General features: G+C 45.8%; 47 protein-coding genes, 7 tRNA genes and 1 pseudogene (2 of these 55 cut by a window edge). 33 read left to right on the forward strand and 22 right to left on the reverse strand.

Annotation, left to right across the window (positions count from 1 at the left end; translation table 11 throughout):
* From L5M11_RS02620 to L5M11_RS02645, 6 genes and pseudogenes are all read right to left on the reverse strand, one after another.
* On the reverse strand, positions 1 to 107 hold the 5' end (the start) of the coding sequence (locus tag L5M11_RS02620; protein ID WP_263191264.1) for an FAD-dependent oxidoreductase. It extends 1174 nt beyond the left edge of the window; only the first 107 of its 1281 coding nucleotides appear in the window; it begins with the start codon at positions 105 to 107; its stop codon lies beyond the left edge, outside the window.
* Positions 17 to 538: an FAD-dependent oxidoreductase gene (locus L5M11_RS02625; RefSeq protein WP_263191265.1), complete on the reverse strand. Its 522-nt coding sequence runs from the start codon at positions 536 to 538 to the stop codon at positions 17 to 19. The genes L5M11_RS02620 and L5M11_RS02625 overlap by 91 nt, the downstream gene beginning before the upstream one ends.
* Positions 539 to 1414 carry a PRC-barrel domain-containing protein gene (locus L5M11_RS02630; RefSeq protein WP_263191266.1) on the reverse strand — a complete coding sequence of 292 codons (876 nt, stop codon included), beginning with the start codon at positions 1412 to 1414 and terminating at the stop codon, positions 539 to 541. It abuts the gene before it with no gap.
* 373 nt (positions 1415 to 1787) lie between these two features.
* Positions 1788 to 2222: an OsmC family peroxiredoxin gene (locus tag L5M11_RS02635; RefSeq protein ID WP_263173259.1), complete on the reverse strand. Its 435-nt coding sequence runs from the start codon at positions 2220 to 2222 to the stop codon at positions 1788 to 1790.
* Positions 2223 to 2603: 381 nt separating this feature from the next.
* Positions 2604 to 3128 (reverse strand): annotated as a pseudogene (locus tag L5M11_RS02640) (transposase); the annotation flags it as partial.
* Between the two features lie 594 nt (positions 3129 to 3722).
* Complete coding sequence (locus L5M11_RS02645) at positions 3723 to 4145, reverse strand: hypothetical protein (RefSeq protein ID WP_173497763.1); 423 nt, start codon at positions 4143 to 4145, stop codon at positions 3723 to 3725.
* 989 nt (positions 4146 to 5134) lie between these two features.
* Between L5M11_RS02645 and L5M11_RS02650 the strand changes: the two genes are divergently transcribed.
* Both L5M11_RS02650 and L5M11_RS02655 read left to right on the forward strand, forming a co-directional pair.
* Positions 5135 to 6109 carry a DUF1852 domain-containing protein gene (locus L5M11_RS02650; protein WP_263191267.1) on the forward strand — a complete coding sequence of 325 codons (975 nt, stop codon included), beginning with the start codon at positions 5135 to 5137 and terminating at the stop codon, positions 6107 to 6109.
* Between the two features lie 55 nt (positions 6110 to 6164).
* Positions 6165 to 7229 (forward strand): methionine synthase, encoded by a 1065-nt coding sequence (locus tag L5M11_RS02655; RefSeq protein WP_168822931.1) that lies wholly within the window; start codon positions 6165 to 6167, stop codon positions 7227 to 7229.
* Positions 7230 to 7409: 180 nt separating this feature from the next.
* Here the strand turns inward: L5M11_RS02655 and L5M11_RS02660 are convergent, their stop codons facing one another.
* Together L5M11_RS02660 and aguA are read right to left on the reverse strand one after the other, a co-directional pair.
* Positions 7410 to 9116, reverse strand: coding sequence for an amidase (locus L5M11_RS02660; protein WP_263185697.1), 1707 nt, complete (start codon positions 9114 to 9116; stop codon positions 7410 to 7412).
* Between the two features lie 73 nt (positions 9117 to 9189).
* Positions 9190 to 10302, reverse strand: a complete 1113-nt coding sequence (gene aguA / locus L5M11_RS02665) for an agmatine deiminase (protein WP_263185698.1) — start codon at positions 10300 to 10302, stop codon at positions 9190 to 9192.
* Positions 10303 to 10810: 508 nt separating this feature from the next.
* On the opposite strand from aguA, the gene mazG reads away from it, so the two are divergent.
* The 11 genes from mazG to rpoS all read left to right on the forward strand — a co-directional run bounded on the left by mazG (position 10811) and on the right by rpoS (position 21316).
* Positions 10811 to 11737 (forward strand): nucleoside triphosphate pyrophosphohydrolase, encoded by a 927-nt coding sequence (mazG, locus tag L5M11_RS02670; protein WP_263185700.1) that lies wholly within the window; start codon positions 10811 to 10813, stop codon positions 11735 to 11737.
* Positions 11738 to 11853: 116 nt separating this feature from the next.
* A complete protein-coding gene (locus tag L5M11_RS02675; protein WP_012587102.1) occupies positions 11854 to 13491 on the forward strand; it encodes a CTP synthase in 1638 nt (545 codons plus the stop codon).
* Between the two features lie 231 nt (positions 13492 to 13722).
* Positions 13723 to 15018 (forward strand): phosphopyruvate hydratase, encoded by a 1296-nt coding sequence (gene eno / locus L5M11_RS02680; protein WP_105251763.1) that lies wholly within the window; start codon positions 13723 to 13725, stop codon positions 15016 to 15018.
* 99 nt (positions 15019 to 15117) lie between these two features.
* Positions 15118 to 15417, forward strand: a complete 300-nt coding sequence (ftsB, locus tag L5M11_RS02685) for a cell division protein FtsB (protein WP_105253074.1) — start codon at positions 15118 to 15120, stop codon at positions 15415 to 15417.
* 12 nt (positions 15418 to 15429) lie between these two features.
* The gene (gene ispD, locus L5M11_RS02690) at positions 15430 to 16221 is read left to right on the forward strand and encodes a 2-C-methyl-D-erythritol 4-phosphate cytidylyltransferase (protein WP_263191269.1); all 792 of its coding nucleotides are present in this window, start codon (positions 15430 to 15432) and stop codon (positions 16219 to 16221) included.
* Between the two features lie 37 nt (positions 16222 to 16258).
* Positions 16259 to 16744 carry a 2-C-methyl-D-erythritol 2,4-cyclodiphosphate synthase gene (gene ispF / locus L5M11_RS02695; protein WP_168822943.1) on the forward strand — a complete coding sequence of 162 codons (486 nt, stop codon included), beginning with the start codon at positions 16259 to 16261 and terminating at the stop codon, positions 16742 to 16744.
* A gap of 20 nt (positions 16745 to 16764) precedes the next feature.
* Complete coding sequence (gene truD, locus L5M11_RS02700) at positions 16765 to 17880, forward strand: tRNA pseudouridine(13) synthase TruD (protein ID WP_219254092.1); 1116 nt, start codon at positions 16765 to 16767, stop codon at positions 17878 to 17880.
* Entirely contained in the window at positions 17877 to 18626 is a 750-nt protein-coding gene (gene surE / locus L5M11_RS02705) for a 5'/3'-nucleotidase SurE (RefSeq protein WP_263173238.1), read from the forward strand. Before truD ends, surE begins: the two co-directional genes overlap by 4 nt.
* Positions 18623 to 19258 (forward strand): protein-L-isoaspartate(D-aspartate) O-methyltransferase, encoded by a 636-nt coding sequence (locus tag L5M11_RS02710; protein WP_028761363.1) that lies wholly within the window; start codon positions 18623 to 18625, stop codon positions 19256 to 19258. The genes surE and L5M11_RS02710 overlap by 4 nt, the downstream gene beginning before the upstream one ends.
* A gap of 100 nt (positions 19259 to 19358) precedes the next feature.
* Positions 19359 to 20255, forward strand: a complete 897-nt coding sequence (locus L5M11_RS02715) for a peptidoglycan DD-metalloendopeptidase family protein (RefSeq protein ID WP_219251260.1) — start codon at positions 19359 to 19361, stop codon at positions 20253 to 20255.
* 80 nt (positions 20256 to 20335) lie between these two features.
* The gene (gene rpoS / locus L5M11_RS02720; protein WP_028761361.1) at positions 20336 to 21316 is read left to right on the forward strand and encodes an RNA polymerase sigma factor RpoS; all 981 of its coding nucleotides are present in this window, start codon (positions 20336 to 20338) and stop codon (positions 21314 to 21316) included.
* Positions 21317 to 21448: 132 nt separating this feature from the next.
* Here the strand turns inward: rpoS and mutS are convergent, their stop codons facing one another.
* Positions 21449 to 24019 carry a DNA mismatch repair protein MutS gene (gene mutS, locus L5M11_RS02725; RefSeq protein WP_263191271.1) on the reverse strand — a complete coding sequence of 857 codons (2571 nt, stop codon included), beginning with the start codon at positions 24017 to 24019 and terminating at the stop codon, positions 21449 to 21451.
* Positions 24020 to 24421: 402 nt separating this feature from the next.
* Here mutS and recA point away from each other — a divergent pair, with 402 nt between their 5' ends.
* The 12 genes from recA to L5M11_RS02785 all read left to right on the forward strand — a co-directional run bounded on the left by recA (position 24422) and on the right by L5M11_RS02785 (position 31587).
* Complete coding sequence (gene recA, locus L5M11_RS02730) at positions 24422 to 25489, forward strand: recombinase RecA (protein ID WP_263185705.1); 1068 nt, start codon at positions 24422 to 24424, stop codon at positions 25487 to 25489.
* 17 nt (positions 25490 to 25506) lie between these two features.
* Positions 25507 to 25977 (forward strand): regulatory protein RecX, encoded by a 471-nt coding sequence (locus L5M11_RS02735; RefSeq protein WP_371135013.1) that lies wholly within the window; start codon positions 25507 to 25509, stop codon positions 25975 to 25977.
* A gap of 319 nt (positions 25978 to 26296) precedes the next feature.
* A complete protein-coding gene (gene alaS / locus L5M11_RS02740) occupies positions 26297 to 28921 on the forward strand; it encodes an alanine--tRNA ligase (protein ID WP_263185706.1) in 2625 nt (874 codons plus the stop codon).
* Between the two features lie 9 nt (positions 28922 to 28930).
* Positions 28931 to 30187 (forward strand): aspartate kinase, encoded by a 1257-nt coding sequence (locus L5M11_RS02745; RefSeq protein ID WP_006082603.1) that lies wholly within the window; start codon positions 28931 to 28933, stop codon positions 30185 to 30187.
* Between the two features lie 118 nt (positions 30188 to 30305).
* Positions 30306 to 30503, forward strand: coding sequence for a carbon storage regulator CsrA (gene csrA, locus L5M11_RS02750; RefSeq protein WP_006082602.1), 198 nt, complete (start codon positions 30306 to 30308; stop codon positions 30501 to 30503).
* Between the two features lie 205 nt (positions 30504 to 30708).
* Positions 30709 to 30800: transfer RNA gene (locus L5M11_RS02755), tRNA-Ser, on the forward strand.
* Positions 30801 to 30822: 22 nt separating this feature from the next.
* Positions 30823 to 30899, forward strand: a tRNA-Arg gene (locus L5M11_RS02760).
* A 44-nt stretch (positions 30900 to 30943) separates the two neighbouring features.
* Positions 30944 to 31020: transfer RNA gene (locus L5M11_RS02765), tRNA-Arg, on the forward strand.
* A 49-nt stretch (positions 31021 to 31069) separates the two neighbouring features.
* Positions 31070 to 31146: transfer RNA gene (locus L5M11_RS02770), tRNA-Arg, on the forward strand.
* A gap of 49 nt (positions 31147 to 31195) precedes the next feature.
* Positions 31196 to 31272: transfer RNA gene (locus L5M11_RS02775), tRNA-Arg, on the forward strand.
* Between the two features lie 45 nt (positions 31273 to 31317).
* Positions 31318 to 31409, forward strand: a tRNA-Ser gene (locus L5M11_RS02780).
* 101 nt (positions 31410 to 31510) lie between these two features.
* Positions 31511 to 31587 (forward strand) — tRNA-Arg (locus L5M11_RS02785).
* A 593-nt stretch (positions 31588 to 32180) separates the two neighbouring features.
* On the opposite strand, the gene L5M11_RS02790 is transcribed toward L5M11_RS02785, so the two are convergent.
* The 3 genes from L5M11_RS02790 to pepA all read right to left on the reverse strand — a co-directional run bounded on the left by L5M11_RS02790 (position 32181) and on the right by pepA (position 37433).
* Positions 32181 to 35057, reverse strand: coding sequence for a valine--tRNA ligase (locus L5M11_RS02790; RefSeq protein WP_263181232.1), 2877 nt, complete (start codon positions 35055 to 35057; stop codon positions 32181 to 32183).
* A 20-nt stretch (positions 35058 to 35077) separates the two neighbouring features.
* The gene (locus L5M11_RS02795) at positions 35078 to 35581 is read right to left on the reverse strand and encodes a DNA polymerase III subunit chi (protein WP_105251817.1); all 504 of its coding nucleotides are present in this window, start codon (positions 35579 to 35581) and stop codon (positions 35078 to 35080) included.
* Positions 35582 to 35924: 343 nt separating this feature from the next.
* Positions 35925 to 37433, reverse strand: coding sequence for a leucyl aminopeptidase (gene pepA, locus L5M11_RS02800; RefSeq protein ID WP_006082597.1), 1509 nt, complete (start codon positions 37431 to 37433; stop codon positions 35925 to 35927).
* Positions 37434 to 37676: 243 nt separating this feature from the next.
* On the opposite strand from pepA, the gene lptF reads away from it, so the two are divergent.
* Positions 37677 to 38789, forward strand: coding sequence for an LPS export ABC transporter permease LptF (lptF, locus tag L5M11_RS02805; RefSeq protein ID WP_113939369.1), 1113 nt, complete (start codon positions 37677 to 37679; stop codon positions 38787 to 38789).
* Positions 38786 to 39844, forward strand: a complete 1059-nt coding sequence (gene lptG / locus L5M11_RS02810) for an LPS export ABC transporter permease LptG (protein WP_105251819.1) — start codon at positions 38786 to 38788, stop codon at positions 39842 to 39844. Before lptF ends, lptG begins: the two co-directional genes overlap by 4 nt.
* A 107-nt stretch (positions 39845 to 39951) precedes the next feature.
* Here lptG and L5M11_RS02815 read toward each other — a convergent pair whose 3' ends face one another.
* The 5 genes from L5M11_RS02815 to L5M11_RS02835 all read right to left on the reverse strand — a co-directional run bounded on the left by L5M11_RS02815 (position 39952) and on the right by L5M11_RS02835 (position 43599).
* On the reverse strand, positions 39952 to 40461 hold the full coding sequence (locus L5M11_RS02815; RefSeq protein ID WP_131523600.1) for an RDD family protein: 510 nt from the start codon (positions 40459 to 40461) through the stop codon (positions 39952 to 39954).
* Between the two features lie 59 nt (positions 40462 to 40520).
* Positions 40521 to 40778, reverse strand: coding sequence for a DUF2960 domain-containing protein (locus L5M11_RS02820; RefSeq protein ID WP_006082593.1), 258 nt, complete (start codon positions 40776 to 40778; stop codon positions 40521 to 40523).
* Between the two features lie 27 nt (positions 40779 to 40805).
* A complete protein-coding gene (locus tag L5M11_RS02825) occupies positions 40806 to 41156 on the reverse strand; it encodes a DMT family protein (protein WP_006082592.1) in 351 nt (116 codons plus the stop codon).
* A complete protein-coding gene (locus L5M11_RS02830) occupies positions 41153 to 41650 on the reverse strand; it encodes a GNAT family N-acetyltransferase (RefSeq protein WP_113939489.1) in 498 nt (165 codons plus the stop codon). The genes L5M11_RS02825 and L5M11_RS02830 overlap by 4 nt, the downstream gene beginning before the upstream one ends.
* Before the next feature lie 443 nt (positions 41651 to 42093).
* Entirely contained in the window at positions 42094 to 43599 is a 1506-nt protein-coding gene (locus L5M11_RS02835; protein ID WP_263191272.1) for a carboxypeptidase M32, read from the reverse strand.
* 439 nt (positions 43600 to 44038) lie between these two features.
* Between L5M11_RS02835 and L5M11_RS02840 the strand changes: the two genes are divergently transcribed.
* Together L5M11_RS02840 and L5M11_RS02845 are read left to right on the forward strand one after the other, a co-directional pair.
* Positions 44039 to 44674 carry a YqiJ family protein gene (locus L5M11_RS02840; protein ID WP_028761348.1) on the forward strand — a complete coding sequence of 212 codons (636 nt, stop codon included), beginning with the start codon at positions 44039 to 44041 and terminating at the stop codon, positions 44672 to 44674.
* Positions 44675 to 44710: 36 nt separating this feature from the next.
* Entirely contained in the window at positions 44711 to 46489 is a 1779-nt protein-coding gene (locus tag L5M11_RS02845) for a flotillin family protein (RefSeq protein WP_028761347.1), read from the forward strand.
* Positions 46490 to 46646: 157 nt separating this feature from the next.
* Here L5M11_RS02845 and L5M11_RS02850 read toward each other — a convergent pair whose 3' ends face one another.
* Positions 46647 to 49016 carry an OmcA/MtrC family decaheme c-type cytochrome gene (locus L5M11_RS02850; RefSeq protein ID WP_263191273.1) on the reverse strand — a complete coding sequence of 790 codons (2370 nt, stop codon included), beginning with the start codon at positions 49014 to 49016 and terminating at the stop codon, positions 46647 to 46649.
* A 355-nt stretch (positions 49017 to 49371) separates the two neighbouring features.
* On the opposite strand from L5M11_RS02850, the gene L5M11_RS02855 reads away from it, so the two are divergent.
* Genes L5M11_RS02855 through L5M11_RS02865 form a run of 3 tightly spaced genes read left to right on the forward strand, consistent with a single transcriptional unit; the run spans position 49372 to position 52696 of the window.
* A complete protein-coding gene (locus L5M11_RS02855; protein WP_105251824.1) occupies positions 49372 to 50016 on the forward strand; it encodes a 4Fe-4S dicluster domain-containing protein in 645 nt (214 codons plus the stop codon).
* A 16-nt stretch (positions 50017 to 50032) separates the two neighbouring features.
* Positions 50033 to 52156, forward strand: coding sequence for an aldehyde ferredoxin oxidoreductase (locus L5M11_RS02860; RefSeq protein ID WP_263191274.1), 2124 nt, complete (start codon positions 50033 to 50035; stop codon positions 52154 to 52156).
* An 18-nt stretch (positions 52157 to 52174) separates the two neighbouring features.
* On the forward strand, positions 52175 to 52696 hold the full coding sequence (locus L5M11_RS02865) for a hypothetical protein (RefSeq protein WP_263191276.1): 522 nt from the start codon (positions 52175 to 52177) through the stop codon (positions 52694 to 52696).
* A 79-nt stretch (positions 52697 to 52775) separates the two neighbouring features.
* Here the strand turns inward: L5M11_RS02865 and L5M11_RS02870 are convergent, their stop codons facing one another.
* From L5M11_RS02870 to L5M11_RS02880, 3 genes are all read right to left on the reverse strand, one after another.
* Positions 52776 to 53528: a substrate-binding periplasmic protein gene (locus L5M11_RS02870; RefSeq protein ID WP_263191277.1), complete on the reverse strand. Its 753-nt coding sequence runs from the start codon at positions 53526 to 53528 to the stop codon at positions 52776 to 52778.
* Positions 53529 to 53950: 422 nt separating this feature from the next.
* On the reverse strand, positions 53951 to 54586 hold the full coding sequence (locus L5M11_RS02875) for a DUF2913 family protein (RefSeq protein WP_263191279.1): 636 nt from the start codon (positions 54584 to 54586) through the stop codon (positions 53951 to 53953).
* Between the two features lie 132 nt (positions 54587 to 54718).
* The gene (locus L5M11_RS02880) at positions 54719 to 55366 is read right to left on the reverse strand and encodes a peroxiredoxin-like family protein (RefSeq protein WP_219254075.1); all 648 of its coding nucleotides are present in this window, start codon (positions 55364 to 55366) and stop codon (positions 54719 to 54721) included.
* 361 nt (positions 55367 to 55727) lie between these two features.
* Between L5M11_RS02880 and L5M11_RS02885 the strand changes: the two genes are divergently transcribed.
* A complete protein-coding gene (locus L5M11_RS02885; RefSeq protein WP_219254073.1) occupies positions 55728 to 56618 on the forward strand; it encodes a hypothetical protein in 891 nt (296 codons plus the stop codon).
* 201 nt (positions 56619 to 56819) lie between these two features.
* Here L5M11_RS02885 and L5M11_RS02890 read toward each other — a convergent pair whose 3' ends face one another.
* A protein-coding gene (locus L5M11_RS02890) for a DEAD/DEAH box helicase (protein ID WP_028761337.1) crosses the window boundary here: on the reverse strand, positions 56820 to 57671 show its 3' portion. The gene runs 450 nt beyond the window's last position; 852 of the gene's 1302 nt are visible here — the last part of the coding sequence; its start codon lies beyond the right edge, outside the window — the gene reads right to left on this strand; the stop codon is at positions 56820 to 56822.

Below are 57671 nucleotides of genomic sequence, written 5' to 3' on the forward strand. Positions count from 1 at the left end.
CTCAGTGTCGAAGCGGCTAAATAAGGTCGCCAAGCTTCTTTCGCATTGATATTGCTGTACTTTTGGCTACTTCGGGTATTTGAACACCATGCTTTCCCATTAGCCAACACCACAGCCATTTTTCTTTGGTCGTCATACTAAACAGGTTTTCCACATCGACATTGCCGGAGTGAAAGTCACCAAAGTGAGCCGAACCTGAGTTAGGCGCTAAGCCAAATACCACTGGCCGTGAAAGAATGTTGTCATAGAGACTGGAATTCTCATCAAAGGGGATTTCCTTGATGAGTTCGAAAAAATTGTTATACCAAGGGCCCATTCCATGCCAAGAGTATTCAGAAGGCATACCCTGATCTTCTTTCCTTCTGGCACTTCTAAAAAAACCACCCGCATCCGCATTCGCCTCGTATACCTTGACTTTATACCCAAGTTTTGCAAATTCATGCGCTGCCGTTAGTCCGGCAATACCACCACCAAAAATAGCGACTGTTTTCGCTTCTGTGGATGATTCTGTGGATTTAGAGATAGCTTCAACTAACATTTAGCACCTCTTAACATTATCGTCGTTTGTGTCTAACGTGCTTTTAGGGGGGGATTTTATGCTTTCATGTTTCTTGTCATCGAGCCAATAACCGGGGCGACCATAATGATTGTAAATATGCATTTCCGTCTTACGATCCGCTGGCTCCGTTGGGTTATACGGCGGAGCGTCTTTCACTGCCTGTCGTGTCAGATTGACAGACGCCTTGGCATCGGGCCAACTCACATCTTCGATCCAATCAGCAGGAATCAGCACTTGATGACCTAGCCACCAGTTACTCGTATTCACTATCAGGTATCGAATGGCCCAAGTTTCTTCATCGATAAGCAGGTCCTGTATGTGGCCAATGTCACCATCGGTCGCATGAATGCGGTAGTCGATTACTGCCTGACAACTACGCAGATGAATGTCGTCATCTTGGTGCGGCTCGGCTTTAGTTTGTGCATTAGTCTTAGCCGCTTCTGGATGTTCGACATCAGGTGGAGACGCTAAGCCGACGTAGCCCGTCAACATCATATTCGGATACACACCCCCGCCCCACATCCCGTCACCGCCCCAATAATAGGGATAGCCGTAGTACTCAAGTAAGCGAATTTCTTGCTGTCGAGAGACAGGTTTTTGGGTGCTGATGTCGGGGCTGTTCTCGACTTGAACTTTTGTGATAGATACGGGCAGCAGCTTGTCCGCCCAATTAGCTTGGCCTATCGAGATAGGCGAAATCAGTACTTTTCTACTGGAAAGCCAAGTGCCAGTGTCAACAACGAGATAGCGAATGCACCAAGTTTCGTCATCGAAATAGACATCTTTAACATGACCAATGTTGCCATCTGTAGCACTGATGACATAGTCCTCCATATTCTTAACTGTGCGTAACATAAGCACTGTCTCCTTTGAATGTTTGTTTTCCTAGAGGGTCGATATACCTATGTAGTATGCAAAAGCGGCGACGCTGTCCGTACGCTATCTAACGTAAGTATCATTTTTGTGGAAGTGACGAACTGCCAGATGCCTAAGTCGCCGAGTTCGCAGCCAAATCCAAACTATTAGTGGGTGCGTGAACGCACTGACACCAGACCGCTGGTCATTTACCATAGAAAGACAATCGGTAATGTTAAGGGCTGTGGGAAACATTTTTAGCGGGCGATATGAACACACCAATTAAAAAATGAATTTTAGCGACAGATCTGGCGCTGGTGTTAGTACCGCTTAGCCACATGGCGCTGGCTGATACCGTGTCTCAGGAGATGAGTTATTTCAGTGTCGCTTGCAGGGTAATCTCTTCAACACCAGCAAGGGCCTTCGATACCGGGCAGTCACACTTTGCCGCAGCCGCAATCTCTTGGAATTTCGCTTCGTCGATGCCCGCAACCTCTGCGCTCATCGTCAACGCGATGCGGTCTATAACAAAACCTTCGCCTTGTTTAGCGAGACGCACACTTGCCTTGGTGTCGATATTGGCGGTGGCAAACCCTGCCTTGTCGCAGGCGAATGAAAACGCCATCGTAAAACACGCGGCATGGGCGGCAGCTAGTATCTCTTCAGGGTTCGTGCCACGACGGTCATCCTCGAAGCGGCTACCGAAGCCGTAAGGATATTGCTTCAGTGCACCGGTCTCGGTACTTATTTTACCTTGGCCTTTCTTACCTTGACCTTGCCATTGGATAGTTGCGATTTTTTCAATCATGGTGTGTCTCCTAAATCATGGTGTGTCTCCTAAATATCAAAATTGCTTAAGAAGGGTTTCATTTTCGACGCTAATGATTGGGCAAATTGAGACGACTTATATTACCAACCTATGCCAGTCTGGACTTGACCATAGGTATCCGTCTGTACGGTATGCAACAGTAGTTCAGGCCACCCATTTTAAATTAACGACCTAATGTACTTTCGGTTTGCCTACAACCTGTTCTGGCTAAAGTGGTTTGAATGAGAGTCATCAAAAGTAGCTGGACTGCATCTGAGGCAAAAAACGTGCTAATTCATTTAAAAATGGTGTATTTCAGACATGCTAACTCCCGCCCATTATACGAATGGGCAGTGACTGGGGGATTACATTGGATGGTGGTTAGTTAATATGAAAGTGCTGACAGCTTGCTGCATAGTGCCGTCGTCGTTTTTCTAAGTGTTCACAGTAATCGGTTAGTTTTTGGAGTGTTCCCACTGGGCCATGAAATAGCTTGTCAAACTCGGTAGTGAGTTTAAGCCAATTGTCATAGGGAATATTTAATTTTGTCAGTAACTTGGCGCTATTTTCACTAATAGTTCTACGTTTATCATTGCGGATGATTCGGCCTGTATCACCCACCAATTCGAGGTAATCTATTAATGAAAACGTAATCCCATTGGGCTGGTTATCACATTCATTACCGATAAGAGGCAATAGTATTGTTGGGCCGCTCACCTTTTAATGCTGCCCGAATGCTAGTATGGTCGGATTGTTCTGGAGTGTCAGTTATTTGGGCTCTGATAGGGACTTTCTTTTAATAAATAAATAGTTATCAACGTAGGTCATACAGGCTAAAACGACGGCTTTATCCAGTAGAGCTTCTGACTTAAAGCACCCATCCTAAAACCTGCCTGTACAGTTGTCTCCTCGCGAGTGTTATCGAAACTGACACAAGTCGATAGCGTGATCGAGGCAAGACGACTTTAAGGTTCGCAATGCCTTTCGAGGCGATCGGTATCTAGAAATCATCTAGAAGCAAGAGATAAAGTGATCAAGGATTAGGGCGGCAAGGCGAATTTCGCTGGCCGCCTTTTTTATTTGGTTTTTTATGGAAATTGAGCGGGATTACCAGTCAATTTAGTCGTTGTAAGCATAGTGGTTGCTGCAAGCCACTCATTATGGTTTGCCATGGAATTTGCTCCCCCGACGCGCAGCCAGTCCATCCGTGGATGCTCGACCGCCCCGTCCATGGGGCGGACGGTCGTCTTGCAAATCACCATGGCGCACCTTTCACGTATCAGCGTAACCAGTAGGTTCAAAAATTAAGTCATGAGTATTTTGCTAAATTGTTCAACCTGATTAGGTTTGAGTGAATTCATTCGATAGAACATAAGCGACTTTTGGACAAAAGTGAGTTAGACCATTAGCTCAAATGAGTGAGTTGCGGATTAAAATTTCTATGGGTAACGCTCAAAGCAGCTGCGCGGTACGCGTCGGCTGCCTTTGCTTGTTAGGGCTTTATGCCAGGTTAAATACGACATTGCCCGATTTAAATTGTTTTAGTTTAATAGCCGACTCATTTAGCATCGTCTCAGCACCAGTTAACAACCAAAAGTTCTTAACGGTTTGAGCTGCGGGTTTTTCTGATTTTTCGTTGTAGCAAACCAGCGTGTTGACACTACGTTTTTTGAGCCAACTTCTTAATTTTTTGTACAGTGCTTCAACAGCCTGATGTGAAGAGAAGTTGTAAGAACCTTCCAGATCAGTTGAAGCAATAGCAATACGGCCTGACGTAAGGATTCCATCTTCTAGGATGCTTCGCTGATATTGGATAAAACCATCATCGAATAGAATCTCATCGAAGTGTTTCCCCTGCTTGATACTTACCCCATCGATACTGAGAAGGTGATTATCAAAGGCTACATGATCATCTTGATTCATAAAGTATTGAAACTCACTCCGCATCTCGATTCCTTTGTAGCCCTAACATTTTATTAGTGCGCATGCGCGTTTACCTCATTAGACCAGTAAAAACGCGCACTGTTAATTACTTGTAATAAAAGGAACTTATCAGCTTTTTTTCAAATACACCATCTGGAAAAACGCGCATGCGCGTTTCCCAAACCTATTAACTAATTTTGGTAAAGTATATGCAAATGATTTTAAAGGGTTTTATTAATTTTAGGCTGGATAAACACGCAAACAAATGAGTTTAAAATCGCTCAAAATACTTATGATTTAAATACGACGGTATACTTGTACAGTTTTGACAAATCGCAGGTGACTTGTGCCAAGCGAGAGATATAGATGAGAATTTTTAGGGCACAAAGTCCGTTTGTTGCGACGCCACTAACAACTTGCTAACTCATTTCGGGGCAATAGCTTTTTAGCTAAACGAGCAGCGAGAGGGTTAGTTAAGATTGGCATTGTTGCACCAGTGACCTACTAAAACATGTTTTAGTAGAGCCCTCAGGGATGCTTCTTTTAAAATAAATAGGCGGCGAGTCACTGGGGACACAATGACAATGAATATCGCGCAACAGGTAATGCAACAAGCTTTGGGAAAATATGTGCAATCGTCAATATTGCAAGCCGGATCTATGAGAACAAACTCGACAACATATTACTGCCCCCTGCTTTTCCCAATCCCAAGTTCTGGTTAATCAACAACACCATGCTAATTGATCATGAATATGGTTCATGTTCTATGTGAAATAAAACCGTTTTTGTTCATGTGCCGAACCACGTATAAATGACTCCAAGCGAAATATTAGACAAGCTTGAAGTTGCGCCTAGCTAAGCCATCGGCACTTAAGTTAAATAGAACCTCAGACAGAACACGAATAATATCTATCAGAGTCGGGTCGAGAAGCTAGAAGCGCAGGGCATAAACTCAGGTTTGAAATCAGACAATGGGATACTGGATCACTATGAATAAGCATTTTACATTTACGATTAACAGCATTTGTCTTGATGAAAATTATCATCCCTCAGACAAGACGCGTATCACGACCAACTTTGCTAATTTGGCCAGAGGCAGTCATCGCCAAGCGAACTTACGCAACGCGTTAAAGATGATTGATAACAGTTTTAATGCCTTAGCGCATTGGGATAACCCTAAAGGCGAACGTTATAGCGTCGAGTTGGAAATCATCTCCGTTAATTTGGATATTGACGGCAGTGGTCAAACCTTCCCATCGATTGAAGTATTGAAAACCAATATTGTTGATCATAAAACCAATAAACGTATTGAAGGTATTGTCGGCAATAACTTTTCATCTTACGTACGCGATTATGACTTTAGCGTGTTACTGGCAGAACATAATAAGGGCCAAGCCAAATTTAGTATTCCAGATGATTTTGGTGGTCTACATGGCAAGCTATTTCAGTCTTTTGTTAATTCTGATGCTTACAAACAGAATTTTAATAAGCCACCGGTTATCTGCCTCAGTGTGTCGGATAATAAAACTTACCATAGAATTGAGAATCAGCATCCCGTATTAGGGGTTGAATATCAGCCAAATGAATCGTCTTTAACTGAGCAATATTTCAAAAAAATGGGCTTACAGGTGCGCTATTTTATGCCGCCAAATAGCGTGGCGCCTTTAGCTTTTTATTTCTTTGGTGATTTACTCAATGATTACACCCATCTTGAGTTGATAAGCACCATCAGCACTATGGGAACTTTTCAAAAAATCTATCGCCCTGAGATTTATAATGCCAATGCTGTTGCAGGAAAATGCTATCAACCTAATTTGAAAAACTTGGATCATTCACTGACTCAAATTGTTTATGACCGAGCTGAACGTAGCCAATTGGCGAATGAGCAAGGCAAATTTGCAGCGGAGCACTTTATCAAACCCTATCAAACGTTTTTTGAACAATGGTCTGCTAATTACTATTAGTCGCTCTGAGCCTAATCGTCACGCTCAATAATTAACCCAATACGGCATCATTATTATGACAACACGACTTAATAAAACCCTGATTAACAACAGACTGTTACCGACTTCAACGGCAGGCAGTTTGCCTAAACCTTTATGGCTTGCAGAGCCTGAAACACTTTGGTCTCCATGGAAATTGCAAGGAGAGGAATTAATTACCGGTAAACACGATGCACTGCGTTTGTCATTACAGGATCAACAGCTAGCAGGGATTGATATTGTCAGTGATGGCGAGCAAACGCGGCAACATTTTGTCACTACCTTTATTGAGCACCTCAACGGCGTTGATTTTTCAAAACGTAAAATCGTTAAAATTCGTGATCGCTATGATGCGAGCGTGCCCACGGTTGTCGGCCCAGTGAGCCGCCAAAAGTCCGTGTTTGTTGAAGATGCCAAATTTTTACGCAAGCAAACCACGCAACCGATTAAATGGGCGCTGCCAGGCCCTATGACCATGATAGATACGCTTTATGATGACCATTATAAAAGCCGAGAAAAGCTTGCTTGGGAATTTGCCAAAATTCTTAATGAGGAAGCCAAAGAATTAGAAGCGGCGGGTGTTGATATTATCCAATTTGATGAGCCCGCCTTTAATGTGTTTTTTGATGAGGTAAACGATTGGGGCATTGCCTGTTTAGAAAGAGCCATTGAAGGGCTTAAATGCGAAACGGCGGTGCATATTTGTTATGGTTACGGCATCAAAGCCAATACAGATTGGAAAAAAACCTTGGGCTCAGAGTGGCGCCAATATGAAGAAGTGTTTCCTAAACTGCAAAAGTCTAATATCGATATTATCTCGCTAGAATGTCACAACTCCCATGTGCCAATGGAGCTACTTGAACTCATTCGCGGTAAGAAAGTCATGGTCGGCGCGATTGATGTTGCCACCGACACGATTGAAACCGCTGAGGAAGTGGCTGACACCCTACGAAAAGCCCTTAAATTTGTCGATGCCGACAAGCTCTATCCTTGTACTAATTGCGGCATGACGCCTTTATCTCATCAAGTCGCAAGAGGCAAGCTCAACGCCTTAAGTGCAGGCGCAGAGATCGTCAGAAAAGAACTCTTGGCATTAAGATAAGACGCATTAAGTGTTGCTGTCTGTTTTACAGCAGCATGTTTTATAGCAGTATGAGTCTAGCTTTGTTGAAAAGATATCGACGTAGGTATTAAAAAAACGGGATTGGCAAATTGATGCCAATCCCGTTTTCATTTCTAAGCTCATGCATTTAGTGCTTAGGCTTATGCATTGTCTTAGCGCTTATTGGCCAAGCTTTGGCGTGCGTGGCGGGATCATGCGCCTGTCACCTGTTGACTCAAATGCACCTGCAAATTTAAGCAGGTTATTATCGTCATAGGCGCGACCGGCGAAGGTCAAACCGACTGGCATGCCAATATCGGCCATCACGCCCATAGGCACAGTCACAGTCGGTACCCCTAAGTGACGAATCGCTAGGTTACCGTTAGCAACCCACACTCCGTTGCTCCAAGCGATATCGGCTGAAGCCGGATTCACATGCGCATCGGCAGGGCCGACATCTGCCACGGTGGGGAACAGTACGGCATCGAGCTTAAGCTCGTCCATCCAGTCTTCGAGATCTAGCTTACGAGTCTTCTCTAAGCCACGCAGACCATCGGGAATACTGTCGATCTGGTCATAGGATTTAAGACCACGCTTAGCCATGTTGACGTACTCTTCCATGCCTGCCGCTAAGTCACCTTCACGATTTGGCAAGGTGCCTAAATCGTGTGGGAAAATCAGATAGCCGTTAACATCTTCAAGCTTGTTGAGTTTAGGGTCATTGTTAGCACGCAGGAACTCATCGAACGCCCAACCCGAGAGTTCCCATAATTCATCATTGAGGAATTGAGGCGAGACGATACCGCGGTTAAACACGGTCGGCGCGCCGGGGCGATCACCTTCACAATTTGAAACCAGCGGGAAATCCACTTCAATCACTTCGGCGCCAGCAGCTTCTAAGGCTTTACGAGCCGCTTCCCACAAATCGATAACCGATTGGCGAGTGTGGATACGTTGGCCCGTTGGGCCACCGATACCTGGGTTTTCGCTGGTTCCCGCCAATTCATCCTTATTGATGTACATGCGCGGCACACCAAAACGCTTACCCTTAAGTGTGTCTGCGCTAGCCGCCAGCGCCAGATAAGATGCTGGACGGACACTTGATGCTTTAGGAATTTGGACCCAAGGTTGCAGACGCCAGAGATCGCCACGGGTGATAGGATCGTCGGCCACAATCACATCCAGCACTTCAAGCATATCGGCCATAGTGCGGGTATAAGGCACGACGACATCCATGGTCGGCGTTAACGGCCAGTTACCGCGCACCGAAATCACGCCCCGTGACGGAGTGTAAGCACACAAACCGTTATTGGACGCAGGACCTCGACCGCTCGACCAAGTTTCTTCAGCAAGACCGAAAGCCGAATAACTTGCCGCCGTGCCTGTGCCCGCCCCATTAGAAGAGCCCGAAGCGAATGGTGCAGTAAGATATTCAGCATTGTATGGGCTTTCAGCGCGGCCATAGTGACCACGCTGCATACCGCCATTGGCCATAGGTGGCATATTGGTTTTGCCTAGGCAAATGGCACCCGCGGCGCGTAGGCGCTCAACGGCGAAGGCATCGTACTGCGCCACTAAATCCTTAAAGGCAGGGCTACCAGACGCCGCCGTCAGTCCCTTCACCAAATAGCTATCCTTGGCGGTATACGTAATACCCTCAAGTGGGCTCAGTATTTCACCACGGGCGCGGCGCGCATCTGACGCCTCAGCTTCTTTGAGCGCATCGGGATTGTGTACCACTAACGCATTGAGCTTAGTCTTTGTCGCAGGGCCGTCATACGCCTCAACCCGCGCGAGATACGACTTAACCAACTCCACTGCGGTGGTGCGGCCAGATTCGAGCGCAGCACGCAGCTCGGCAATGGAAACTTCAGTAACTTCAAACATCTTGCGCCCTCCCGCAGAAAGCCAATTGTGGTGTAATAACAGTGACATCAATCGTCATGCTGTTCTCCTTGGGTTACTTTCCAGCAGGGATTTGCTGAGTAATACAATGGATATTGCCGCCACCTAATAAAATCTCACGGGCTGGCACACCCACAATTTCATGCTCTGGGAAGATTTCCTGCAGTTTTTCGGCTGCGATATCATCGGTTGCAGGATCAAGCAACGGGAACACGATGCGATTATTGGTGATTAAAAAGTTCACATAAGAACCGGCTAAACGCTCACCCGCCGTGCGTGGCACGCCAGTGCCTTCAGCCACACCTTTTGATTCTTCTTCGGTGCAATACAGCGGCCCCGGTTGTGGCAACAGATGGATTTTTAACTTACGGCCTTTGGCATCCACGGTATTTTGCAACACCTCTAGCGCCGCTTTTGAGCGTGGATACTGGGGATCAGTCTCATCATCGGTCCAGTGCAGAATGACTTCACCAGGACGGGCGAAACAGCACATATTGTCGATATGACCATCGGTCTCATCCATATACACGCCATCTTGCAACCAGATAAACTGCTTAACATTCAAATAGTCACGCAGTAAGTCTTCAATCTGTTCTTTTGTCAGTTCAGGGTTACGGTTGGCATTGAGTAAACATTCTGCACTCGTCATACAGGTGCCTTCACCATCGACATGGATGGAGCCACCTTCGAGGATCAGCGGCGCGCTGTAACGGGCAAAACCATGCTGCGCAAGCATTTGCTGCGCGACTTGCTCGTCCTTATCCCATGGGAAGTACAAACCACCGTTATGGCCGCCCCAAGCATTAAAACCCCAGTCAACGCCACGGCATTCGCCATTATCATTCACAACTACGGTTGGCCCTGTATCGCGAGCCCAGCAATCGTTACTGTCCATTTCAACCAAGGTGACGTGCGATGGCATCACTTTTTGAGCTTCAGCTAAAAAGGCTTTAGGTACACCCATATACACGGGCGTTGCACCACCAATGGCATCGGCCACTTTAGCAAAGGTTGCTTGAGCATAAGCACCGGCTGCACGCCAGTTATCAGGACGATAGGGCCAAATCATCCACACCGCTTGCTGCGCAGCCCATTCGCCAGGCATATAAAAACCATCTTGGGATGGCTTAGTCGTTAACTGCGTGGCATCCACTGTCACGTTTGTCATGAGTTTTGTCTCCAGTAATGCTTAAAAACGATAAGGGTGTGCGTCCTAACATCGGACGACAGAATCGAAATATACCTAACATCAATCAAATGAATAAATTGAAGGACCGCATTTATCATGTGCATAGTTTGGCCGCAATTGTCAGGTCTTCACTCGGTGAGTTTTAGCTTCATTGAAATATTGCTGCGTATCTTATCATTTAAGATGGCTTGCGCTAAATACTTGTATGCAGGACATAGATGAGAATTTGTAGGGGAGGAAGCTTGTCAATTTATTGCTCACGAGATGAGTGAATTACGAAATGGAGCGAACGCTCTTTAGTTAAAATAAGTCTTAGTTGAAATACGTCACTAAAATCTGATCTCAGCATCAAAATAGCGCTTTTATTTTACCTAGCTTATCATCATCGCTTTATTGTAGCCTTTTGCTAAAAAACACTGCACAGGCGTATTTTTTGTTCTTTCTCAATATTCGCCCGTTGCAGTATTTATCTTTAAAGGATATCAGCATGACTTCCCACACGGCGCCATTAACCTCATTTTCTACTACTGAACCTTCTCTCACTGAAACTTCTACAACGGAACCTTCTACAACGGAACTGTCTATAACAGATGTAGAGCCGCTGCTTAAGATAATGGAAAAACTGCGTGATCCGCACACGGGTTGCCCGTGGGACAAAGCGCAAACGTTTCAAACTATAGTGCCTTTTACTTTAGAGGAGGCCTATGAAGTTGCCGATACCATAGAGCGTTTAGCCTGGGATGAGTTACCCGATGAACTCGGGGATTTGTTATTTCAAATCGTATTCTATTGTCAGCTCGGCAAAGAGCAGGGGTTATTTGATTTTTCGAGCGTGATTGAGAAAATTAGCGACAAGTTAACCCGTCGTCATCCCCATGTGTTTGGTGAGCAAAATCCGCAAATAGGCGATAGTGCCCAAGCGATGAAAGCCAATTGGGAGGCGATTAAAGCGATTGAGCGTGAGCAAAAGGCGCAGCAAGTGGCGGGGGAAACTCAAGCAGATACTGTGGTTTCTGCGTTAGACAATATTCCGCGTACCCAACCTGCGCTGTCGCGCTCAATCAAAATTCAGCAAAGGGTGGCGCGAGTCGGGTTTGATTGGGCCGAGCTTGAGCCCGTGGTCGCTAAAATTCACGAAGAAATCGATGAAGTCTTGCATGAAGTGAATCAACCCGAGCAAGACCAAGCGAAAGTGCAGTCCGAAATGGGCGACTTGCTATTTGCCGTGGTAAATTTAGCTCGTCATCTTAAGGTCGATCCAGAACAAGCGTTGCGCCAAGCCAATCTTAAATTTGAACGCCGTTTTCGCGGTGTAGAACAGTTGGCGAGTGACAGCGGTAAAAGCATGGAAGAGCACACATTAATGGAGCTCGATGCCTATTGGGACCAAGTAAAAGCGACAGAGACGAGATAAACGGCAAATTATCCCGATTGGTGTTTGTCGAATCGCGCCGCCTTTGGTATACTACTGCCCCGTCCTAGTGCTTTCTTACAAGCACGTATTTTCAAACTCATTTTCTCAGGTTCAGCATGACTACAAGGTATATCTTCGTTACTGGTGGCGTTGTTTCATCACTAGGTAAAGGCATTGCAGCAGCATCATTAGCTGCAATTTTAGAGGCCCGCGGTCTCAATGTAACCATCATGAAACTGGACCCTTACATTAACGTTGATCCGGGTACCATGAGCCCAACCCAACATGGCGAAGTATTTGTTACTGAAGACGGTGCAGAAACAGATCTCGACTTGGGTCACTACGAGCGTTTCATCCGTACTAAGATGAATCGTCGTAACAACTTCACTACTGGTCGTATTTACGAAGAAGTATTACGTAAAGAACGTCGTGGCGATTATTTGGGCGCAACTATTCAGGTTATCCCACACATCACTAATGCGATTAAAGAAAAAGTATTAGCCGGTGGCGAAGGCCATGATGTGGCTATCGTCGAAATCGGCGGTACTGTGGGTGATATCGAATCCTTGCCGTTCCTAGAGTCTATCCGTCAGCTCGGTGTTGAGCTGGGTCGTGATCGTACTCTGTTCATGCATTTAACCTTAGTGCCTTTCTTAGGTGCTGCAGGCGAAGTGAAAACTAAGCCAACTCAACACTCAGTGAAAGAGCTGCGTTCTATCGGTATTGCACCAGATGTGCTGGTTTGCCGTGGTGATCGTGCGATTCCTGCGAATGAAAAAGCCAAAATTTCGCTGTTCTGTAACGTCGAAGAGCGTGCGGTTATTTCATTAAAAGATGTTGATAGTATTTATAAAATCCCAGCTTTGTTACGTTCACAAGGTTTGGATGACTTAGTGGTTAAGCGTTTCGGTTTAGAATGCCGTGAAGCGGATCTGTCTGAGTGGGAAAATGTTATTTATCAAGAAGCTAATCCAAACGGCGAAGTCGTTATTGGTATGGTGGGTAAATACATTGAACTGCCAGATGCCTATAAGTCAGTCAACGAAGCATTAAAACACGCAGGCCTTAAAAACCGCGTATCAGTGACCATCAAGTATATTGATTCACAAACCGTAGAAGCCAAAGGCGAAGAAGTCTTACAGGGCTTAGACGGTATCTTAGTACCAGGCGGTTTTGGCGAGCGTGGTGTTGAAGGTAAGATACTGGCGGCAAAATTTGCCCGTGAAAACAATTTACCGTATTTCGGTATTTGTTTAGGTATGCAAGTTGCCCTGATTGAATTTGCGCGTAATGTTGCAGGCATGGCTGATGCACATTCAACTGAATTCAATAAAGAAACACCATTCCCAGTGGTGGGTTTGATCACTGAATGGATTGACGAAGAAGGTAATGTTGAGCAGCGCCATGAAGCGTCTGACTTAGGTGGCACTATGCGTTTAGGCGCTCAATTGTGTCATTTACTCGAGGGTTCAAAAGCGGCTCAAGCCTACAAAGGTAATAGCTGTGTAGAACGTCACCGTCACCGTTACGAAGTGAACAACAAATACAGAGAGCGTTTAGAGCAAGCTGGCATGATCTTCAGCGGTTTGTCTTCTGATCGTAAACTGGTGGAAATGATCGAATTAAAAGATCACCCATGGTTTGTTGCAGGTCAATTCCATCCTGAATTCACCTCAACGCCGCGCGATGGTCACCCATTGTTCGAAGGGTTTATTGCTGCGGCAAGTGCGCATCAAAAACGTGATCTGAAGTAAGAATATTTGAGGCCGGACCCGCGACAGTGGGGCCGGCCTTTTGCTACACTCATCGCGACTTGAAACATAAGAATTTAATACCTCTGGGTGTAAACAGCATGCGTATCCGTTGCATCTGTATGGACGCAAACCGTAAATGGAATTTGGTTATTTTCTGCGGTATGTGACTTCCATTTATTCCCATAGGTATTTGTTTTTTTCTTTTATCTTTAAACTTAAATCGAGGGTGTTATGGCTAAGATTATTAACGTGATTGGTCGCGAGATTATGGATTCTCGTGGTAACCCAACTGTTGAAGCCGAAGTGCATTTAGAAGGTGGTTTTGTGGGTATGGCTGCGGCGCCTTCTGGTGCATCAACCGGTAGCCGCGAAGCGTTAGAATTACGTGATGGCGATAAGAGCCGTTATTTAGGCAAAGGCGTATTAACAGCTGTTGCTAACGTAAACGGTGTCATCCGCGCTGCATTATTAGGCAAAGATGCGACGGCACAAGCTGAGCTTGATCAAATCATGATCGACTTAGATGGCACAGAAAACAAAGACAAGTTAGGCGCAAACGCGATTTTGGCTGTGTCTTTAGCGGCTGCTAAAGCAGCAGCAGCATCTAAAGGTATTCCTTTATACGCGCATATCGCTGAATTAAACGGTACACCAGGCCAATATTCTATGCCTGTGCCTATGATGAATATCTTAAACGGTGGCGAGCACGCAGATAACAACGTTGATATCCAAGAATTCATGGTGCAACCTGTTGGCGCGAAAACCTTCCGTGAAGCACTGCGCATGGGCGCTGAAATCTTCCATACGCTGAAAAAAGTATTGCACGACAAAGGTCTAAGCACTTCTGTGGGTGACGAAGGTGGTTTTGCACCTAACTTAGCGTCAAACGCTGATGCGTTAGCCATTATCAAAGAAGCGGTTGAACTGGCTGGCTACAAGTTAGGTACTGATGTCACGTTAGCGCTGGATTGCGCTGCATCTGAATTCTACAAAGACGGCAAATACGATTTAGCGGGCGAAGGCAAAGTCTTCGACTCGAACGGTTTCTCTGATTTCTTAAAATCATTGGCTGACCAATACCCAATCGTGTCTATCGAAGACGGCTTAGACGAATCAGATTGGGACGGCTGGGCTTATCAAACTCAAATCATGGGTGACAAGATCCAATTAGTGGGCGACGATTTATTCGTTACTAACACTAAAATCTTAACCCGTGGTATTGAAAACGGTATTGCTAACTCAATCCTTATCAAGTTTAACCAAATTGGTTCATTGACAGAGACTTTAGCGGCTATTCGTATGGCGAAAGAAGCGGGTTATACCGCCGTGATTTCACATCGTAGTGGTGAGACTGAAGATTCAACCATTGCAGACTTAGCCGTGGGTACTGCTGCTGGTCAAATCAAAACCGGTTCACTGTGTCGTTCTGACCGTGTCGCTAAATACAACCAATTGCTGCGCATCGAAGAGCAATTAGGTGAAAAAGCCCCATACCGTGGTTTGAAAGAGATCAAAGGTCAGGCGTAATTTAATATTTGATGTAAAAAGGCCACCACTTGGTGGCCTTTTTTGTTGTACTATCTGCTGTATATTTTTTTAATCCAAGATACTGACGCTAATTCCTCCATGAAATTTTTTGTCATTGCACTCATAGTGCTACTCGGTGTACTGCAATTCCGTCTTTGGTCGGGAGGTAATAGTCTTCCTGAATATTTCGTTCTGCAAAAACAAATTGCCGCCCAGCAAGAAGGTAACGCCAAACTCAATGAGCGTAACCAAGTGCTAAAGGAAGAAATCATCGATCTGAAAAGTGGTACAGAAGCCATCGAAGAGCGCGCACGCAACGAACTTGGCATGGTTAAAGAAGGCGAGACCTTCTATCGCGTCGTGGGTGGTGAGCGCTCGGTATCGAGTCCATCTCAGTAATATGGAGTTAGGATGACAGAGCTAGGACATTTAGATCTTGGATTAAATGAACAATCCAATCCCGATAGTCAATCTGATCTGGTAACACAAATTGAATTGCAGCGCCAAGCTGAGCATGTCACTCAAGCTGTGGTTGCCATCGTTCCTGCTGCGGGCATAGGTAGCCGTATGGGCGCCGACAGACCTAAGCAATATCTTGAGGTGTGCGGCCAGAGTATTCTTGCTCATACCTTAGATAAGCTCTTGTCCCATCCGCACATTTCTCAAGTGATCGTCGCCTTACATTCGAACGATACTATCTTCGATACCTTGCCACAGGCCGTGCACCCCAAATTGATTACAGTATTAGGTGGCGGTGAGCGCGCTGATTCTGTGTTGGCGGCGCTGCAAATTGCGTCCGAGCACAGTTGGGCCTTAGTGCATGATGCGGCAAGACCTTGTTTAACCGCGACGGATATCGACAAGTTACTCGCATCTAGAGTGCAATTCCCCCAAGGTGCTATTTTGGCAATGCCTGTACGCGATACCATGAAGCGCGCGAATAAACAGGGTGAAATCAGTGCCACTGTGTGCCGCGATAATTTATGGCATGCATTGACGCCGCAGTTATTTCCAGCGCAGCAATTAAAAAATTACCTCAATGCGGCTCTGGCTGCAGGTGCGGTAGTCACAGATGAGGCTTCGGCGATGGAATGGGCGGGGATATCACCCGGACTCGTTTCGGGCCGTGCTGATAATATAAAAGTAACGCATCCCGACGATTTAGGGCTAGCCGAACTGTTTTTGATGCGTGCCGTTAAATAGTCATAATCAAAGTAAAATAATACGTTAGGAATATTAAATGAAAATCCGTATCGGCCATGGTTTCGATGTGCATAAATTTGGTGCGGCGCGGCCACTTATCCTTTGTGGCGTGGAAGTACCCTATGAAACAGGCCTAGTCGCACATTCAGATGGTGATGTGGTACTGCATGCGATTTCCGATGCCATCCTCGGTGCTTTAGCGCTCGGTGACATAGGCAAACATTTCCCCGATACCGATGCCGCCTATAAGGGTGCCGATAGCCGCGTATTGCTGCGTCATTGCTATGCTTTAGCGAGAGCGAAAGGCTTTGTGCTCGGCAATCTTGACGTCACTATCATAGCCCAAGCTCCTAAAATGGCACCGCACATAGAGGCAATGCGCCAGATATTAGCCGCCGATTTAACCGCGGAACTTGACGATATTAATGTCAAAGCGACCACGACTGAACAGCTTGGATTTACCGGGCGTAAAGAAGGTATTGCGGTAGAAGCCGTGGTACTTATGGCCCGCAAACACGATTAACTTAAGAGTAAAAAAGTCCCATGAGCGAATTACATTATCTGTATGGTAAGCCTTTAGGTACAGCAGATCTAAGAACCCAAAATAGCGATTTTATCGTGAAAGAGATTTTGCCTTTTAGCCCGACGGGTGAAGGTGAACATCATATGCTGCATGTACGCAAAGAAGGGCTAAATACAGTACAAGTCGCGGAAATGATCGCTAAGTTTGCTAAGGTGCATCCAAAGGAAGTGACCTACGCTGGGCAAAAAGATAAAAATGCCATCACAGAACAATGGTTCGGTGTGCGTATTCCTGGTAAAGAAACGCCTGCTTGGAAGGATCTCAATAGCGAGCGTTTGACCATATTGTCGAGCAGCCGCCACAGCAAGAAACTGCGAATTGGTGCCTTAGTCGGTAACCGCTTTATTCTTACCCTGAGAAATGTCACCCAAGTGGAAGACATTATCAGTCGTATCGAAAAGGTCGCTCAAGTGGGCGTGCCCAATTACTTTGGTGAGCAGCGCTTTGGTCACGATGGCAAAAACTTAGTGTTTGGTCGCCAAATGATGGCGGGTAAAAAAGTGAAAGACAGAAATAAGCGCAGCATGTATTTGTCTGCCGTGCGCTCAAATCTGTTTAACACTGTAGTGTCGTACCGATTAGCCAACCATGGCACTAAGCCTTTAGCGGGTGATTGTGTGATGTTAGCGGGCAGCAAAAGCTTCTTCGTGACGCCTGAATGGGATCTCATCGTATTGAAGCGTCTGATTGAAAAAGACATTCAACTTTCTGCACCATTGTGGGGGCGCGGCATGATGTTACCCCAAGGTGAAGCTGCTGCGGTAGAAACCTTAGCCATGAGTGAGTTAGCTGACGATTGCTATGGTTTAGAGCACGCCGGATTAGAGCAAGAACGCCGTCCGTTACTGCTTGAGCCCCAAGGCCTTAAATATGAACAAACCGCTGATGGCTTAGTGCTGGAGTTTGTGTTGCCTGCGGGCAGTTTTGCAACATCATTATTGAGAGAGTTGGTTAATTATCAAGATGTTAAAGAGCAGCAATGGCAAGCGACATTGGTGCAGGAGCCTGCGCCTGAGGTAACTAACGCTAACGTAGTGGCTAACACTGATACTGTTAAGACTGAAGCAGAGTCATGATCCGTATCCTTGTTAGCAATGACGATGGGATTAATGCTCCAGGTATCAAAGCCTTATCTGAGGCTTTGGCTGAAATAGCGACTGTGCTGACTGTTGGGCCGGATCGAAATTGCTCTGGTGCGAGCAACTCATTAACCTTGACTAATCCATTAAGAATTAATAGGTTAGATAATGGCTATATTTCCGTTCACGGTACACCGACAGATTGCGTTCATTTGGCTATCCGAGAATTATGTGATGGCGAACCTGATATGGTGGTGTCTGGCATCAATGCGGGGGCAAATATGGGTGATGACACCTTATATTCGGGGACAGTTGCCGCCGCGATGGAAGGACGCTTTTTAGGTTTTCCTGCAATAGCGATTTCGCTTAATGGCCGTAAATTCGAACATTATCAATCGGCTGCTGTTTATGCTCGGCGGATAGTTCAAGGTTTGTTGGCCCAGCCTTTGGCAAAAGATCAGATCTTAAATGTGAATGTGCCTGACTTGCCACTTGATCAAATTAAAGGCATCAAAGTGACTCGCCTCGGTGCTCGTCATAAGGCCGAAGGCATAGTGCGAACGCAAGATCCTGCCGGACGTGAAATCTTCTGGCTTGGTCCACCGGGACAAGAGCAGGATGCCACAGAGGGCACTGATTTTTATGCTATCGCCAATGGCTATGTTTCAATTACGCCCTTGACGGTTGACTTAACCGCCTACGGACAACTAACGGCATTGCAAAATTGGGTAGATAAAATATGACTCGAGTTGCCTTAACATCGGCGGTGAATTTAGCTAAAAAGCTTCAAGATGCGGGGATCCGTAATCAAGCCGTGTTAAAGGCGATATCGCATACGCCGCGAGAAATGTTTCTCGATAATGCGCTAGCCCACAAAGCTTATGAAAATACGGCTTTGCCAATTGGACAAGGGCAAACCATTTCGCAGCCTTATATCGTTGCCCGTATGAGCGAACTCTTACTGCACAAGATGCCACAGCGAGTGTTAGAAGTGGGGACTGGATCGGGCTATCAGGCAGCCATTTTGGCTCAATTGGTGCCTCAGCTTTGTACTATCGAACGGATCAAAGGTCTACAAATTCAAGCAAGACAGCGTTTAAAACGATTAGATTTGCATAATGTGTCGTTTAAATATGGCGATGGTTGGTTGGGATGGGCTAATCGTAGTCCGTTCGATGCCATTATGGTAACTGCGGCGGCGGCGACTATACCAGAAGCTTTACTGTCTCAGTTGGCTGATGGAGGGGTGTTAGTCTTACCTGTGGGAGAGGATACTCAGCAATTGATGCGTATTACGCGCACTGCTGACCGCTTTAGTTCTGAAACCATTGAAACGGTTAAATTTGTACCTTTAATTAATGGAGAGTTAGCTTAACCTTGTGTTGTGCTACTGTGTTAAGCGAAGTGCTTGTTTTGCACAGAAGGCGTCATTTTTTCATCATAAACAGTAATACAACCTTACCAAGGAGTTTTTATTGTTGAATGCGGGTTTACTCTTAAACCTTTGCTTTATATTTCTGCTTGTAGGCTGTAGCTTTCAGGCCAGCAGACCCGCACCCGTCGAAAATATTTCCCATAGCTACTCTAAAAATAGCAAAGGCCACATTAAATCGAATTCATATAAAGTTAAAAAAGGTGACACTCTCTACTCTATTTCTTGGGGGGCAGGGAAAGACTTTTCTGAAATAGCTAAACTTAATCAATTAGATAACCCTTATACAATTTACCCTGGACAGATTTTATATTTAACTAATGCTAAATCTAGTAACCAATCAAAATCTACGACTTTAGATGGAAATATAACGGGTAATTCAGATGCTAACTCAAGTAAAAGTGATAAAAAACAATTAGATGATAAGGTTTATCAGTCTAATGCTAAGTCAAGTAACGATCTGAAAAAAACACTTGATCAGAAAGCTAAGCCCGCGTACCTTGTAACAAGTTCCCAACAAAACGTTAACCAGCTAATGGTTCCACCCACCTCAACACTGCCAGCCAGTGTGAGTCAGTGGCAGTGGCCAGTAAGAGGGAAGTTAATCGGAACTTATTCTGCCAATGAGCAGGGAAATAAAGGTATTAAGATCGCGGGAAATCGGGGAGATATCATCAAAGCTGCTGCAGATGGGCGGGTGGTATACGCAGGAAGTGCTCTTAGGGGTTACGGTAATTTAGTGATTATTAAACATAGTGACGATTACCTTAGTGCTTATGCTCATACGGACAAGATCTTAGTCAAAGAAAAGCAACATGTCCTCGCAGGGCAGACTGTTGCAAAAATGGGCAATACAGGTGCCAATCGGGTAATGTTACATTTTGAAATTCGTTACCATGGACAGTCTGTAAACCCACTTACTTATTTACCTAAACAATGATTGTTTGGGGCCTTGTTGGCAAATGGAGGATAGGAAATTGCACTAATTCAGCAGTTTAATTAGGTTTGGGAGATTTGATCATGAGCCGCATAAATAGCACTGCCGCAGAAGCACTAGTAGATTTTTCCGTAGAAACCGTAGACTTTGATCTTGAAAAAGAAGAAGTTGCCACCGATCTAGTCCAAGAGCTAGGAATAGAACAACAGGTCCAAGATGACCTGCAAAAAAATCTTGATGCCACTCAACTTTATCTAGGTGAGATTGGTTTTTCCCCACTGCTTAGCGCAGAAGAAGAAGTTTACTTTTCCCGTAAGGCCTTAAAAGGTTGTGCAAAATCCCGTAATCGCATGATCGAAAGTAATTTACGTCTCGTCGTAAAAATTGCACGTCGTTATAATAACCGCGGCTTAGCACTGCTCGATCTTATCGAAGAGGGTAATTTAGGTTTAATTCGTGCCGTAGAAAAGTTTGACCCAGAAAGAGGTTTTCGTTTTTCAACCTATGCGACTTGGTGGATCAGACAGACAATTGAACGCGCTATCATGAATCAAACTCGTACTATTCGTTTGCCTATTCATGTTGTTAAAGAACTCAACGTATACTTGCGTACTGCCCGTGAGTTAGCACAAAAACTGGATCATGAACCTACAGCGGAAGAAATTGCTGAAAAACTGCAAGTTTCTAGCTCTGATGTGAGCCGCATGCTTAAGCTGAATGAAAAAATTACCTCTGTTGATACGCCTTTGGGGGGCGATAACGAGAAAGCATTATTAGATGTATTGGCCGATGATGATAGTGTTGGCCCTGACTATAAAGTGCAAGATGAAGACATCTCTAACTCTGTGGTGAAATGGCTTAACGAGTTGAACACAAAACAAAGAGAAGTATTAGCCCGTCGTTTTGGTTTGTTAGGTTATGAACCTTCTACGCTTGAAGATGTGGGGGCTGAAATTGGTTTAACCCGTGAACGTGTTCGTCAAATCCAAGTCGAAGCATTAAAACGCTTACGTGATTTATTGGGTTCTCAAGGTTTATCTGTTGAAGCTTTATTTAGAAACTAATATCTGTCTTCTAGTGCCTTTCAGAGAAGCTATCCAGAAAATGCACTTAGTGTGAGATCACGCCATAAAGTAAAACGCCCACTATAGAGTGGGCGTTGTTATTTTTAGGCTTTTATTTAGATCACCTGATGTTTAGCTCAAGCGTTTCAGTTCATAGAGTAAATCAAGCGCCTGTTTTGGCGTTAAGTTATCGGGATTAATGCTACTTAATTTAGTCAAAGCTGGATTTTCAACCGGTTCAGGTAAAGCGAGTAAGCTTTGAATGGGCGTCCTCGTTCCTTCTGGTTGATGATCGCGACTCTCCAATTGCTGCAATTTATGTTTCGCTGCTTTAATCACTTTGTTTGGCACGCCGGCAAGCGCTGCAACTTGTAAGCCGTAGCTTTTACTGGCGGCGCCTTCTTGTACTGCATGCATAAAGGCGATGGTATCATCGTGCTCTATGGCATCAAGGTGCACATTGTAAACACCTGCCATTAAGTCAGGTAATTGAGTTAGCTCAAAATAATGGGTGGCGAATAGGGTCATAGCCCCGACTTGCTGGGCTAAATACTCTGCTGCCGACCAAGCTAGCGATAAACCATCATAGGTGGATGTTCCACGGCCGATTTCATCCATTAACACTAAACTACTGGCAGTGGCATTGTGCAGAATGTTGGCAGTTTCAGTCATTTCTACCATAAAGGTTGAGCGGCCAGAGGCCAGATCGTCTGATGCGCCAATACGGGTAAAGATGCGATCAATTGGGCCAATCAGGGCGCGATCTGCTGGCACAAAACAACCAATATGGGCCATCAGCGTAATCAAGGCGACTTGACGCATATAGGTCGATTTACCGCCCATGTTGGGTCCGGTGACAATCAACATACGTCTTTGGTTGTGCAAGGTCACTGGGTTAGCGATAAACGGCGTTTGGCTAACACGCTCCACCACTGGGTGGCGACCAGCCTCTATCTGTACGCCGATATCTTGGCTCAGCTCTGGACAAGTGTAGCCTAAGGTTTCGGCACGCTCGGCAAAGTTACTCAGTACATCAAGCTCAGCCGCTGCTCTAGCAAAAGCCTGTAATTCATGCAATTTTGGCAGAATAAGATCGAATAACTGTTCCCATAACTGCTTTTCGAGTGCCAGGGCTTTACCTTGGCTCGAGAGGACTTTTTCTTCGTATTCCTTAAGTTCGGGCGTGATATAACGCTCCATATTCTTAAGTGTTTGGCGTCGTTGATAATTGAGCGGTACTTGTGAGGATTGCAGACGGCTCACTTCGATGTAATAGCCGTGTACGCGGTTATAGCCGACTTTAAGTGTATTGATGCCAGTACGTTCTTTTTCTCTGGCTTCAAGTTGTACTAAGTAATCACTCGCTCCTTCGCTCAGGCCGCGCCATTCATCTAGTTCGCTGTTGTAGCCTTCACGGATCACTCCGCCATCGCGGATAAGCATGGGAGGATTATCGACTATCGCGCGCTCAAGTAGGGCTTGCTCGGTGGGGAACTCACCTAAGTGTTGACGCAATTGAGTCGTGTGCGGCGCGCTCAGTGTACTTAAACTCTGTTGTAATTCAGGCAATAAGCCCAGTGCTTGACGTAAACGTGCAAAGTCTCTTGGGCGAGCGGTACGCAGCGCGAGTCTTGCCATGATACGTTCGATATCGCCAAGTGCCTTTAACTGCTCATGCAAACTTTCGTGGGCAGCGGTATCGAGGAGTTCAGTCACCGCCTGTTGGCGCGCCTTGATTTGCTTAGGATCTCGCAGAGGCTGATGGATCCAGCGTTGTAACATACGGCTGCCCATAGGCGTTGCCGTATTATCCAATACTGCCGCTAAGGTATTATCGCGGCCACCGGCAAGGTTTTGAGTTAATTCTAAATTTCGGCGAGTTGCCGCATCGAGTACTATACTATCGGTTTGATTGAAACGGATAATGGCATTGATATGGGGCAGTGCCGTGCGCTGTGTGTCTTTTACATATTGCATCAAGCAACCCGCAGCCTGCAGTGATAAACGTGCATCTGCGATGCCAAAACCATGTAAGTCTTTAGTGCCAAACTGGGCCAGTAGTAACTTGATACTCGTATCGTAATCAAATTCCCACTCGGGGCGACGGCGTTTGCCTTTAAAACCGTTAAGTAGATCTAGTTCGCCAAAGTCTTCACTGTAGAGAATTTCAACGGGATTAGTGCGTTGCAATTCTGCTTCTAATGACTCTCGTGTGTTGAGCTCTGCAATCACAAAACGTCCGGATGAAACATCTAATGTGGCATAACCAAAACCAACTTTACCTTGATAAACCGCGGCTAACAGATTGTCTTGGCGTTCCTGCAGCAACGCTTCGTCGGTTAAAGTGCCTGGCGTGACAATTCGCACCACTTTACGTTCTACTGGCCCTTTAGATGTCGCGGGATCGCCAATCTGTTCGCAAATCGCAACTGATTGACCAATTTGAACTAATTTTGCAAGATAGCCTTCCACAGCATGGTAAGGAAGTCCCGCCATCGGAATAGGATCGCCACCACTTTTACCGCGCGCAGTGAGTGAAATGCCTAACAGCTCAGAAGCGCGTTTAGCATCGTCATAAAACAACTCGTAGAAGTCACCCATGCGATAAAACAGCAACATATCGTGATGTTCTGCTTTCATCGTCAAGTACTGACGCATCATAGGAGTATGTTTTTCTAAATCATCGGTATCAATTACATTCATTAAATCGTTATCGTCCGTTGTGACTGCCTAAAGGCGATACAGTTTGTGTGGTTAAGGGTGATTAAGCGCTATGGAAGCGGAAGACTGCTGTACAATTTTCAGCTAAAAAGACCACGCAAAATTTGTTGCGCCAATCTTAGCAATAATTTAGCGAAAATTGAGCCCTTAACGATGGATATTGATCAAAGGGAGCTATTATCTGATTTGATATTCGCTAAAACCTTGGCCATATTAAAAATCCTATCAGCTAAAAATAATTCAGTCACAGGTCTTGATACTGTATGATTGTACAGTATACTAGTCAGCAGAATTAAGACAAAAAGCGCGGCTTTTTGAATTACCCGTTTGTAAATTGAATATCACTTTTGACAGCTTAATGCTTGTCTTGATGAGGGAACAGGAATGAAGGTCGATCCAAATAAAGAGAAAGCACTTGCTGCGGTATTGATCCAAATTGAGAAACAATTTGGTAAAGGCTCCATCATGAAGCTGGGCGAAGATCGCTCTATGGATGTTGAGACCATTTCTACCGGTTCTCTGTCTCTGGACGTTGCTTTAGGTGCTGGCGGTTTGCCAATGGGTCGTATCGTTGAGATCTATGGTCCTGAATCATCAGGTAAAACAACACTGACTTTAGAAGTGATTGCGGCAGCGCAACGTGAAGGCAAAACCTGTGCCTTTATCGATGCAGAGCATGCGTTAGACCCTATTTATGCTAAAAAATTGGGCGTAGATATTGATAACCTGCTGTGTTCGCAACCGGATACCGGCGAGCAAGCGCTTGAGATTTGTGATGCTTTAACTCGCTCAGGTGCTGTTGACGTTATCGTAGTCGACTCAGTGGCGGCATTAACGCCTAAAGCTGAAATCGAAGGCGAAATTGGTGATTCTCACATGGGCCTAGCGGCGCGTATGATGAGCCAAGCTATGCGTAAACTTGCGGGTAACTTAAAGCAATCTAACACCTTACTTATCTTCATCAACCAAATTCGGATGAAGATTGGTGTGATGTTCGGTAACCCAGAAACTACAACCGGTGGTAATGCGCTGAAGTTTTATGCTTCTGTTCGCCTAGACATTCGCCGCACTGGTGCCATTAAAGACGGCGATGAAGTGGTCGGTAACGAAACTCGCGTTAAAGTGGTGAAAAACAAGGTTGCAGCGCCGTTTAAGCAAGCTGAGTTCCAAATCCTTTATGGCCAAGGTATTAACCGTACTGGTGAGTTAGTAGACTTAGGCGTAGCCCATAAGTTGATTGAAAAAGCGGGCGCTTGGTACAGCTATAAAGGCGATAAAATCGGCCAAGGTCGTGCTAATGCTGGCAAATATCTGACTGAAAACCCAGCTATTGCTGCTGAAATTGACAAGACGCTACGTGAGTTGCTTTTGAGTAATCCGAGTGCCTTGGCTTCTAAAGCTGATGATAGTACTGAGGACAATATTGATTTAGAGACAGGCGAAGTATTCTGAGTCAGTCAGCCCATCAAATTGCGGTCGCGCTGTTAGCGCGCCGCGATTATTCCCGTTTACAAATCCGCGATAAATTGCTCGAAAAAGGTTTCGAACTTAACGATATCGAACCTGTACTCGATGCTTGCGAATCCTCCGGTTTTATTAATGATGCTCGTTATGCCGAACTGTTGGTGCGTAGCCACATCAGTCGAGGCCACGGTGCAATACGCATCCGCCAAGCAATCGCACAGAAAGGCTTATCTAAAGACTGTATTGAAGCTGCTTTGGTTAATTGTGATTGTGACTGGTTTGAGCTAGCAAAAGATAAAGCCACCAAGAAATACGGTGTACCTCGCGTAACAGAAGTGAAGGGCTCTAAAGCTCGGGATCTCATCGCAAAGGAAAAGGCCAAACGAGTGCGTTTTTTAATGGGCCAAGGCTTTAGCTACGATCAAATCACTTACGCACTAGATTCAGATCCCAATGATCTCGATGAAGATTATTAAATTTGAAGCTAATACTGTAAAAGCTCATCTAAATATCATCAATGGGTATTGTCAATTTCATACTTCACATTAGACTCACTTGCTTAAATATTGTCCGTGCCGCGATAAACTTACGCCGTCTTTATTTGTGCTTTATCCTGTCGTTTTGCTTCTAGTGACTCTGGTGTGGGCGATTCACGTTAAAATATTAAATTCCTGATGTGTATATCACCAATCAAGACTGGTCGTCCTTCCTTAGTCTGCTTATAATGCTGGGCAAATAGAAATACGGCTAGCCTAAGGCGTAGCTGGTAATGCTTACCCAATTCAGGATGATTTCATGTATCAAACTACAGCAGAGCTCAGAAGCGCTTTCCTCGAATTTTTCCGCAGCAATGGTCATCAAGTTGTGGACAGTAGTTCATTAGTGCCAGGCAACGATCCCACACTTTTATTTACCAATGCAGGCATGAACCAGTTCAAGGACGTGTTTCTTGGCATGGACAAACGCAATTATACGCGTGCGACCACTGCTCAACGTTGTGTACGCGCCGGTGGTAAACATAACGATTTGGATAACGTTGGCTACACAGCACGTCATCACACCTTTTTCGAAATGCTAGGTAACTTCAGTTTTGGTGATTATTTCAAAGAAGAAGCGATTCGTTTGGGTTGGACTTTTTTAACTGAAACGTTAAAGCTGCCTAAGGAACGTCTGTGCGTCACTATTTATCAGACAGATGATGAAGCCTTTGAAATCTGGAATAAAAAAATTGGTGTCGCTGCCGAGAACATCATACGTATCGGTGACAATAAAGGTGCTGCCTTTGCGTCAGATAACTTCTGGCAAATGGGTGATACCGGTCCTTGTGGTCCATGTACTGAGATTTTTTATGACCATGGTGATCATATTTGGGGCGGACGTCCTGGCAGTCCTGAAGAGGATGGTGATCGTTTCATCGAAATCTGGAACATCGTTTTCATGCAGTACAACCGTCAAGCATCGGGTGAAATGTTACCTTTGCCTAAGCCCTCGGTTGATACAGGTATGGGGATTGAGCGTATTGCTGCGATTATGCAGGGCGTACATTCTAACTACGAAATCGATATTTTCCGTACTTTGATTGCTAAAGCCGCAGAGGTCATTGGTGTTAGTGATTTATCTGAAAAGTCGCTGCGAGTCATTGCCGATCATATCCGTTCATGTGCATTTTTAATTGCCGATGGCGTTATGCCGTCGAACGAAGGCCGTGGTTATGTGCTGCGCCGTATTATTCGCCGTGCAGTTCGCCATGGTAACAAGTTAGGTGCGACCGAAGCTTTCTTCTACAAGCTGGTTCCGTCTTTGATTGCGGTGATGGGCGATGCAGCAAAAGGGTTAGCTGAGACTCAAGCGATTGTTGAAAAGGCACTGAAAGCGGAAGAAGAGCAATTTGCCCGTACGCTTGAACGTGGTTTAGGTATTTTAGATACGGCCTTAAACGAGTTGAAAGGTGACACCTTAGACGGCGAAACCGTATTTAAGCTGTATGACACCTATGGCTTCCCAATGGATTTGACCGCTGATGTCTGCCGTGAGCGCAACATCATTGTCGATGAAGCCGGTTTCGAAGTCGCCATGGCTGAGCAACGTAGCCGCGCACAAGCTGCCGGTAACTTTGGTGCAGATTATAACGCTGCGCTGAAAATTGATACTGAAACTGCATTTAGTGGTTACACCGAATTAGCGGGTCAAGCTAAGGTCACCGCGATTTATCAAAATGGTGAGTCAGTGACGGCGATCAAAGCGGGTGATGAAGCCGTTGTCGTGCTCGATGTAACACCTTTCTACGCGGAATCTGGCGGTCAAGTAGGCGATAAAGGCCAATTGGTTGCAAACGGTATTGAGTTTACGGTAAACGATACGCAAAAGTATGGTCAAGCAACGGGCCATCAAGGTGTTTTGGCTACAGGTAGCTTGAGCGTTGGCCAAGTTATTGAAGCGAAAGTGGACAAAAAACTGCGTCACCGTACTCAGTTAAACCATTCTGTTACGCATTTACTGCATGCCGCACTGCGTCAAGTGCTCGGTACTCATGTCTCGCAAAAAGGTTCTTTGGTTGATCCTGAGCGTTTACGTTTTGACTTCTCCCATTTCGAAGGCGTAAAAGCTGCTGAATTAAAAGAAGTTGAAGAATTAGTTAACACTCAAATTCGTCGTAACCATGAACTTAAAACCGCTGAAATGGGCATAGATGAAGCTAAAGAGAAAGGCGCTATGGCACTTTTTGGTGAGAAATATGATTCACAAGTGCGTGTTGTGACTATGGGCGATTTCTCTATCGAATTGTGTGGCGGCACCCATGTGGGCCGCACTGGCGACATCGGCTTATTTAAGATCACCTCAGAAGCGGGTATTGCTGCAGGTGTACGTCGTATCGAAGCCGTGACTGGTGCTGCCGCTATGGCTTTTGTGGCGCAGCAACAAGCTGAACTGGAAGAAGCTGCAGCCTTATTGAAAGGCGATGCCAACTCAGTGGTGGCTAAGTTAAAAGTGCAGCTCGATAAGATGAAGCAACTCGAAAAAGAAATGGCGCAGCTGAAAGATAAGCTAGCGGCCGCAGCGAGTGCAGACTTAGTGGGCGATGCCGTTATAGTTAATGGCGTTAACGTACTGATCAAAAAATTAGACGGCGTTGAGGCAAGTTCATTACGCGGCTTGCAAGATGAATTAAAACAGAAATTGAAATCGGCCATTATCGTGCTTGGTACTGCGCAGGAAGGGAAAGTTAACCTGATCGCGGGTGTGAGTAACGATCTGATCGGTAAAGTCAAAGCGGGTGAGCTCGTCGCTATGGTCGCTGCACAAGTGGGCGGTAAAGGCGGTGGTCGTCCTGATATGGCTCAAGCGGGCGGTAGCCAGCCAGAAAATCTGGATGCGGCATTGGCTCAAGTATTACCTTGGATTACTGAGCGTCTAGCTTAAGAGGTTGCTGTGCCCCAAAAACGAAAGCTTAGTGGTAGCAAGCTTTTTGTGAAAAAGTTCGGCGGTACTTCGGTGGGTTCTATTGAACGTATCGAAGCGGTCGCTGAGCAGATTACAAAGTCAGCTCACAATGGTGAGCAGCAAGTCTTAGTTTTATCCGCGATGGCGGGTGAGACGAATCGCCTGTTTGCACTTGCAGCACAAATTAATCCGCGCGCCTCGGCGCGCGAGTTAGACATGCTAGTATCGACGGGTGAGCAAGTGAGTATTGCTTTGATGTCGATGGCGCTACAACGTCGCGGCATAAAAGCAAAATCCCTTACGGGCGATCAAGTGCAAATTCATACAAATAGTCAATTTGGCCGCGCCAGCATTGAGCGAGTTGATACTGAATATTTGCAGTCTTTGCTTGCCGATGGTGTTGTGCCGATCGTTGCAGGGTTTCAGGGCATCGATCCTCAAGGCGAAGTGACCACCTTAGGACGCGGTGGTTCAGATACCACTGCAGTAGCCTTAGCGGCAGCGTTAGAAGCCGATGAATGCCAGATTTTTACCGATGTGGCTGGGGTATTTACCACAGATCCGAATATTGATAGCAGTGCACGTCGCCTCGATGTGATTGGGTTTGATGTGATGCTCGAAATGGCAAAGCTCGGCGCTAAAGTATTGCATCCCGATTCTGTTGAATACGCCGAGCGTTTTCGCGTACCGCTGCGAGTATTGTCGAGCTTTGAAGCTGGGCAGGGGACGTTAATCCAATTTGGCGACGAGTCGGAATTAACTATTGCCTCGTTAGTGCAAGGTATCGCGATTAATAAGGCGCTGGCAACGCTAACGATTGAAGGGCTGTTTACCACCAGTGAACGTTATCAAGCGCTGTTAGGCTGCTTAACGCGATTGGAAATCGATGTGGAATTTATTTCTCCATTGAGGATCCATGAGGATGATCCTTCGGGTCGCGTCAGTTTTATGCTCGCTGAAGCTAAGGTCGATACTCTACTTAATGAGCTCGAAGGCTTAAGTGAAAGCCTCGCACTCGGGCCATTGATTATCGAACGTCAACGTGCAAAAGTATCTTTAGTTGGCAAAGGTTTACAGGCAAAAATGGGATTATTGACTAAGATGTTAGAAGTCTTGGGTAATGAAACTATTCATGCTAAGTTACTCACGACGTCAGAGAGTAAATTATCAACCGTTATCGATGAAAGGGACTTACACAAGGCGGTTCGGGCGTTACATCACGCTTTCGAGCTAAATAAGGTGTAATTAAATAACCGTTTGAGTATTGAATACTATTAATTTGTACTAAGCTGACCTTATAATAAGCCCATCTACCGGATGAGTGCCGTGTGTAAGCTGAATTAAGAAATAAAGGAGCTATCGAATGCTGATTTTGACTCGTCGTGTTGGCGAAACACTGATGATTGGTGATGAAGTCACAGTTACAGTGCTAGGGGTAAAAGGCAATCAAGTGCGTATTGGTGTGAATGCACCAAAAGAGGTTTCTGTTCATCGCGAAGAAATCTACCAACGCATTCAATCTGAAAAATCAGGTACACCATCGGAAGGTGGTAACTTTTAGTACCTTGTTTTGGCAAGCGTACTACGGCAACAGAAGAGTCAGTTTTTTAACTGGCTTTTTTATTTTTTAGACCGAAAGATTGGCGTAAATCAATACATTGGCTTGATATAACAGCAATGTGATTAAAAACAGTTCAAATGGAATCTGTTTCGGAAAAAGGGTTTGACTTATTTTCGTCAAACAGTAATATGTGCGCCAAGAAAACGGAGAGGTGGCCGAGTGGCCGAAGGCGCTCCCCTGCTAAGGGAGTATGGGCTTTAACTCCCATCGAGGGTTCGAATCCCTCCTTCTCCGCCATTTCTTACTGATAGAAAACAGTGCGCGTGTAGCTCAGCTGGATAGAGTACCTGGCTACGAACCAGGCGGTCGGAGGTTCGACTCCTTCCACGCGCACCATTTTTTATTAGTGTTTGATGTAAAAGTAAATTTAGATACAAGTCGCGCGTGTAGCTCAGCTGGATAGAGTACCTGGCTACGAACCAGGCGGTCGGAGGTTCGACTCCTTCCACGCGCACCAATTTAAATTAATATAATTTAAATCGTATTAATGTTTTACCGTTTAACATGCGCGTGTAGCTCAGCTGGATAGAGTACCTGGCTACGAACCAGGCGGTCGGAGGTTCGACTCCTTCCACGCGCACCAATTTAAATTAATATGATTTAGGTCGTATTAGTGTTTTACCGTTTAAYATGCGCGTGTAGCTCAGCTGGATAGAGTACCTGGCTACGAACCAGGCGGTCGGAGGTTCGACTCCTTCCACGCGCACCAATATAGTTAACGAGATACGTCTTGTTGATTTAAAGCGTTAAACGCGGAGAGGTGGCCGAGTGGCCGAAGGCGCTCCCCTGCTAAGGGAGTATGGGCTTTAACTCCCATCGAGGGTTCGAATCCCTCCTTCTCCGCCATTCTATTCTCTTAGTCGAGGGGAATAGAATAAATTTGCCAGATAAAAGTGCTTATCCTAGACTCAATCTTTATTGGATCTTAGAAGTACAAAAACGAATTTGCGCGTGTAGCTCAGCTGGATAGAGTACCTGGCTACGAACCAGGCGGTCGGAGGTTCGACTCCTTCCACGCGCACCATATAGATAAGCCCTGCAAGCAATTGCAGGGCTTTTTTATTTTTTAATCTGTAATGGTTTAACTCATTATATTTTTACCCGCTTAGGTTTAACCTTAACTTTGCATCATCATCTTTTGCTTTACCTTAGCTATCTTCGGTGTCGCTATCTTTAGCCATTTCGTTTTAAACACTTCTCTTTCTTAGGTTCAACTCACTGAAGAATCTGCTTTTGCTTGTGTTGAGAGTCTATGACGACATTGGATATCTATGTCAGCTTTCTCAGTGCTGTCTCTGGAGGTATTAGCTGTTCTTTAGTCTACATATGTGGTGTTTACGCATGTCGGCAGTGATGGGCTACGTGTGAGCTCATGAGCGATAGACCACGGGGAATGATGAGGATGAATGGTGTGGTGGTTTCAATACAGTGCCGTAGGTTAAATGACAGTGTTTAGAGTTGACTCGGGTTAAAGGCGGCATTTGGCTCAAGAACGTAGATTAAGGCTCATAATTGCTCATAGATTGCAGCGATATAGATACAAGAAGGGCAGCCAAGTGGCTGCCCTTCATTCAGTTAGAACTAATCATAACAAGTGAATCAGAGTAAATGAGAAGCTTAAGCTTCTAACTTAGCAAACTCAGATTTTTGTTCATTGAGTTTGTCCATATCTCGCTTGAGATCGGCCATCTTGGCGCGCTCTTTGTCGATAACCTCGGCTGGAGCTTTTGCCACAAAACCTTGGTTCGACAATTTGCCTTCGATACGAGCGATCTCTTGGCCGAGCTTTTCAAGCTGTTTGTCGATACGGGCCATTTCGGCGGCGACATCGATTAAGCCTGCCATAGGGATCAGCAGCTCCATTTCGCCAATCAAACCTGTGGTCGACATAGGCGCAGTTTCGCCATCGGCTAAAATGGTCATGCTTTCTAAGCGGGCAAGCGTAGTGAAGAAGGTTTGGTTGGCTTCAACACGGGCTTTATCCTGCGCACTAACACCACGAAGTAGGGCATTTAGCGGTTTAGATGGGGCAATGTTCAGTTCGGCGCGAATGTTACGCACCGCGACGATTACTTGCTTAACCCATTCTAAATCAGCCATTGCTGCGCTATCGACTTTAGCGGCATCAAATGTTGGGAACGGTGCCAGCATGATGGTATCACCAGCGACACCAGCTAACGGTTTAACGCGCTGCCAAATGGTTTCAGTGATATACGGCATCATAGGGTGCATCAGGCGTTGCATCGCTTCGAGCACTGTCACTAAGGTGTGACGGGTGCCGCGCATTTGCGTTTCGCTGCCGTTTTGCAATACCGGTTTGGTTAACTCTAAGTACCAGTCACAGAACTGGTTCCAAGTGAACTCATACAGGGTATTGGCCGCTAAGTCGAAACGGTAGGCTGTCATGTGATCGTCAAAGGTCTTAACGGTTTGATTGAACAAGCCAATAATCCAGCGATCGGCCAACGACAGTTCCATCTCGCCGCCTTTGTGCTCTGGTGAGCCTGGGCCGCAATCTTGATCTTCTGTGTTCATCAGCACGTAGCGTGAGGCGTTCCATAACTTGTTACAGAAGCTACGGTAACCGTCTAAGCGCTTCATATCCCAGTTGATGTCACGACCCGTTGATGCCATTGCCGCAAGCGTAAAGCGCAGTGCATCAGTGCCGTGGGCTTCGATACCGTCGGCAAACTCTTTGCGAGTGCTCTTTTCAATTTTAGCGGCCAGTTGTGGCTGCATCATATTACCGGTACGTTTTTCAACGAGATCTTCAAGGCCGATACCGTCGATCATGTCTAATGGATCGAGTACGTTGCCCTTAGATTTTGACATCTTGTTACCCGCTTCATCGCGGATAAGACCGGTTACGTAGACGGTTTTGAACGGGACTTGTGGTTTACCGTCTTCATCTTTGATGAAGTGCATGGTCATCATGATCATACGGGCAACCCAGAAGAAGATGATGTCAAAACCTGTCACCAACACGTCGGTTGGGTGGAAGGTTTTTAAATCTTCTAAATTGTCAGGCCAACCTAAGGTCGAGAAAGTCCACAGGGCTGAGCTGAACCAAGTGTCCAGTACGTCTTCGTCTTGGCGTAATGTCATCGAGTCGGCGATATTGTGCTTAGCACGGACGTCGGCTTCGTTGCGGCCGACATAGACTTTGCCATTTTCGTCGTACCATGCTGGGATGCGGTGACCCCACCACAATTGACGTGAAATACACCAGTCTTGAATGTCACGCATCCACGAGAAGTACATGTTCTCGTATTGCTGTGGTACAAATTTAATGCTGCCATTTTCAACGGCTTCGATAGCCGTTTTCGCCATTGGCGCAACAGCCACATACCATTGGTCGGTCAGCATCGGCTCGATAACCACACCTGAGCGATCGCCGTAAGGCACTTTCAAGGCATGAGGTGCGATTTTTTCGAGCAGACCTAAGGTGTCAAATTCGGCGACGATAGCATCGCGGGCTTTAAAACGATCAAGTCCGGCAAAGCGTTCAGGTAAGCTGCCATCGAGCGTTTTGTTAAAGGTACCGTCAGAGTTCACCACTTCGGCGCTCACGCGAATGGCGGCATCTAAGGTCAGCACGTTGAACATTGGCAGGTTGTGACGTTTACCGACTTCATAGTCGTTAAAGTCATGGGCAGGGGTGATCTTCACACACCCTGTACCAAAGGCCATGTCGACGTAATCGTCGGCCACGATAGGAATGCGGCGGTTAACAATCGGCAACAGAATAAACTTACCGACTAGCGCTTGATAGCGTTCATCATCGGGATGCACTGCAACCGCACTGTCGCCGAGCATGGTTTCTGGACGCGTGGTAGCGACTTCTAAATAGTCTTTACCATCGGCAGTCAGTTCACCGTCGGCCAGTGGATAACGCAGATGCCACATGTGGCCCTGTTTTTCTTTGCTTTCCACTTCTAAATCAGAGATAGCCGTGTGCAGCTTTGGATCCCAGTTGACCAAACGCTTACCGCGATAAATCAACTCGTCTTCGTACAGACGTACAAACACTTCTTGTACGGCCTTAGATAAGCCTTCGTCCATAGTGAAACGCTCGCGGTCCCAATCAACAGAAGCGCCCATACGACGTAGCTGCTTAGTGATAGTGCCGCCCGATTGCGCTTTCCATTCCCACACTTTATCCATAAAGGCATCGCGACCTAGGTCATGGCGATTTTTGCCTTCTTCGGCTTCAAGCTTACGCTCAACCAACATTTGGGTGGCGATACCCGCATGGTCAGTACCGACTTGCCATAGGGTATTTTTGCCTTTCATCCGTTGGTAACGGGTCAAAGTATCCATAATGGTGTCTTGGAAGGCGTGGCCCATGTGCAAGCTGCCCGTCACGTTTGGTGGCGGGATCATGATGCAATAATTGCCTTGGGATTCATCACCGTGTGGCTTGAAGTAACCTTGCTCTTCCCAGTTTTGGTAAAGCGTTTGCTCGATGGACTGCGGATCGTATGTTTTTTCCATGGGAACGTGTCTGTCTCAAACTAATTAAGTGGATGTGTTGCTAAGTCTTGGGTCTGTAAATTGACCCCTAAGCCGCGATACTGTCGATAACGTTCGCGAGCGACCGCTTTATGCTGATCGTCATTGGCAACAAAATCGATAATGTGGCCAAAGTTTACCGCAAATGGTGGCGCTTGGTCTGCAAGATTAATCAGAACTTGGCGACTTTTGTTGGCGCCGAGGCGATCAAAACCAATTTCTACCGGCGATCCCGTCATCGGGCCTTCACCTTTGAGGTTATGGGGTACAAAGGCACTTGGCTCAAACTGCCATAAAAGTTCATCAATTGCATGGGCTTGCTGTTTATCTTGGCAATGGATATAGACCCATTGTTGCTTCACAAAAGCCTGCTGCGCCAGTTGGCATGCCAGAAGATGCATCTCGCAAAGTGCAGGGTTCGCATTCGCGGTTGCAACAGGTGAATCAGCCTTGGCTTTGGCAGGCGATGCCACTGGCGGCATAAGATAAAACAGCACTTGAGTCATGATTTCAATGCCTTGCTTCACTTGTTTTAGTGGCGAACGAGAGCAGCAGTTTACACTAAAAGTCAGTATGGGTTAATGCTTAGGGCAAACCTTACGGTGAGGTTTTATCTATCACTGTCTGGCGGGACTTAATGGGATGCTTTCAAACCGTTGGAGATGCAGAGGGTTGAGCTATAACTTTTTGAAAAATGATTCTAAAACCATTGTTTTTTTACAGTTTTTTACTCAATTTCTTATTCAGGAAATCGATTTTCTGATTAAATTAAGAAAATAAAAAAGGCGAAGATTTTCATCTTCGCCTTTCATTTATCGAGCCCTTAACAAACTAAGGCCCGATAGTTGGTTATTCGCCGAGTTCAACGCCAGCACGATTGATCAGGAACTGAGTCAATAGTGGCACTGGACGGCCCGTAGAACCTTTGTTAGCACCGCTATTCCAAGCTGTGCCTGCAACGTCTAAGTGAGCCCAGTTGTACTTTTTAGCAAAGCGAGAAAGGAAACATGCTGCTGTGATAGCTCCAGCAGGACGGCCACCTAAGTTGGTCATGTCAGCAAACGGGCTGTCGAGCATATCTTGATACTCATCCCACAATGGCATGCGCCATGCGCGGTCACCACTTTGCTCACCGGCACTTAATAGCTCGTGTGCCAGAGGGTTATGCGATGAGAACAGACCCGATGCGTGTTTACCAAGGGCAATCACACACGCGCCAGTCAGGGTTGCAGTATCGATAACCAATTCAGGATCGAAACGCTCAACATAGGTTAATACGTCACATAGGACTAGACGGCCTTCCGCATCGGTATTTAACACTTCAACGGTTTGGCCTGACATAGTGGTCAGAATGTCACCTGGACGGTAAGCATTACCCGATGGCATGTTTTCACAGCCAGCAAGAATACCCACAACGTTGATAGGTAACTTCATGTCACAGATGGCTTTCATGGTGCCGATAACACCTGCTGCGCCGCCCATGTCGTACTTCATTTCGTCCATGGCTTCGCCAGGTTTCAATGAAATACCACCCGAGTCGAAGGTTAACCCTTTACCGACTAATACTATTGGTTTTTCTGTGCTATCGACAGCGCCCTTGTATTCCATCACAGTCATGATGGATTCGTTGGCACTGGCGCGACCGACTGCAAGGTATGAGTTCATGCCCAATTTGGCCATTTGCTCTTCACCAATAGTGGTGACATGCAGAGTGTCGTGTATTTCAGCCATTTGGCGAGCTTGTGAAGCTAAATAGGCTGGATTACAGATGTTCGGTGGCATGTTGGCCACATCGCGACATAAGTGCATGCCAGCAGATACTGCCATACCATGCTCGATGGCGCGCTCACCTAAGGTTAATTCACGGCGAGTCGGGACATTGAACACTAATTTACGCAGTGGACGGCGAGTTTCACCTTTGCGAGTCTTCAGGGCATCAAAGCTATAAAGACTGCTATTAGTGGTTTCAACCGCTTGACGTACTTTCCAATACGTATCGCGTCCTTTCACGTGCAGTTCAGTTAAGAAGCAAACGGCTTCCATTGAACCCGTTTCGTTAAGGGTGTTGATTGTTTTAGTGATGATTTGCTTGTATTGGCGTTCGTCTAGTTCTCGTTCTTTGCCACAACCCACTAATAATACACGTTCACTCAATACGTTAGGAACATGGTGCAGCAATAACATCTGGCCAGGTTTACCTTCCAGATCGCCACGACGCAGTAGGTTACTGATATAACCTTCGCTAATTTTATCTAATTGCTCCGCGATACCCGACAGACGACGGGGTTCATAAACACCGACCACGATACAGGCTGAGCGTTGTTTTTCGGGGCTACCGCTCTTTACGCTAAACTCCATGAGCACTCCTAGATTCTTAAAGACAAATTTTTATATTTATTGGATAATGTCTGCTTGTCCCGAAAAGGGCCTAAGTTATTACTCCAAAGGTGATTTATTCTCGGTGCTTGAGTCACGCATTTCGTGACGTTAAGTTTACCTAGAACCCCTGAAGCTGGTCAGAAAACTATCAAAAGTAAACAGTTTACATGAAAGTTAGTCTGTTACCAGCAAAAAGATAAGTTTAGAGACCGGATCCTGCCTGTGATTGTATTTAAATACCTTATTCGAGAAGTTTTAAAGGCACAAATTGCGGTACTTTTAGTGCTGTTAACTATTTTTATTAGCCAGCATTTCGTGCGTATACTGGCCGATGCCTCCGACGGCGATTTTCCCGCCTCTTTAATCATGACTCTGATTGGGCTTAACTTGCCTTATCTGGTGATCTTAGTGCTGCCGTTAAGTTTGTTCTTGGGTATTTTACTGGCCCACGGCCGTATGTATTCCGAAAATGAAATGGTCATTCTCCACGGTGTTGGGGTCAGTGAGTGGTATGTCACCCGCGTAACGCTGATCCTCGCCGTGATCAATATGCTGTTTACTGGCTATTTATCCCTTTATGTAGCCCCTTGGGCAGAAGAACAGCAAAACCAAGTGCTCGAAAAAGCCCAGTCCGAAGCGGGTCTTGCTGCCTTAATCCAAGGGCGTTTTCAGGCGAGTCCCAATGGTCGCGCGGTATTATTTGTTGAGCGTATTGGCAAAGATAACGAGTTAGATAAAGTGTTTGTAGCCCAACTACCTGATCCTGATGATGAAACTGGCGTGACCAATGTCGTGGTGGCTAAAGGTGGACGAGTACAGGAAGATAGTTCAGGTGCTCAACAATTGAACTTGAATGACGGGGTGCGTTATCAAGGCAGCCCGAAGGCAAAGGACTACCAAATGATCGAATTTGGTGGTTATAAAATGCAAATTAAAGAGCAGCAAGTTGATGAGCGTCGCCGTAAATTATCTGCACTGCCCGTTGATGAACTCGTGAAAATTGAAGGTGCTGAAGCCGCTGCTGAATTCCACTGGCGTCTTGCTATCCCACTTGCGATTCCAATTATGACACTGATTGCTGTGCCGTTAGCACGGGTGAATGTGCGCCAAGGTAAGTTTGCTAAGATGTTCCCGGCAGTTCTTTTGTACCTTGGCTATTTTGGACTGATGGTCGCGGGACGTAAGGCATTGCAAGATGGGATTATTCCACTGTATTTAGGTATGTGGTGGATCCATGTTTCTGCGCTCTTGATGGGGTTATTCTTGCTCGGCAAAGATAGGCCTATTTTCAGTCGTATATCGTCCTTGTTTGCCAATAAGAAGGTGGCAGCATGAAGATATTAGACCTTTATATCGCCAGAATATTATTAAGCACTTCAGCGCTTTGTTTGCTGGTGTTGACTGGTTTGTCGGGCATCATCAAATGGGTTGATCAGCTGCGTTTAGTTGGCCGTGGCACCTACAGCATGATGGATGCTGGCATCTATGTTTTATTTTTAGTGCCACGGGATATTGAAATGTTTTTCCCTATGGCCGTCTTGCTAGGCGCTTTGATTGGTATGGGAATGTTGGCATCGAATTCCGAACTTGTGGTGATGCAAGCTTCTGGCATGTCACGTTTACAGATCACTATGTCGGCGATGAAAACTGCTGTGCCTTTGATGTTATTGGTGATGGTTTTAGGGGAATGGGGCGCACCGATTGCTGAGCAAAAAGCCAATGAGTTGCAAGCTGTTAAACTCTCTGGTGGGAGTTTAATTAAGTCCCATCGTGGAATTTGGGCAAAGGATGGTGATTTGTTCGTTAATATTGGTGAAGTTGAAAACATCAATAAACTCAGCAATATCACGCTTTATAAATTCAATAGCGAACTTAAGCTCACCAACGTAGTTCACGCAGACCGAGCGGTATTTTCCCAAGATCGCTGGCGTTTATTTGACGTTAAACGTACTGATTTAAGCTATGAAAAAGTCGTGCTTGAGTATCTTGAAGAAGACCAATGGCAGTCGAGTTTAACGCCAGATAAGCTCAGTGTGGTTTCGATTAAACCCGAGGCGTTATCTATACGTGGTCTGGTCGGTTATCTTGATTACCTTAAAACTAACAGTCAAGATCCCAGCCGTTATGAGCTTGCTTTATGGCGCAAGGTGATGCAACCCGTGACGGTCGCAGTGATGATGTTAGTGGCACTGTCGTTTGTATTTGGTCCGCTGCGGACTGTGACTATGGGTGCGCGCGTATTACTTGGGGTCGTAGCAGGTTTTAGCTTTTATATCAGTAATGAGATTTTTGGCCCCATGAGTATAGTGTATGAGCTACCTGCTTATGTGGGGGCTGTTGCGCCAAGCTTGTTGTTTACTGGCGTTGCCTTCTACTTTATCCGGCGATGATACGCAGCTTATTACTCCTTACTCCGGATTCCGTCAATTAAAAATAGCCCATAAAAAACGACGCTGTTGCGTCGTTTTTTGTATTTCGGATTTACTTAAGAATAAACTTATGCCCCATGCCAGTTACGCATTTGGTTGGCTTCTTTAGACAGTACGACCACCTCTGAGCGAGTCATCATATCCTGCAGTGCGCGCTTATCATCATTGATTAAAATCCATAAATTGCCAATGCCGAGCAGTGACCAAATGATGCGAGCGTAGGCAGTGATCAGGCTTAAGTTTTGGCCATTAGGATGCTGAATTTTAAGCCGCCAAGCGCGCATCCCTAAGGTTTGACCGCCCTTACTCCAGAATAATGCGTAGAAAGTGCCGACACACAAGGCAAGCCAGAGTTGATAAATTCCCTGATAAACTGGCGTGCCATTGAGTGCATCTGAGACATGTTCAAAGCCATTCATGCCAGCCAGTCCTGAAGCGGTGAGGCCGTAGAAAATCCCAAAGCCCATTGCGCCCGCAACCATATAGACGGCCACGGCTAACATCGAATCGTAAATTGCAGCGCCTAGGCGGCGGAAGAATCCTGCGCGGGGGAAGTTAGCATGTTCGGTATTGAGCATTACAGTGTCCTGTTATTGAAGTGCTTACAGCTAATACAAAAAACAATTAATACATTAGCCTAGGCTTCAGGTTCTTCATCTCTGACAAAGTGGATATTGCTAAAACCAAAGCGGGCAAACTCTACTTTCCTGAATTCTTTTTCAGCCTTAGCACCTTTACGAGATGTCATGGCGACTTGTTGTTCCATAGCCAAAAATTTGGTCAGATCTATGCCTTCGGCTTCGGCCACAGCTTCATATAAATCATGGTGTTTGTCGTAGCTAAAGGCGATAGTTTTCGTCTTACCTTTGAAGGTATAAGTGACTTGACGGGCCATGGGAGTTCTCCTGAAATAAGTCTGAAATTAATTAAATTCACTTCTAAAAATAAAATACACAGCACCTAAGATGCACAGTCCTGCCCACAGATAATCGAGCTTCAATGGTTCTTTCATATAGAAATAGGCAAAGGGGACAAACAAACTTAAGGTGATGACTTCTTGTAATATTTTTAACTGGCCGACATTCATTACTGTGTAGCCGATACGGTTAGCTGGCACTTGCAGCAAGTATTCAAATAGGGCGATACCCCAGCTCACTAAGGCCGCAATAATCCAAGGTTTTGAGCCTAGCGTTTTCAAATGCCCGTACCAAGCAAAGGTCATAAAAATATTACTTAAGCAAAGTAAACCGATAGTGGTTAGGGTTGGATTCATTTTTCATCTCTATGATTAAATTTATAAATCATATACATAGCATCGTCAGTATAGCTGCCAAGACATTTATCGATTGCTTTAGGTTTAAAACCCATTTTAAGCCAATAGCTGTCGGCACCTTGTACGGCTACGAGGGATAAGGAATTGAGATTATAGCGATCCGCCAATAGTGTTAGGCGGGTCAGCGCCTTAGCGCCAGCGCCTAAACCTTGGGCTTTAGCCGAAATCGCAATATCGTGTAGGTATAAGGTATCAGCCTTGGGTAAATGGGTGATGGGCTGATATAGTGCTGGCGGCATATTGGCGGTCCATGGGTGGGCCAAGCAATAACCGACAACCGACTTATCTACTTCGAACACAAAACAGGACTGAGGTGATACCTGCCATTTACTTTGCAGGACGTGCAGTGGCTCAGGATCCAGTTGTGAGTAACACTCGTCTTGGATCGCTAAAATGGCATCCCAATCCTCTGGGGTGATTGCACGCAGTAACATGGCCGACATTTATCCTGTTTCAAGAGTTCTGTTGAAGGAACTCCGTGGAAAGAGTCCTGATTCAAATAAGCTCGGCATTATAACCTCAAGCAGCGTTAAAATGCAGGCTCCAGCGGCAATATAAAGCGCTTTAAAACCCGTATAAACTGAGCTTTCAGCGCTTGTATACCCAAACAACCTGAAGATACAGGATTCAGCGGGAATTTAACGCACTTTAGGCAAGGCGGTTATTTGCAGACCTAGCGGGCTAAGTAAAAAATAACCAACACAGCATAAAGTGCGTTAAAACCCGCCGGGACGGAGCGCCTAGGGCACTCCACTTCCGTGTTGCATCAATTCAAAAGGTGGCCGACATTCTGTCATTGATGCGCCTTGAATTGATGCACCCTAGGCGCTCTGAAACTCGACTCTTCAGGTAGCTTGGGTATAAGCATTAGCAGCGGTTAAATACCCAGATATCGTTGGCGCAGGTGACGCTCAAGATATTGACCATTTAGGGTTTCGCCCGTTGCTTGGCGTATCAGTTCATCGGTTGTGAGCAAAGATCCCTTAGACCAAATGTGTTCACTCAACCATTGGAATACAGAGTTCAACTTGCCTGCATCGATCAGGGTTTCAATTGGCCCTAAGGCTTTTTCCATCGCAAAACGACATTGGGCGGCATACATGGCGCCTAAGGTGTAACTTGGGAAATACCCTAGTTCACCAACGGCCCAATGAATATCCTGCATGCAACCGTCTCGGTAGTTGCCATCGGTATTAATCCCCAGTAGTTGTTGCATCTGCGTCGACCAAAAATCAGGCAAATCCTCTACGGTTAAGCTGCCGTCGATAAAGGCTTTTTCTGCCTCAAAGCGCAGTAAAATGTGGCAAGGATAGGTGACTTCATCTGCATCTACACGGATAAGTCCGGGCGCTACGCGGGTGTAATGCTGTGCTAATTCTTGGGCGCTAAAATGACAATGAAGATGTTGCGCAATTTTAGGCTGCAATTGTCGTAAAAATGCCGGATTTGCCCCGAGTTGCATTTCGCAGAATAGACTCTGGCTCTCGTGGATACCCATAGAACGCGCCAGTCCTGCAGGTTGTCCACGCCACGCTTTAGGTAAACCTTGCTCGTATCTGGCATGGCCTGTTTCATGAACTATGCCCATGATAGCACTGCTAAAATCAGCCTCATTGTAGCGGGTCGTTATCCGCACATCGCTTGGCACGCCGCCACAAAATGGATGACTGCTGATATCCAGCCTGCCGTGGCTAAAGTCAAACCCTAGAAAATCCATTACGTCTCGGCCAAGGGCTTGCTGCGCGCTAACATCGAAGGGACCATTTAGCGTTAACTTAGGCTCGTTTGCCTGTTTAGCTAGCACTTCTTGGATAAGTGTCGGTAGCCAATCTTTCAGTCCGCCAAAGGTTTGCTCCAGCTTTGGCGAGGTCATTCCCGGTTCAAATTTATTGAGCAGGGCATCATAGGGGGAAATATTCTGGGCTTCGCCGCGGATCTGCGCTTCTTCCTTAGCAAGTGCAATTACTGCTTTAAGGTTTGGTTTAAAGCCTTGCCAGTCATTATTTTTACGTTGTTCACGCCACGCATTTTCACATTGATAGGCCATTTTAGTTTTGGCTTGCACGAGATCGCCGGGCACTAAATTTGCCTGTTGATATTGGTACTGCATTTCCCGCAGGTTAGCTTGTTGTTCCGTTGTGAGAGATTCGTCCGTCGCGCTGTGTAAGTGTTCGGCTAAGACGGTTGAGGTTTTGAGTGTGTGGATATGTCGCGCCAGTTCAGCCATTGCATCGCCGCGATCGCTATTACCGCCCATAGGCATCATGGCTGCTTGATCCCAGTCACCTAGAGCGCTGAAATGTTCAAAGTGAGAAATTTTTTGAAAATGTGCTGTCAGTTTATCGTAACTTGGTGTTGGTACTTTGCTCTTGGGTGAGTCCATGGAATTTCCCTTCTGGCGCATCAAATTCTGCGCGAATAAATAACAATAACAGGATGATAATACAATGACGTCAACAGTATACTCAAACAACCTGAAGATGCAGGACTCAGTGGGCTGATATTAACGCTATAGTAACGCACTTGAGGCAAGGCCATTTATTGCTCCTGAAGAAATGGCATCCACGCCATATATGGCGATTACGGCTATTTGCAGCGCTAGCGGGGTAAGTTAAAAAGAGAGTTGTAGTGTTAAAGTGGTTTTCGATAGGGTACTCGTAGCGAAGATGGCCACGCGATTTTGGCGCAGCAGAGTGATAGTCAAAATCTATTTTAGGGACAATTTTTAGTTTGGAAATTGTGCTTGCCTTGCTATTCTGTTGTGGTTAAGTCGATAATTACAGTGAAATAAATGGAATGCTGTATTGTTCAAGGAGATGACTATGTGGGCGTTTTTAGTTGAACAGCCTAATTTACCTTACACCATAGCTTTTGCCTGCGTACTGGCCCTTGGTGTGTTTGAAGTCTTCGCATTATTCATAGGTTTAAGCATGTTAAGTGCGTTAGACCAATGGGTACCTGCTGATGTGGAATATGATGCTGATGTGGGCGCGGGTGGACTCACGGGCATTGCCGGTTGGCTGTGCCTAAATAGACTCCCATTACTTATTTGGTTTGTGCTTGCGCTGACCAGTTTTGCGATTGCGGGTTATATCGTCAATTTTATCAGTGTTAGTCTTGCCGGTTTTTTACTGCCGCAACTGTTCACTTTACCCATTGCTATTGTCGCCAGTGCATTTTCTTGCCGTTATTTTGGCCGAGTGCTTGCTGATCATTTGCCTAAAAATGAATCGAGTGCGATCTCGCTAGATGATCTTAGCGGCTATGTCGGCACTATCACCTTAGGTTGCGCAATTAAAGGCATGCCCTCTGAAGCTGTCGTTCGCGATAAACATCAACAAAAACATTACGTTTTAGTCGAGCCCGAAACTTCGGATATCGAGTTTGCCTCAGGCACTCAAGTCGTGCTGCTTAAGCGAGAAGGCCGAGTCTGGTCTGCTACGCGTTTTGATAATTAATCTTCCCAAGCCATAAATCAATTGAAAGGAAATCAAATGGATGTGTTAACAAACGTAGGTTCATCCGGTAGTTTTATTTTGCTCGTTGCGGGTATGGTGCTACTCGGCCTGATTGTGATCGGGTTAATTTTCGCCAAGCTATATAAACGTGCAACCAAAGAAATGGCCTTTGTGCGTACCGGCTTTGGTGGTGAGAAAATCATTAAAGATGGCGGCGCTATTGTGTTGCCTGTATTACATGAAACCATCTCGGTAAACATGAACACTCTGCGTATCGAAGTGGAGAAAACCCAGAAAGATGCGCTAATCACTAAGGACAGAATGCGTGTCGATGTGAAGGCCGATTTCTACTTGCGTGTAGCCCCACATTCCGATGGTATTTCAATGGCAGCGCAAACCTTAGGCACGCGTACAAACCGTGTTGAAGAGCTTAAAAAGTTGATGGAGTCTAAGTTTGTCGACGTGCTGCGTGCCGTGGCAGCCGAAATGACCATGACAGAGATGCATGAGCAGCGTGCCGATTTTGTGCAACGGGTGCAAAATAACGTCGCCAACGATCTGGAGAAAAACGGTCTCGAACTCGAATCGGTTTCATTAACGGGTTTCGATCAAACTGATTTGCAGTTTTTTAATGAAAACAACGCATTTGACGCCGAAGGTCGCGCGCGTCTGGCGAAGATTATCGAAGAGAAGCGCAAGGAAACCAACGATATTCAGCAGGAAAACCGCATTAAGATCGAGCAGCGTAACCTCGAAGCTGAAAAGGAATCCTTAGAGATTGAAAAGTCGGAAGAAGAAGCGCGCCTGATCCAGCAACAGTCGTTAGAATTTAAACGCGCCGATCAAAAAGCGGAGATTATTAAGCAGAAAGAAAACAAGGCTCGTGAAGAACGCGAAGCCGAGATTGCTAAAGAGCGCGCCATCGAAACCGCTGAAATCGAAAAGACCAAAGATATCGAAACCCGTGAGATTGAAAAGTATAAGTCGATTGAGCAATCGCGCATTCAACAGCAAAGGGATATCGAAGTTTCTGAGCAGGAAAAACGCATTGCGGTTGCGGCCAAATCTGAAGAAGAATCAGCTGCCCGTGCCCGTGCAGCTGAAGCCGAAAAACTGAAAGTTGAAAAAGAAGAAGCGGTAATCACAGCGCGCCAAGTGGCAGAAGCTAATCGTCGCAAAGAGATTGAAGTGATTGATGCCCGTAAGGAAGCTGAGCGTGATGCAGTAGGCGTAACAGTGCAGGCCGAAGCTGAGAAACGTGCAGCTGAAGACAGATCGAGTGCGATTCTGATTGAAGCGCGCGCCAGTGCCGATGCGAAAAAACTGCAGGCCGAAGCGGATGAAAAAGTGTATGCCGTTGAAGCTGCAGGTAAACAAGCACTTTATGAAGCAGAAAACGTTTTAAGTGATGAGCAGATCGCCCTGCAAAAATCCCTCGCCATTTTGAAGGCCTTGCCTGAAATTGTGGCCCAAGCCGTTAAGCCGTTAGAAAACATCGAAGGTATTAAGATTCTTCAAGGTTATGGTGCAGGTCATCAATTTGCTGCGGGTGGCGAAGGTGCTCACCATCAAGGTGGCATCGCAGAGCAAGTGACCAGTGCAGCGTTAAACTATCGCGCCAATGCGCCTGTTATCGATGCCATGCTCAGGGAGTTAGGGTTAGTGAATGGCGACTCTGGAACTTTGAATGATTTATTGAACGGCAATAACACCTTAACCGCCGAAGCCTTAAGTGGTGTGACCTTGTCGAACTCTAGACCTAAGGACTATAGCCAAACGCAGGTAGTAGAGAGCCAAAGTGTGCTCAAGCCTTAATCTCAACGACATTAAACTAAGTCAAATCAAGTAAAGCACTCGCCGTTGCTCTTTTGAGCCTTGTGCGGACAAAAGATTGATAAATAGGACGAATGAAATAAAACCGCTCACCATTATGGTGAGCGGTTTTTTTTGGCATTAAATCAAATCTAACGGCTTATTTGTGTACCTTGTCGACCCCCGATGAGCGACCTTCGGCATGACAGGTTGCGCATGACTCCTGTCCTGATTGGTAAATTCGACCACCGCTGGCATCACTTTGGTAAACTCCGCCAAAGCTGCGTGCATGGACGACTAAACTATCGATAAGCGTGTGACAAGCCGTGCAGGTTGCTAAGGTCGGTGAGTACTCGGCAATTTGCCCTATGTTGGCTGCATCGGGTGTCGCAACTAACAGGGATTGTTGTGCACTTAGCCCCTCGAGACTGAGCTGTCCTGCGCTATGGCAAACACTACAGTTATTTTTTGCATTAGGGTAAGTGAGTTCGGGACGTGGATTATCAAAACCCACTACAGTGCGGGTTCCCGCATGCAGTGAATGCACCATTTCCCTGTAGCTCAAAGTATTGTTGATGGTGCGATAGGGCTTGATTTGGCTGGCCCCAGGAGTATGCATCACATTGGCATTGAGATACATAATTGCATCATTACTGTGGCAACTTTGACATTGCCCATCGGTCAGTGCGGTTGCTGTTTGCGGTGCATGACAGGTGCCACAGCTGCTATTGGGGTCAAAAATTCCTTTCATTTGATGCGCCGACAGAACTCTATCTTCTAATCCTTGATCATGACATTGGCGACAGGCCTGTTCATCGACCTTAGCTTTTGCCGTAATAGCTTGACCTTGCAGGCTTAGCGAATTAATGGCACTGAGACTCACCTCTTGATTTGCGATATTACAGTTAACGGCAAAGCCGGTATTTTTATCGGCACAGAGCACCAGTTTACTGTAGAGTTTTGACTGACTCAGATCGCCAAAATCGGCAGCCGACAGGTTAGATATAGTGACTGTTAGCTGATTGGGCGCGGTAATTTTTAAGGCGACGTCGCTCGTGTTTGCTAATAAATCCCACACTTTACGCTGGCCGTTATTGATTGGCATGTTCGCGCTATTTGTTTCACCTGTGGCAATCAACCAGAAGGATTTTATCATAGGTTGACTGGCGGGCAGTTGCTCCATTTGCTGCACTTGCAATGTCACCGCAAGGGTCTTAGCTTCAACGCTTAGCTGCGAACTCAGTAACTTAACTTGGTAATCGCTCACCAGCTTAGTGGCTGTTTTCATGGCGGCATTGTGGAAAAGCCCGACACCTTCAGGATTAGTGCTATCAGGGTGGCAGCCGCTACAGCCCAGTGCCCATGGGTTGGCAAAAATTTCCCTGTTGTGGAATAAACCCGCTACAGTACCATTCCAATCTGCGGGGATTTGCGCTTTGTGACAGTCAAGACACGCGGTTTTACTGGGGATATTACTATTGCCACTTTGCGCCGTTGCGCCGGGAATATGGCATTGCTGACATTGGGTCATATCACCGGGAAAGGTCACATTGGCGTAGTCATATAGCTGTCCCTTGTAACCTACAATTTGATATTTGGCTTGGTGGATCTGGTGTGTCAATGTCGCCATATCAAGGCTATTACCCGTTTCAGGATCGCCAGAGTAAGTCGTGTGACAGACAACGCAGCCCTCAAAGGCAAAACGTTTATTGCCGTGCATCAAAAGGCGAGTATCGGTATTGGCTAAGTCTGAGTTATGACAACGAAAACAGGCTTGTTCCGGCGCGATCACTTTACGGCTCATATCCGCCGCGACTGTCTGTCCTGTGGCGGGCACAAAATCGTACACGCTGTTGATCAACTGAGTGTCGATTGGGCTATTTGCGAACGGTTTTAACTCTAGGTAAATCCTGTGGGTGAGCTCAGGCGAGTACTGGGTATCTATCCCCGTAAATTGGGAGTAACCCGTGAGTGGTTTACTCAAAGTGTAACGGTATTGGCCCGCGCCTAAGGAGGTTAGACACGCCGTTTTACAGTTGCTTTCAATGCCTGCTTGCCACTGAGTCTGTGCATTCGCTTGGGCATTTGTGGCAGGTTCTACTTGATTATTGATGTAACTGGTCCATTGCAACGCAGCATCTGTCGCGCTTGCTGCAGAGTTAGTGACTTCTGTGCCAGTTGTTGCCATAGCATTCGCCGCGGCTTGGGTGATTTGATAGTGCTCCTGCGGCGGTGCTAATTTGGCAATACCGACACCTAAGGTATCTAGCTCCTTCAGGTTTTCTAGCCCTGTGACCGCAATACCATTGGCATTGCTGAGGAAGAAATCGACCTGTACATGGGTTTGCGCATCGATAACCACATTTTCTATTGTCGCTTTGAGTGTATCCGCTTGTTCAATGCTGATACTCACAATCCCTGGTGGACCTTCTTTCCCATCGTCACCATCGGAACAGGCTGTCATCAGACAGACTGCGACTGCCATTGGCGTAAAGATTTTCCATTGAGAACGGGTATTCGTTTTCATCATTTTCCATTCCTTTTTAATTAGATTCTGTCGGGACTCTAATCGGAATGTATGCGGTATAGATATTAACTTAGTTATGAGTCGAGTTGCACTTAATTAACCAAATTTAAAAGTTATTTGTTAATTATATTAAGGTAATTTGATGTGAGGCATTATTTGAATTTGCTAGATGTTGAATTGTTAATTCTTGAAAACGTTACTCTGACGCATGTCGTGTAACTTGATCTAATAATGCCCCAATATGGGTAATTGTGACGCAGGTTAAAAATCAAAGACATAATTACTTTAGCATAAATTGTCGGGAATCAAAGTGTATGCATATTTTAATTATATTGCTTTGACTAATAAAGGATCAAATATGATTACCAGAAGAGGAATGCTTAAAGGCGGTATGGGCGTTGCTGTCGGTACAGTTTATAGCGGAACATTAATAAGTTTTCTGACCGGTTGTGGCAGTGACAGTAATAGCCAAGAGATAGTAGAGGTCATGCCTGGTGGACTCATGGTGGTGAACCCTACGGTTTGTGTTAGCTGTAGACGCTGTGAAATTGCCTGTGGTTGGAACCATGAAGGGGATAGCAGTCCGACACTTGCCCGCGTCAAAGTAGAAAGAAATATGAACTATGGCCCACATGGTGTGCAATTTGACTATGAAATACAACGAGGAGAATGCGGCGATAAAACCGTTGTTCCTTCTACTTGTCGCCACTGCGAAGTTTGCACTGAAGTTTGTCCACAGCAAGCTATTTCAACGAATGAACAGACTGGCGCCAAAGTGATTGATGAAGAACGTTGTGTCGGATGTGGTTATTGTGCAGATAAGTGTCCTCAGCAAGTCATTAAAGTTGTTCGCAGTAAAATGAAAGCCGTCAAATGTGATTTATGTAACGGTAAACCTGCCTGCGCGCAAGTTTGTCCTACAGGTGCAATTAAATTTTATAACTGGGAAGAGGCTGAAGCTGCATTAGAACAATACGAAAAATATACCGGCTTAGTTTCTTAAATTCAGGAGAAATAATATGAGTGATAAAATAGGTGGTTGGGCGGGTAAAGTCCTCAGAATTAATTTAACAACTAATCATATATGGTATGAGCCAATCAATAAATATTATGACTATATCGGTGGTATGGGGATTGGTTATAAAATATTGTGGGATGATCATAAGGATAATATTACAGCAATCGACCCAGATAATATTATTGTCTTTTCTGCCGGACCATTAACGGGTTCAGGCGTTATTTGTACTGGACGAACAACCATTACTTCCCGTAGTCCCGTAATTGAAAAACATCTGATTGCCGATGGTCACTTTGGTGGGCATTTTTCACCCGCAATGAAATTTGCGGGGTTCGATGCGATTGCAATAGAAGGCAAAGCGAGCAGTCCTGTGTGGCTTAAAATTGTGGATGATAAGGTCACGATTGAACCTGCTGACGCCCTATGGGGTAAAGGTATATTTGATACCCACGCTATGATCGCGCAAATGATGGGACCCAATGCACAAGTCGCTGCGATTGGCCAAGCGGGTGAAAACCAAGTGCCTCTTTCTGTCATTATGACTCAGGGCGGGCATTCAGCAGGTGGTCATGGCTCGGTAATGGGGTCCAAAAATTGTAAAGGGATCGGCATTATCGGCACTGGCGCCGTTAAAATCGCCGCCAATAATGAAAAGATGCGTGCCTTAGATGACCATATTTTAGGTATTATCGGTGCCAATAATAATGGTGTCGTTCCTTCAACGCCGCAATCTTGGGCTGAGTACTCAGCACCCATCAGCCGCTGGAAATCTCGGCCCGGTTTGAAGTGGGGCGCTGCCGATCAAGAAATTGATTTAGGCGAAGTGCCATGGAATGAACGCAATCGTATTGGGTTTCGAACTTCAATGGCAGAAAGCTACATAGGTGTGGAATATGCCAATAAGTGGATGAAGCGTACGGGAGGCTGTCATTCATGCCCAATACGTTGCTTCTGCGAGCTAAAAGTCCCTGAATTGAAAAGCAAATACGGTCGTAAAACCGAACATATATCTAACGTCTGTATGGGATTCCTCGTACCACAGTATTTAATGGGCACCAAAAATGGTACAGAAGCACATGCGATGGCGGGCGCTTTAGGGGCTCATATTCTCGATGACTATGGTATTTGGTGTAACTATGGCTCCATTTCTCATCTATTTAAATTCCTAAAAACAAAGGATATGTTTAAGCATTTATTACCTGAAGATGAATTTAACAGTATTCCTTGGGCGCTCTGGGATAACCAAGATCCTGCTTTCTTACTTGATTTTTATCGCCGAGTGGCGTTTAAAGAAGGTGAAATCTCCCATATGGCCGACGGCTTATATGATTTGATCAAGCGTTGGGGGTTAGATGGAACCAATCCCAAGTTAGGTAATTGGGATATTCATAAAGAAAGTGCCACTAAGGTATTCAACAAGAAAACCAATGCTGCCGTGCACCATGCTAGTGAAACCGCGGGTCAGGTGGGTACGTTAATCAACGTCGTCTTTAACCGTGATGCTCAGTGCCATTCCCACATCAACATAGTTAACAGTGGTTTGCCACACGATATGACAGTGGCGATTGCCGAGAAAAAATGGGGTGAAGGTGCATTCGATAAGGTGAATTGGTATACCCCAATCAATGCGGCTAAGATCCGTTTTGCAAAATGGTCGCTGGTGAAAAACGTATTACATGACTCTCTGACACTGTGTAATTGGATGTTCCCATTGTTGGCATCACCGGATAAAAATCGTAACTATGAAGGCGATAGCACCATTGAATCGCAGATGTTCAGTTTAGTGACTGGGATTGAAACCACAGAAACGGAATTGGACTTTAAGGCGGAAAGAGTGCTGCATTTACACCGTGCCTTAACCGTATTGCAAATGAATGAAAGCAATATGCGCGAAGAGCATGATGTGCTCAGTGACTGGGTTTATGATTTGAATCCAGATAAAAACTTCGGTCAAGAGGGCACCATCAAGATGGACCGCGCTGACATGCAAACGGCGCTGGACATGTTCTATGAAGCCTTTGGTTGGGATATTCAAACCGGTGCGCCAACTCGGGCCACGCTCGACAAGTTTAGCCTAGGTTTTGTTGCCGATAGATTGGCGGCGCGAGGCCTGTTACCCAGTTGAACTCTATAGTTGGACACTATGATTGAACTTGTCGGTTATATCAGGGTATTTAGCCAACACGGACGCTTAGTCACGGCGGAGCAAATCGCCGCCGTGGCAGGGCTCGAGTGGGATAGTGAGCAAACGGTTAACAGTTATATTCGCCTGATCCTCAATGAGGCTTACAAGGATGTGCAGATGCGTTTGTCGGATAAGCGGTATTTCTTCTATTCCGACAGAAGCATAGTTGAACGTTACGCTGAGCAATGGTTAGCATTGGAGCGGGGTGAAGCGTTTGAGGCGATTATTGCCCAGATCCGTCGCAATAGTTGCCGCCATACTGAGGTCTATCTGGAGAGTGTACTGACGTTTGCCCCCTATCTTTATGATGAGCCTACATTAGCCAATGTGCGTGAGCAATTACCACAACAGCTTGGGGCCGAGGATATCCATTATGCAGTGGACAATCAGGGGAAAGGTTTTTACTACTCGACTCTGGGATTGAGTCACAGCTATGCGGCCGTCCTCGCTAATTATGATCCTTGCGAATGGTCAAACTGAGATTCTGCGACCTCATTGATATTGATTAAGCGCCTTCGGGCGCTTTTTATCGCAAATACCTCATATAGCTAGCGTGAGATTAGCTTGCCAGCGTTTGAGTGTACTTTTTGATGATTTCGTCAATTTTACCATTGGCCTTCAATGTCGCTATGGCTTGATTGATGGCAGGAAGCAAATCGGCATGTTCTTTTCGCAACCTAAACACTAAGTCACCATCAGAATGCACTGCCGCCAGTGCGACAGGGATCCGCAACTGAGTCGACCAATACAACGCCGGGTAATTACCAGCAATAACAGCGTTGACTCTGTGTTTATCTAAGGCTTTGATCAGCTCCTGCTCTGAGGTAAAGTCTGCACGGATAAAATCTTTATCGTCGTGATATAAATAACCGCACACTGTACCTATTTCTTGGCCTTTTATCTGGCTGATATCTTTATATTTACTGACATTCTCTGGCAATGTGACCACATATTCAGTGATTTGCATTATGGGGGTCGATTTGACAAACAGCGGCCCTAAATCCTGCTTTTCAAACCAACTAGGGCTGACGATATCAAAGTCGAGTTGACCGGTTTCTAGCGCATTATTGGTGCGCTTGGGCGGCAGGGCGAGGATTTCACCTTTGATTTCAGCCATAGATAAGATCATCGGAATAAGCTCAGTGATCATCCCCGGCGCCTCGGCTTGATCACCGATAAAATACGGATACCAAGAATAGGAGCCAGTGATATTGTATTTGAGCTGTTCCGCAAAGGCGTGCTGTTGAGTCAAGCAAAGGGTGAACAAGGCAAATCGAACTAAGTGTTTATACTGCAAACATCGCTTAACCATATTGCTTTTATCCTTGTTATCTCTGCTTTAGCCAAGACCTATCCGATAGTCATTCTATCTAAACTGTGTGAATGAATTGTTTATTGGATCACAATCAGTCACATCCGCCATATTCAAGCTATTTTCTGCTTTTCGCTGTTATACCAATCACATTAAATATCTAATCAGTTCAGAGCCTCACAGGCATCTCAATCCAAGGCGCATTGACGCAGAAATGGTTATTCCCTTTTAAGTCAATGCAACACCGGAGTGGGATGCCTGTGTGGCTCCCGAAGGGCGGCTGATGTTCACTACATGGCAACGCGCTTTATACTGCGTTTAAGGCTTTCGGCAGAGCACCACTATGCCGAAAGCCTTCGCCTTATCTAAAGCGCGTTGAACTCCCGCTGAATGAACAGATATTTAATACGATTGGTATTACCTTAAGCCAATAGCTGACACAAAGCTGGTTGCTGATTATTAGGGAAAATTTGATAGGTTTTATGGTGCTTAATCAAGCTAGTTTTTTTATTGCCTTGACTGAGCAATAACCCATGGGACAGGGCGATACGCGTTAGTGTCTGTTCATCGGCGCGGACATATAAGTTGATTGGCTTGATCAGCTGATGGTCTTTAATATGTTGATTAAATTCTTTGGCATCAATCACTAAGCTAGATTGACCATCACCATCGAGTTTCAGCTTGGCACTGATTTCAGTGTCAGTAAAGACTAACCAATCGGCTTGTTTTAAGGTTTCTATCATGGCATTTAATGCCGTGCCTAAAGCGGGCTCAGATGTCTCAATTGATTGATATTGATACACTATCCTTTCTAGTAAACGCTTGAGTTCGGCGCCCGCACCTTGGCTGCGAGCCAAACGTATCCAAGCCGTGAGATCGTCGGCTACCAGTTTAGAAAAGCGTTTTTCCTTTAAGGACTCGACCATCCAATTACACAAAAAATGACTTTCCTGCGCAGAGGTGCGCTGGGCTTTCTTGGTCTGTGCTGAAGCGGTTAAATCGGCAAGACCCGCAAGGGCGAGTTCGAGCACAGCTTGGTTATAGGTTTGAGAATTCATTATGACTCCGCCGCGGGCTGAAGTGATGTTATCTATTTGAACTTGGACGATATTGATTGCGGCGGAGCTAGTTTAGCAAAGCGGCCGCTAAATCGATAACGATTCTTAACGGCTGCTTTGATGAGGGATGGATTATTCTGGTGCACCGACGAGGCTGGCAGCCGTCAGAATCAATTTAGGTGCGGGTCTCACCTTATAGTTGGGATTCACATATTGGAAGTGGATTAATCCTTGAGTATCAGCAATATAAATTGCCGGCACTGGCAGAACTAAGCGTTTATCGCCTTCGGGCGTTGTCCACAGTGGGTTATCCAGTTTTAAGCGACTCAGATAAGTATCAGTGACTTGTTTGCTAGTGTAAAAGGCAAGACCAAAGGCTTGCGATGCCTGCATTTTTTCATCGGAAAGTAGCTGATATTTGAGTTCGTTTTTAGCGGCCGATGCCTTTAGCTGTGCGGGTGTATCAGTGGAAATCCCCACCAGTTGAAAGCCCATGTCGATAAGTTTAGGTTCGATGGCTTTTAGTTGCCCCATTTGGTTGTTGCAAAAGGGGCACCAGCCGCCACGGTAAAAAAAGAAAATGGTTGGTTTTTGTGCGGTTAATTTTGCTAAATCAACGCTTTGGCCATTCATATCTTGTAAGGTAATTGCGGGAATTTGTTCGCCATTGAGCAGTGGGCTAACCGAATATTCATCCTTAGCGATAGGTTGAGCTAGCGTGGTAAAACTGCCAAGCAGTAGGCTGGTGGTCAATAAAAAGCGCTGTAGTAGGGACGGCATAAGTAATCTCTCTTGGTTATGGGTTATTCTATCAATTCAAGCGATTGGCTCTGGTTTGTACGCTTGTTGGGTCGTGAATGGGGATGACTGCTATAAGAACGGCGAATGCTGCAATTTATTGCAGTGTGTATCCAGATATCGTGGTGTTTTTAAAGCAATGATTGCTCAATCACCCAAAAGCTCGTTTTAGTCTCATATGAGTCAATGGTGTGAGCCGATAACATGGGCTAATTGAGTAAGCTAATCGAGTCTGCTAATTAACTGAGATAAGGTGGGGCGCTGAACGCGAAAGTGATAGTATTGCCACAGCCTTGAAAGGCTGAAGTGATGTTTGGTAATTTTTTCAATAGGAAAGTGGTAAATGGATAAGGGATTATTTAAGGCGTTAAAGAAAGTCTATTATAAAAAGTCGTACCGCAAAGACGAGCATGGTTATCAACAAAGAATCGATAATGGCGATGTGTTTGATGTCGATACGGGAACTTATATCTACTCCTATCAAGGCCTATCTGATGCTGAAATCGCATTGATTGAACAGAGTGGCTATCCGGTCAACGACCGAGTTAAGCTGAGTCATGATGATGTGGTGCTCGGCTATAAAGCGATACTAAAGCAGCCGAATCTTGCGCTGGAGAATTTACTGGCGGCCTATTTATGTGGTTTTTCAAGCTTCCCTCGCGGTCGTCAACCCATTCTCAGTTATTTGTTTGCTAAGGCGCTACCAGAACATTCGATGGCAACCGATAGTGACATTTGTCCTGTGTGTTCCATCAAGCGCGTTAACTGGATTGAGCAGGGACAAGAAATCTTTTCCTGTTACGCTGGCAGTGTGTGGAACGAGCGCTGGGCGCACAATCTCATAGAATTACAAGAGTTTTGTACGCTATCGCCTTGTAAACCCAGTATAGAGGATGTGGCCATCTTCAGTGCGTTAATTGAAGCTATCCGTCAGGCTCCTTTAGATGAAACACCCGGAAAACTCGAGCAAAGGGTGAAGAAAGCCAAGATTATTCCTCAATTTAAAAAGTACAGTTTCCGTGGCCAACTGACGGTGTTAGCTGAGCTTGGCATCATGCCAAATTCCTATGTTACGCCGCTTTATGAAGCATTTACGCCATTTGAAGCGATCTGCAATATCAAATACCCGGGCAGTATCCGCTCTGACATCATCTTACCGCTAGCGGGTTGGCGCGGCGAAAATCCCATTGATGAGCAAAGGCTTAAACAGTTATTTGGTGGTTTTTTCGAATAAGTGATCGGCCTCAGTTATGTAGGCTAAGTATTGACTTCGTCACAGAGTTCGGACTGAGATAAGCCATCTTTGAGAGCGAGTCACTCTTATAGCCTATGGTTTATAGCTCATTAATTCGGCTCAATAAAAAAGCGTCCCTTGGGACGCTTTTTGCTTTAATAACGAGACTGATAGGCGAGGTGCATTGCCTATGTTAGTTGTTTATTTCAGCTTTTTCGCTTTGCTCGGTGCTTGACCAACTTTCATTTTTACGCGGCGGCCCTGCATGTTTTTCTCAGCAGCAACTTGAGCACCGACGTTGTCGGTTCTTTGTTGCTTTTTGGCAAAGCTACGGCGGGTTTGCAATTGCTTTAATAGCAATTCGCGGCTGCCAACTTCATAACCTGGCACAGTGACGCGGCGAATCTGTTGGCCAATCAATTTTTCGATATCGGCTAAGGTGCGCTCTTCTTCGCGGCTCACAAATGAAATGGCTACGCCTGTTTTTCCTGCACGGCCTGTACGACCGATACGGTGTACATAATCTTCTGCGAGGAAAGGTAAGTCATAGTTGACTACGTATTCAAGGCTTGGAATATCCAGACCACGGGCGGCAACTTCGGTGGCAACCAGCACTCGTACATCTCCCGCCACAAACTCACGCAGTGCGCGGCGACGACTGCCTTGGCCTTTTTCACCGTGGACCACTTCAGATGGGATACCATCTAAGTTTAATTCTTTGACTAGCGTATCGGCGGCTTCACGGGTCGCAGTAAATACCAATACCTGTTGCCAGTTTTTCTTGCCGATAAGCTCAGAAAGCAGTTCGCGTTTACGGCGTTGTTCAACCGGATAAACTACTTGGCTAACGGTGTCGGCTGTAGTGTTTTGTTTATCAACGCTGATCACTTGCGGTTTAACCATCATGTCGTTGGCGAGTTTTTTCACCGCACTTGAGAAAGTGGCCGAGAACAACAGGTTTTGACGCTTCTTATTTACCGCTTGAAGGATCTTTTGGATATCGGCGCTAAAGCCCATGTCGAGCATGCGATCGGCTTCGTCTAGCACTAAAAA

The sequence above is a fragment of the Shewanella sp. SM87 genome (assembly GCF_025653705.1).
Classification (GTDB): domain Bacteria; phylum Pseudomonadota; class Gammaproteobacteria; order Enterobacterales; family Shewanellaceae; genus Shewanella; species Shewanella oncorhynchi.

Bases quoted from the DNA above. Each gene is read 5' to 3' on its own strand.
- L5M11_RS02660 (WP_263185697.1), bottom strand. From the start codon at position 9,116: ATGTTTGAAGTTACTGAAGTTTCCATTGCCGAGCTGCGTGCTGCGCTC.
- L5M11_RS02845 (WP_028761347.1), top strand. From the start codon at position 44,711: ATGGATGTGTTAACAAACGTAGGTTCATCCGGTAGTTTTATTTTGCTC.
- L5M11_RS02840 (WP_028761348.1), top strand. From the start codon at position 44,039: ATGTGGGCGTTTTTAGTTGAACAGCCTAATTTACCTTACACCATAGCT.
- aguA (WP_263185698.1), bottom strand. From the start codon at position 10,302: ATGACAAACGTGACAGTGGATGCCACGCAGTTAACGACTAAGCCATCC.
- pepA (WP_006082597.1), bottom strand. From the start codon at position 37,433: ATGGAGTTTAGCGTAAAGAGCGGTAGCCCCGAAAAACAACGCTCAGCC.
- rpoS (WP_028761361.1), top strand. From the start codon at position 20,336: ATGAGCCGCATAAATAGCACTGCCGCAGAAGCACTAGTAGATTTTTCC.
- L5M11_RS02625 (WP_263191265.1), bottom strand. From the start codon at position 538: ATGTTAGTTGAAGCTATCTCTAAATCCACAGAATCATCCACAGAAGCG.
- ispD (WP_263191269.1), top strand. From the start codon at position 15,430: ATGACAGAGCTAGGACATTTAGATCTTGGATTAAATGAACAATCCAAT.
- L5M11_RS02630 (WP_263191266.1), bottom strand. From the start codon at position 1,414: ATGTTACGCACAGTTAAGAATATGGAGGACTATGTCATCAGTGCTACA.
- L5M11_RS02790 (WP_263181232.1), bottom strand. From the start codon at position 35,057: ATGGAAAAAACATACGATCCGCAGTCCATCGAGCAAACGCTTTACCAA.
- L5M11_RS02880 (WP_219254075.1), bottom strand. From the start codon at position 55,366: ATGCCGTCCCTACTACAGCGCTTTTTATTGACCACCAGCCTACTGCTT.
- L5M11_RS02875 (WP_263191279.1), bottom strand. From the start codon at position 54,586: ATGAATTCTCAAACCTATAACCAAGCTGTGCTCGAACTCGCCCTTGCG.
- L5M11_RS02835 (WP_263191272.1), bottom strand. From the start codon at position 43,599: ATGGACTCACCCAAGAGCAAAGTACCAACACCAAGTTACGATAAACTG.
- alaS (WP_263185706.1), top strand. From the start codon at position 26,297: ATGTATCAAACTACAGCAGAGCTCAGAAGCGCTTTCCTCGAATTTTTC.
- L5M11_RS02830 (WP_113939489.1), bottom strand. From the start codon at position 41,650: ATGTTACTGCGTGCAATCACCCCAGAGGATTGGGATGCCATTTTAGCG.
- lptG (WP_105251819.1), top strand. From the start codon at position 38,786: ATGAAGATATTAGACCTTTATATCGCCAGAATATTATTAAGCACTTCA.
- eno (WP_105251763.1), top strand. From the start codon at position 13,723: ATGGCTAAGATTATTAACGTGATTGGTCGCGAGATTATGGATTCTCGT.
- L5M11_RS02710 (WP_028761363.1), top strand. From the start codon at position 18,623: ATGACTCGAGTTGCCTTAACATCGGCGGTGAATTTAGCTAAAAAGCTT.
- ftsB (WP_105253074.1), top strand. From the start codon at position 15,118: ATGAAATTTTTTGTCATTGCACTCATAGTGCTACTCGGTGTACTGCAA.
- truD (WP_219254092.1), top strand. From the start codon at position 16,765: ATGAGCGAATTACATTATCTGTATGGTAAGCCTTTAGGTACAGCAGAT.
- L5M11_RS02645 (WP_173497763.1), bottom strand. From the start codon at position 4,145: ATGAATCAAGATGATCATGTAGCCTTTGATAATCACCTTCTCAGTATC.
- mutS (WP_263191271.1), bottom strand. From the start codon at position 24,019: ATGAATGTAATTGATACCGATGATTTAGAAAAACATACTCCTATGATG.
- L5M11_RS02885 (WP_219254073.1), top strand. From the start codon at position 55,728: ATGGATAAGGGATTATTTAAGGCGTTAAAGAAAGTCTATTATAAAAAG.
- L5M11_RS02795 (WP_105251817.1), bottom strand. From the start codon at position 35,581: ATGACTCAAGTGCTGTTTTATCTTATGCCGCCAGTGGCATCGCCTGCC.
- L5M11_RS02655 (WP_168822931.1), top strand. From the start codon at position 6,165: ATGACAACACGACTTAATAAAACCCTGATTAACAACAGACTGTTACCG.
- recA (WP_263185705.1), top strand. From the start codon at position 24,422: ATGAAGGTCGATCCAAATAAAGAGAAAGCACTTGCTGCGGTATTGATC.
- L5M11_RS02860 (WP_263191274.1), top strand. From the start codon at position 50,033: ATGAGTGATAAAATAGGTGGTTGGGCGGGTAAAGTCCTCAGAATTAAT.
- L5M11_RS02850 (WP_263191273.1), bottom strand. From the start codon at position 49,016: ATGATGAAAACGAATACCCGTTCTCAATGGAAAATCTTTACGCCAATG.
- L5M11_RS02635 (WP_263173259.1), bottom strand. From the start codon at position 2,222: ATGATTGAAAAAATCGCAACTATCCAATGGCAAGGTCAAGGTAAGAAA.
- csrA (WP_006082602.1), top strand. From the start codon at position 30,306: ATGCTGATTTTGACTCGTCGTGTTGGCGAAACACTGATGATTGGTGAT.
- ispF (WP_168822943.1), top strand. From the start codon at position 16,259: ATGAAAATCCGTATCGGCCATGGTTTCGATGTGCATAAATTTGGTGCG.
- L5M11_RS02865 (WP_263191276.1), top strand. From the start codon at position 52,175: ATGATTGAACTTGTCGGTTATATCAGGGTATTTAGCCAACACGGACGC.
- L5M11_RS02870 (WP_263191277.1), bottom strand. From the start codon at position 53,528: ATGGTTAAGCGATGTTTGCAGTATAAACACTTAGTTCGATTTGCCTTG.
- surE (WP_263173238.1), top strand. From the start codon at position 17,877: ATGATCCGTATCCTTGTTAGCAATGACGATGGGATTAATGCTCCAGGT.
- L5M11_RS02650 (WP_263191267.1), top strand. From the start codon at position 5,135: ATGAATAAGCATTTTACATTTACGATTAACAGCATTTGTCTTGATGAA.
- L5M11_RS02855 (WP_105251824.1), top strand. From the start codon at position 49,372: ATGATTACCAGAAGAGGAATGCTTAAAGGCGGTATGGGCGTTGCTGTC.
- L5M11_RS02820 (WP_006082593.1), bottom strand. From the start codon at position 40,778: ATGGCCCGTCAAGTCACTTATACCTTCAAAGGTAAGACGAAAACTATC.
- L5M11_RS02825 (WP_006082592.1), bottom strand. From the start codon at position 41,156: ATGAATCCAACCCTAACCACTATCGGTTTACTTTGCTTAAGTAATATT.
- mazG (WP_263185700.1), top strand. From the start codon at position 10,811: ATGACTTCCCACACGGCGCCATTAACCTCATTTTCTACTACTGAACCT.
- L5M11_RS02815 (WP_131523600.1), bottom strand. From the start codon at position 40,461: ATGCTCAATACCGAACATGCTAACTTCCCCCGCGCAGGATTCTTCCGC.
- L5M11_RS02675 (WP_012587102.1), top strand. From the start codon at position 11,854: ATGACTACAAGGTATATCTTCGTTACTGGTGGCGTTGTTTCATCACTA.